Origin of the sequence: Tabrizicola sp. (assembly GCF_041913445.1) — a bacterium.
Taxonomy (GTDB): domain Bacteria; phylum Pseudomonadota; class Alphaproteobacteria; order Rhodobacterales; family Rhodobacteraceae; genus Tabrizicola.
Genome location: NZ_JAYSFG010000011.1, coordinates 1 through 50,971, shown reverse-complemented (window position 1 = coordinate 50,971; position 50,971 = coordinate 1). Strand labels below are relative to the sequence as shown.

General features: G+C 67.2%; 47 protein-coding genes and 1 pseudogene. 27 read left to right on the top strand and 21 right to left on the bottom strand.

Annotated elements, in window-relative coordinates; genetic code table 11:
- Positions 1-78 precede the first annotated feature (78 nt).
- From ACE3Q6_RS13545 to ACE3Q6_RS13530, 4 genes are all read left to right on the top strand, one after another.
- The gene (locus ACE3Q6_RS13545) at positions 79-2,064 is read left to right on the top strand and encodes an acetate--CoA ligase family protein (protein WP_374433212.1); all 1,986 of its coding nucleotides are present in this window, start codon (positions 79-81) and stop codon (positions 2,062-2,064) included.
- An 8-nt stretch (positions 2,065-2,072) separates the two neighbouring features.
- Positions 2,073-2,867: a carnitinyl-CoA dehydratase gene (locus tag ACE3Q6_RS13540; RefSeq protein WP_374433392.1), complete on the top strand. Its 795-nt coding sequence runs from the start codon at positions 2,073-2,075 to the stop codon at positions 2,865-2,867.
- A gap of 58 nt (positions 2,868-2,925) precedes the next feature.
- A complete protein-coding gene (locus tag ACE3Q6_RS13535) occupies positions 2,926-3,393 on the top strand; it encodes an OsmC family protein (RefSeq protein ID WP_374433208.1) in 468 nt (155 codons plus the stop codon).
- Positions 3,394-3,607: 214 nt separating this feature from the next.
- The gene (locus tag ACE3Q6_RS13530; protein WP_374433204.1) at positions 3,608-5,221 is read left to right on the top strand and encodes a GMC family oxidoreductase; all 1,614 of its coding nucleotides are present in this window, start codon (positions 3,608-3,610) and stop codon (positions 5,219-5,221) included.
- Between the two features lie 209 nt (positions 5,222-5,430).
- On the opposite strand, the gene betC is transcribed toward ACE3Q6_RS13530, so the two are convergent.
- Together betC and bhcR are read right to left on the bottom strand one after the other, a co-directional pair.
- Positions 5,431-6,933: a choline-sulfatase gene (gene betC, locus ACE3Q6_RS13525; protein ID WP_374433202.1), complete on the bottom strand. Its 1,503-nt coding sequence runs from the start codon at positions 6,931-6,933 to the stop codon at positions 5,431-5,433.
- Positions 6,934-7,020: 87 nt separating this feature from the next.
- A complete protein-coding gene (bhcR, locus tag ACE3Q6_RS13520; RefSeq protein WP_374433200.1) occupies positions 7,021-7,833 on the bottom strand; it encodes an HTH-type transcriptional regulator BhcR in 813 nt (270 codons plus the stop codon).
- Positions 7,834-7,981: 148 nt separating this feature from the next.
- On the opposite strand from bhcR, the gene bhcA reads away from it, so the two are divergent.
- From bhcA to ACE3Q6_RS13495, 5 genes are all read left to right on the top strand, one after another.
- Positions 7,982-9,172, top strand: coding sequence for an L-aspartate--glyoxylate aminotransferase BhcA (gene bhcA / locus ACE3Q6_RS13515; protein WP_374433197.1), 1,191 nt, complete (start codon positions 7,982-7,984; stop codon positions 9,170-9,172).
- A 72-nt stretch (positions 9,173-9,244) separates the two neighbouring features.
- Entirely contained in the window at positions 9,245-10,216 is a 972-nt protein-coding gene (gene bhcB, locus ACE3Q6_RS13510; protein ID WP_374433195.1) for a beta-hydroxyaspartate dehydratase BhcB, read from the top strand.
- Between the two features lie 5 nt (positions 10,217-10,221).
- Entirely contained in the window at positions 10,222-11,385 is a 1,164-nt protein-coding gene (bhcC, locus tag ACE3Q6_RS13505; protein ID WP_374433192.1) for a 3-hydroxy-D-aspartate aldolase BhcC, read from the top strand.
- A gap of 83 nt (positions 11,386-11,468) precedes the next feature.
- Complete coding sequence (bhcD, locus tag ACE3Q6_RS13500) at positions 11,469-12,428, top strand: iminosuccinate reductase BhcD (RefSeq protein ID WP_374433188.1); 960 nt, start codon at positions 11,469-11,471, stop codon at positions 12,426-12,428.
- A 141-nt stretch (positions 12,429-12,569) separates the two neighbouring features.
- Positions 12,570-13,544 carry a type I glyceraldehyde-3-phosphate dehydrogenase gene (locus ACE3Q6_RS13495; RefSeq protein WP_374433185.1) on the top strand — a complete coding sequence of 325 codons (975 nt, stop codon included), beginning with the start codon at positions 12,570-12,572 and terminating at the stop codon, positions 13,542-13,544.
- A gap of 167 nt (positions 13,545-13,711) precedes the next feature.
- Here ACE3Q6_RS13495 and ACE3Q6_RS13490 read toward each other — a convergent pair whose 3' ends face one another.
- A complete protein-coding gene (locus tag ACE3Q6_RS13490) occupies positions 13,712-14,284 on the bottom strand; it encodes an N-acetyltransferase family protein (RefSeq protein ID WP_374433183.1) in 573 nt (190 codons plus the stop codon).
- Positions 14,285-14,423: 139 nt separating this feature from the next.
- Here ACE3Q6_RS13490 and ACE3Q6_RS13485 point away from each other — a divergent pair, with 139 nt between their 5' ends.
- Positions 14,424-14,777, top strand: a complete 354-nt coding sequence (locus ACE3Q6_RS13485; protein WP_374433180.1) for a cupin domain-containing protein — start codon at positions 14,424-14,426, stop codon at positions 14,775-14,777.
- Here the strand turns inward: ACE3Q6_RS13485 and ACE3Q6_RS13480 are convergent.
- Entirely contained in the window at positions 14,770-15,978 is a 1,209-nt protein-coding gene (locus tag ACE3Q6_RS13480; protein WP_374433179.1) for a DUF2235 domain-containing protein, read from the bottom strand. The two genes, ACE3Q6_RS13485 and ACE3Q6_RS13480, sit on opposite strands and share 8 nt — an antisense overlap.
- Positions 15,979-16,251: 273 nt before the next feature.
- Between ACE3Q6_RS13480 and ACE3Q6_RS13475 the strand changes: the two genes are divergently transcribed.
- Positions 16,252-16,665, top strand: a complete 414-nt coding sequence (locus tag ACE3Q6_RS13475) for a TadE/TadG family type IV pilus assembly protein (RefSeq protein WP_374433178.1) — start codon at positions 16,252-16,254, stop codon at positions 16,663-16,665.
- 1 nt (position 16,666) lies between these two features.
- Positions 16,667-18,160: a pilus assembly protein TadG-related protein gene (locus ACE3Q6_RS13470; protein WP_374433176.1), complete on the top strand. Its 1,494-nt coding sequence runs from the start codon at positions 16,667-16,669 to the stop codon at positions 18,158-18,160.
- A 45-nt stretch (positions 18,161-18,205) separates the two neighbouring features.
- Here the strand turns inward: ACE3Q6_RS13470 and ACE3Q6_RS13465 are convergent, their stop codons facing one another.
- The 6 genes from ACE3Q6_RS13465 to puuE form a co-directional block, all read right to left on the bottom strand.
- Entirely contained in the window at positions 18,206-18,982 is a 777-nt protein-coding gene (locus ACE3Q6_RS13465) for a potassium channel family protein (protein WP_374433174.1), read from the bottom strand.
- 137 nt (positions 18,983-19,119) lie between these two features.
- A complete protein-coding gene (locus ACE3Q6_RS13460; RefSeq protein WP_374433172.1) occupies positions 19,120-19,989 on the bottom strand; it encodes an alpha/beta fold hydrolase in 870 nt (289 codons plus the stop codon).
- Positions 19,990-20,104: 115 nt separating this feature from the next.
- On the bottom strand, positions 20,105-21,592 hold the full coding sequence (locus ACE3Q6_RS13455) for a nucleobase:cation symporter-2 family protein (RefSeq protein ID WP_374433170.1): 1,488 nt from the start codon (positions 21,590-21,592) through the stop codon (positions 20,105-20,107).
- A gap of 84 nt (positions 21,593-21,676) precedes the next feature.
- Positions 21,677-22,150, bottom strand: a complete 474-nt coding sequence (locus tag ACE3Q6_RS13450) for an ureidoglycolate lyase (RefSeq protein ID WP_374433168.1) — start codon at positions 22,148-22,150, stop codon at positions 21,677-21,679.
- Positions 22,151-22,226: 76 nt separating this feature from the next.
- The gene (locus ACE3Q6_RS13445; protein ID WP_374433166.1) at positions 22,227-23,066 is read right to left on the bottom strand and encodes a bifunctional allantoicase/(S)-ureidoglycine aminohydrolase; all 840 of its coding nucleotides are present in this window, start codon (positions 23,064-23,066) and stop codon (positions 22,227-22,229) included.
- Positions 23,063-24,478, bottom strand: a complete 1,416-nt coding sequence (gene puuE / locus ACE3Q6_RS13440) for an allantoinase PuuE (protein ID WP_374433164.1) — start codon at positions 24,476-24,478, stop codon at positions 23,063-23,065. The genes ACE3Q6_RS13445 and puuE overlap by 4 nt, the downstream gene beginning before the upstream one ends.
- 147 nt (positions 24,479-24,625) lie before the next feature.
- On the opposite strand from puuE, the gene uraH reads away from it, so the two are divergent.
- Together uraH and ACE3Q6_RS13430 are read left to right on the top strand one after the other, a co-directional pair.
- The gene (gene uraH / locus ACE3Q6_RS13435) at positions 24,626-24,979 is read left to right on the top strand and encodes a hydroxyisourate hydrolase (protein ID WP_374433161.1); all 354 of its coding nucleotides are present in this window, start codon (positions 24,626-24,628) and stop codon (positions 24,977-24,979) included.
- A 106-nt stretch (positions 24,980-25,085) separates the two neighbouring features.
- Positions 25,086-26,582, top strand: coding sequence for a DUF2125 domain-containing protein (locus tag ACE3Q6_RS13430; RefSeq protein ID WP_374433158.1), 1,497 nt, complete (start codon positions 25,086-25,088; stop codon positions 26,580-26,582).
- A gap of 77 nt (positions 26,583-26,659) precedes the next feature.
- On the opposite strand, the gene ACE3Q6_RS13425 is transcribed toward ACE3Q6_RS13430, so the two are convergent.
- Positions 26,660-27,577, bottom strand: coding sequence for a LysR substrate-binding domain-containing protein (locus ACE3Q6_RS13425; protein ID WP_374433156.1), 918 nt, complete (start codon positions 27,575-27,577; stop codon positions 26,660-26,662).
- A gap of 118 nt (positions 27,578-27,695) precedes the next feature.
- On the opposite strand from ACE3Q6_RS13425, the gene ACE3Q6_RS13420 reads away from it, so the two are divergent.
- Positions 27,696-28,928: a urate hydroxylase PuuD gene (locus ACE3Q6_RS13420; protein WP_374433153.1), complete on the top strand. Its 1,233-nt coding sequence runs from the start codon at positions 27,696-27,698 to the stop codon at positions 28,926-28,928.
- 41 nt (positions 28,929-28,969) lie between these two features.
- On the opposite strand, the gene ACE3Q6_RS13415 is transcribed toward ACE3Q6_RS13420, so the two are convergent.
- Together ACE3Q6_RS13415 and ACE3Q6_RS13410 are read right to left on the bottom strand one after the other, a co-directional pair.
- Positions 28,970-29,374 (bottom strand): GFA family protein, encoded by a 405-nt coding sequence (locus ACE3Q6_RS13415; RefSeq protein ID WP_374433151.1) that lies wholly within the window; start codon positions 29,372-29,374, stop codon positions 28,970-28,972.
- A gap of 52 nt (positions 29,375-29,426) precedes the next feature.
- Positions 29,427-30,245, bottom strand: a complete 819-nt coding sequence (locus tag ACE3Q6_RS13410; protein WP_374433149.1) for a sulfotransferase family protein — start codon at positions 30,243-30,245, stop codon at positions 29,427-29,429.
- A gap of 146 nt (positions 30,246-30,391) precedes the next feature.
- Here ACE3Q6_RS13410 and ACE3Q6_RS13405 point away from each other — a divergent pair, with 146 nt between their 5' ends.
- The 3 genes from ACE3Q6_RS13405 to ACE3Q6_RS13395 all read left to right on the top strand — a co-directional run bounded on the left by ACE3Q6_RS13405 (position 30,392) and on the right by ACE3Q6_RS13395 (position 32,867).
- Positions 30,392-31,969: a DUF5928 domain-containing protein gene (locus tag ACE3Q6_RS13405; protein WP_374433146.1), complete on the top strand. Its 1,578-nt coding sequence runs from the start codon at positions 30,392-30,394 to the stop codon at positions 31,967-31,969.
- 5 nt (positions 31,970-31,974) lie between these two features.
- Entirely contained in the window at positions 31,975-32,346 is a 372-nt protein-coding gene (locus ACE3Q6_RS13400; RefSeq protein WP_374433144.1) for an HIT domain-containing protein, read from the top strand.
- A gap of 65 nt (positions 32,347-32,411) precedes the next feature.
- Complete coding sequence (locus tag ACE3Q6_RS13395) at positions 32,412-32,867, top strand: DUF1203 domain-containing protein (protein WP_374433142.1); 456 nt, start codon at positions 32,412-32,414, stop codon at positions 32,865-32,867.
- 216 nt (positions 32,868-33,083) lie between these two features.
- On the opposite strand, the pseudogene ACE3Q6_RS13390 reads toward ACE3Q6_RS13395, so the two are convergent.
- From ACE3Q6_RS13390 to ACE3Q6_RS13375, 4 genes and pseudogenes are all read right to left on the bottom strand, one after another.
- Positions 33,084-33,371, bottom strand: a pseudogene (locus ACE3Q6_RS13390) (MmcQ/YjbR family DNA-binding protein); the annotation flags it as partial.
- Entirely contained in the window at positions 33,368-33,928 is a 561-nt protein-coding gene (locus ACE3Q6_RS13385; protein WP_374433140.1) for a YdeI family protein, read from the bottom strand. The gene ACE3Q6_RS13385 and the pseudogene ACE3Q6_RS13390, both read right to left, overlap by 4 nt.
- Positions 33,925-36,762 carry a DNA polymerase I gene (gene polA, locus ACE3Q6_RS13380; protein ID WP_374433137.1) on the bottom strand — a complete coding sequence of 946 codons (2,838 nt, stop codon included), beginning with the start codon at positions 36,760-36,762 and terminating at the stop codon, positions 33,925-33,927. The genes ACE3Q6_RS13385 and polA overlap by 4 nt, the downstream gene beginning before the upstream one ends.
- 51 nt (positions 36,763-36,813) lie before the next feature.
- A complete protein-coding gene (locus ACE3Q6_RS13375; protein WP_374433135.1) occupies positions 36,814-37,479 on the bottom strand; it encodes a DUF2459 domain-containing protein in 666 nt (221 codons plus the stop codon).
- Between the two features lie 107 nt (positions 37,480-37,586).
- On the opposite strand from ACE3Q6_RS13375, the gene ACE3Q6_RS13370 reads away from it, so the two are divergent.
- Positions 37,587-37,754, top strand: coding sequence for a hypothetical protein (locus ACE3Q6_RS13370; protein ID WP_374433133.1), 168 nt, complete (start codon positions 37,587-37,589; stop codon positions 37,752-37,754).
- Between the two features lie 271 nt (positions 37,755-38,025).
- Entirely contained in the window at positions 38,026-38,484 is a 459-nt protein-coding gene (locus tag ACE3Q6_RS13365) for a GNAT family N-acetyltransferase (RefSeq protein ID WP_374433131.1), read from the top strand.
- 106 nt (positions 38,485-38,590) lie between these two features.
- On the opposite strand, the gene ACE3Q6_RS13360 is transcribed toward ACE3Q6_RS13365, so the two are convergent.
- The 3 genes from ACE3Q6_RS13360 to ACE3Q6_RS13350 all read right to left on the bottom strand — a co-directional run bounded on the left by ACE3Q6_RS13360 (position 38,591) and on the right by ACE3Q6_RS13350 (position 40,238).
- Positions 38,591-38,776 carry a zinc-finger domain-containing protein gene (locus tag ACE3Q6_RS13360; RefSeq protein ID WP_374433128.1) on the bottom strand — a complete coding sequence of 62 codons (186 nt, stop codon included), beginning with the start codon at positions 38,774-38,776 and terminating at the stop codon, positions 38,591-38,593.
- A gap of 92 nt (positions 38,777-38,868) precedes the next feature.
- Positions 38,869-39,651 carry a hydroxypyruvate isomerase family protein gene (locus ACE3Q6_RS13355; protein WP_374433127.1) on the bottom strand — a complete coding sequence of 261 codons (783 nt, stop codon included), beginning with the start codon at positions 39,649-39,651 and terminating at the stop codon, positions 38,869-38,871.
- A gap of 5 nt (positions 39,652-39,656) precedes the next feature.
- Complete coding sequence (locus tag ACE3Q6_RS13350; RefSeq protein ID WP_374433124.1) at positions 39,657-40,238, bottom strand: DUF1285 domain-containing protein; 582 nt, start codon at positions 40,236-40,238, stop codon at positions 39,657-39,659.
- 243 nt (positions 40,239-40,481) lie between these two features.
- On the opposite strand from ACE3Q6_RS13350, the gene ACE3Q6_RS13345 reads away from it, so the two are divergent.
- The 5 genes from ACE3Q6_RS13345 (at position 40,482) to ACE3Q6_RS13325 (ending at position 48,535) form a co-directional block, all read left to right on the top strand.
- Complete coding sequence (locus tag ACE3Q6_RS13345; protein WP_374433122.1) at positions 40,482-41,486, top strand: AAA family ATPase; 1,005 nt, start codon at positions 40,482-40,484, stop codon at positions 41,484-41,486.
- Positions 41,483-42,355 (top strand): DUF58 domain-containing protein, encoded by an 873-nt coding sequence (locus tag ACE3Q6_RS13340; protein WP_374433120.1) that lies wholly within the window; start codon positions 41,483-41,485, stop codon positions 42,353-42,355. The genes ACE3Q6_RS13345 and ACE3Q6_RS13340 overlap by 4 nt, the downstream gene beginning before the upstream one ends.
- On the top strand, positions 42,356-45,142 hold the full coding sequence (locus ACE3Q6_RS13335; protein WP_374433118.1) for a DUF4159 domain-containing protein: 2,787 nt from the start codon (positions 42,356-42,358) through the stop codon (positions 45,140-45,142).
- Positions 45,139-47,208 carry a hypothetical protein gene (locus ACE3Q6_RS13330; RefSeq protein WP_374433116.1) on the top strand — a complete coding sequence of 690 codons (2,070 nt, stop codon included), beginning with the start codon at positions 45,139-45,141 and terminating at the stop codon, positions 47,206-47,208. The genes ACE3Q6_RS13335 and ACE3Q6_RS13330 overlap by 4 nt, the downstream gene beginning before the upstream one ends.
- Before the next feature lie 76 nt (positions 47,209-47,284).
- The gene (locus ACE3Q6_RS13325; RefSeq protein WP_374433114.1) at positions 47,285-48,535 is read left to right on the top strand and encodes a flavin monoamine oxidase family protein; all 1,251 of its coding nucleotides are present in this window, start codon (positions 47,285-47,287) and stop codon (positions 48,533-48,535) included.
- Here ACE3Q6_RS13325 and ACE3Q6_RS13320 read toward each other — a convergent pair.
- A complete protein-coding gene (locus ACE3Q6_RS13320; RefSeq protein ID WP_374433112.1) occupies positions 48,503-49,189 on the bottom strand; it encodes a DUF599 domain-containing protein in 687 nt (228 codons plus the stop codon). The two genes, ACE3Q6_RS13325 and ACE3Q6_RS13320, sit on opposite strands and share 33 nt — an antisense overlap.
- A gap of 83 nt (positions 49,190-49,272) precedes the next feature.
- On the opposite strand from ACE3Q6_RS13320, the gene ACE3Q6_RS13315 reads away from it, so the two are divergent.
- A complete protein-coding gene (locus ACE3Q6_RS13315) occupies positions 49,273-50,706 on the top strand; it encodes an FAD-linked oxidase C-terminal domain-containing protein (RefSeq protein ID WP_374433109.1) in 1,434 nt (477 codons plus the stop codon).
- A gap of 59 nt (positions 50,707-50,765) precedes the next feature.
- Complete coding sequence (locus tag ACE3Q6_RS13310; RefSeq protein WP_374433107.1) at positions 50,766-50,966, top strand: hypothetical protein; 201 nt, start codon at positions 50,766-50,768, stop codon at positions 50,964-50,966.
- The last annotated feature ends 5 nt before the right edge of the window (positions 50,967-50,971 follow it).

Sequence of the window (50,971 nt, the reverse complement as noted above, 5' to 3'; positions counted from 1 at the left end):
CTTCAGACCCCCCCCCCCCCGCCGGGGGGGGGGGGGCCCCCCCCCCCCCCCGCTTGATGCAGCAGGGCGAGGCCGCGCATGAGCCGTCTCGACCGCCTGCTTCGCCCGCGCCACATTGCCGTCCTGGGCGCAGGCTGGGCGCTGAATGTCATCGAACAGTGCCGGAAGATGGGCTTCCAGGGGCCGGTCTGGCCGGTGCATCCGACCAAGGCAGAGATCGGGGGGCTCAAGGCCTATGCCTCGCTGGCCGACCTGCCCGAGGCGCCGGATGCCGTGTTCATCGGGGTGAACCGGTTTGCGACCATCGACGTGGTGGCCGAACTGGCCGCGATGGGGGCAGGCGGAGCGATCTGTTTTGCCTCCGGTTGGACCGAGGCTGGGGAGCCGGGGCTGCAGGACAAGCTTATCGCCGCCGCGGGCGACATGCCGATCCTGGGGCCTAACTGTTATGGGGTGATCAACTACCTGGACGGTGCCCTTTTGTGGCCGGACCAGCATGGGGGCGTCCCGGTGGATAAGGGCGTGGCGCTGGTCAGCCAGTCGTCGAACATCGTCATCAATCTGGGGATGCAGCAGCGGGGCTTGCCGGTGGCCTATGTCGCCTGCCTGGGCAATGCCGCCGTGGTGGGGCTGGCGGAGCTGACCGGGGCGCTGCTGGATGATCCCCGCGTGACGGCGGTGGGGCTTTACATCGAGGGGATCGACGATGCCCCGGCCTTCGCCGCGCTGGCCGAGAAGGCGCGGGCCTTGGGCAAGGGGGTGGTGGTGATCAAGTCGGGGAAGACCGAGCTGTCGCGGACGGCTGCGGCCTCGCATACGGCCTCCTTGGCCGGGGGAGGGGCGGCGTCCAGCGCCTTCCTGCGGCAGATCGGGGTGGCGGAGGTCAATACGCCGTCGGAACTGATCGAGACGCTGAAGATCTTCCACGTCCACGGGCCGCAGATCGGGACCAGGCTGTGTTCGCTGTCCTGTTCGGGCGGGGAGGCGGGGCTGGTGGCGGATCTGGCGGCGCCCTTCGGGATCGACTTCCCGGCGGTGCCGCAGGCCACGCACGATCGCCTGTTTGCCGTGCTGGGAGAGATCCCGACGATCTCCAACCCCTTGGATTACCATACCTTCATCTGGGGGGATGGGCCGAAGACCACGGAAGTCTTCAGCTCGATGCTCGACGCTTACGATGCCGGCATCTACATCATCGACGCGCCTCGGGCGGACCGGTGTGACCCTTCGGGCTATGATCCGGCCTTTGCCGCCATCGTCGCGGCGCAGAAGGCCACCGGGAAGATCGCCTTCCCTGTCGCCTCGATGGCCGAGAACTTCGGCGAGGGCCGGGTGCAGGCAATGATGGCGGACGGTGTCTGCGCGCTTCTGGGGCTGGAGACGGCGCTGGCCGCGATCAAGGCGGCGCAGACGCCTCCCGGCGTGGCGGGGTGGCGGCCGGTGGCGGCGCTGGCGCCACGCGAGACGGCGATGGTGACAGAGGCCGAGGGGAAGGCTCTGCTCGCCAGCGCGGGGGTGGCGGTGCCGAAGTCCACAAGCGCGACAAGCCTGTCGGCACTGGATTTGGCGGGGTTAACCCCGCCCTACGTGCTGAAGGGCCTTGGCTTTGCCCACAAGACCGAGGCGGGGGCGGTGCGGCTGGGGCTCGCTTCGCTGGAGGGGCAGGCAGAGATGCCGGGGGCCTCGGGCTATCTCGTCGAGGAGATGGTGACGGGGGCGGTGGCCGAGGTCCTGCTGGGCCTCCGGCGCGACCCGGTCTATGGGGTCACGCTGACCCTTGGCATGGGCGGGGTGACGGCCGAGGTGCTGGCCGATACGGTGACGCTGGTGCTGCCGGTGACGGAGGCCGAGGTGCTGGAGGCGGCACGGGACCTGCGGCTTTGGCCGCTTCTGGACGGCTATCGGGGGAGACCCAAGGCGGACATGGCGGCAGTGGCGGCGATGGCGGTGCGGTTGGGCGACCTGATGTTGGTCGACGAAAGCCTTGAGGAAATCGAGATCAATCCGGTCATGGTCCGCGAAGCGGGTGCCGTGGCGGTGGATGCGCTGGTCAGGAGGGTGTGATGCCAGAGATGCAGATGCGGACCGAGGGGCCGATCAAGACGCGGCGGGAAGGCGCCATCCTGGAGGTCACGCTGGACGTGCCCAAGGCCAATGCGATCAGTCTGGCGACGAGCCGGGTGATGGGGCTGGCCTTCCGGGACTTCCGGGATGATGACAGCCTGCGGGTCTGCATCCTGCGCGCGGCGGGGGAGAAGTTCTTTTGCCCGGGCTGGGACCTGAAGGCCGCCGCCGAGGGCGATGCTGTGGATGGCGATTATGGCGTGGGGGGCTTTGGCGGGCTGCAGGAGCTGCCAAACCTCAACAAGCCGGTGATCGCGGCGGTGCAGGGCATCTGCTGTGGGGGCGGGCTGGAGCTGGCCTTGTCGGCGGACCTGATCCTCTGTTCAACCAACGCCACCTTCGCCCTGCCGGAGATCCGGTCGGGCACCGTCGCCGATGCGGCCTCGATCAAGCTGCCGAAGCGCATTCCCTATCACGTGGCGATGGACCTTCTGCTGACGGGCCGCTGGTTCGACGCCGAGGAGGCCTTCCGCTGGGGGTTGATCAAGGAGGTCTGCGCTCCGGAGGAGCTGATGGCGAAGGCCTGGGACCTGGCGCGGTTGTTGGAGAGCGGGCCGCCGCTGGTCTATGCCGCGATCAAGGAAGTGGTGCGCGAGGCGGAGAACATGCGCTTCCAGGATGCGCTGAACCGGATCACCAAGCGGCAGATGCCGACGGTGGACCGGCTTTATTCCAGCGAGGATCAGCTGGAGGGCGCGCGCGCCTTTGCCGAAAAGCGCGACCCGGTGTGGAAAGGACGCTAGGGTAGGGTGGGCGGTACCGCCACCCTACGCAAGTGCATCCATCCTGCCGCAGGTTCCGATGGCCAACCACGACTACACGACCCGCATTCTCTGGACCGGCAATCGGGGCGAGGGCACGGCGCATTACAAGGCCTATGACCGGACCTGGGACATCGCGGTGCCGGGGAAGGCCGTGGTGCACTGTTCCAACGACCCGCTGCTGGGGGGAGATCCGGCGAAGATGAACCCCGAGGACCTCCTGCTCTCGGCGCTCTCGGCCTGTCATATGCTGTGGTATCTGCATTACGCGAGCGATGCGGGGATCGTGGTGACGTCCTATTCCGACGCGCCCCTGGGCGTGGGCGAGGTCGGTCGCGGCGGCGCGGGGCGGTTCGTCAAGGTGACGCTGCGGCCGCATGTGACGGTGGCGGCGGGGACGGACCTTGCGGCGGCCGAGGCGATCCACCACCGCATCCACGAGGTCTGCTTCATCGCCCGGTCGGTGAACTTTCCCGTGGACTACGCGCCGACTTTCGCCGTGGGTTGAAGCGCTTTTGAAAAGGAGCGCCTTTCGGCGCGAAGACTCCTTGTCTCGGCTTTGCGCGTGAAGGACGCGCAAAGCCTCGGTCGCGTGCCTCCGGCGGGGATATTTGCTGCCAGGTGAAAGGGGTGGGTCACGGCTGCGACATGGGATGTCGGAGAATGACCATTCCAAAGCGAGGTGCGCGCTTAGGTTGGCCGCCGAAGCCTTGGGGGCCGGGATGGACGAGACGGATTACATCATCGTGGGCGCGGGCTCGGCGGGCTGCGTGCTGGCCGAACGGCTGACCGCCTCGGGCAAGCACAAGGTGACCGTGCTGGAAGCGGGCGGGTCGGACCGGCGGTTCTTCGTGCAGCTGCCCCTGGGCTACGGGAAGCTCTTCTACGATCCGGCGGTGAACTGGCTTTACAAGACCGAGCCCGACCCGGGGCTGGCGGGCGCGCGGGACCACTGGCCGCGGGGCAAGGTGCTGGGCGGGTCGTCCAGCATCAACGCGATGGTCTGGATCCGGGGCCACCGGGCGGATTACGAGGATTGGGGGCGCGACAACCCCGGCTGGGGCTGGGAGGAGTGTCTGGCGGCCTATCGGGCCCTGGAGGACAACGAGGCGGGGGGCGATGCCTTCCGGGGGAAGGGCGGGCCGCTTTTCATCTCGGCCAACCGTTCGGGCCTGCATCCCTTGGTTCCGTCCTACATCGCGGCCTGTGGTGAGGCCGGGTTGGCGGAGAACCCGGATTTCAACGGCGCGGTGCAGGAAGGCGCGGGCGTCTACCAGATGACGATCAAGGGCGCGCGGAGGAACTCGGCCGCGCGGGCCTTCCTGCGGCCGGCGATGAAGCGGTCGAACCTGACTGTGGTCACGGGGGCGCTGGCGACGCGGGTGGTGATCGAAGGCGGCCGGGCCGTGGGGGTGGAGTATCGGCGGGGCGGCGAGACGCGGGTCTTGCGGGCACGGGCCGAGGTCATTCTGGCGGGGGGCGCGATCAACTCGCCGCAGTTGTTGCAGCTCAGTGGGATCGGGCCGGGGGCATTGTTGCAGTCGCTGGGGATCCCGGTGGTTCTGGACAATCCGAACGTCGGCGATCACCTCAGCGACCACCAGGGCATCAACTACACTTGGTCGATGAAGGTCCCGACCTACAATGACGAGCTTCGGCCCTGGTGGGGAAAGCTGCGCGCGGGTCTGCAGTATTTCATCGGCGGCGGCGGGCCGCTGGCGAAGTCGATCAACCACGGCGGCGGGTTCTTCCGCACGCGGGCGGACCTCGACCGGCCGAACATGCAGCTTTATTTCCAGGCCTTCTCGACCCTGATCCCGCGTGAGGGCGAGCGGCCGGTGCTGAACCCGGACCCCTGGTCGGGGATGTCGATCGGGCTTTCAAACTGCCGCCCGACCAGCCGGGGCCACATCCGCCTGCGGACCGCACGGGCCGAGGATCACCCGGTGATCACCGCCAACGCCTTTTCCACGAACAACGACGTCGAGGAAATGCTGGCCGCCGTGAAGTTTCTCCGCCACATCGCCGCGCAACCGGCGATGGCGCGGCTGATCAAGGAGGAGCTGCGGCCGGGGCCCGAGGTGGTGACGGACGACCAGCTCATCGCCGATTTCCGCGCGCGGTCGGGGACGGTCTACCACCCAAGCTGCACCTGCCGGATGGGGCGGGACTCGGCCGCCTCGGTCGTGGATGCGGGGCTGAGGGTGCATGGCATCGGCGGATTGCGGGTGATCGATGCCAGCGCCTTCCCGAACATCATCGCGGGGAACACCAATGCTCCGGCCATGCTGATGGGCTGGAAGGGCGCGGAGCGGGTGCTGGCCGACGCGCGGTGATGCCGGAAGCCCGGCTGGCGGCTTTGCGAGGCCTGACCGGTCTTTTCGGAACAATTGCCGGCTGATCGGGTTCAGAGCCTCGAACAGCGCGGCGTTTGTCAACCGGACGCGACGGCATGTGGAACATCAGCGGTTTTTCCGGTTTCCCCGATGGCCTTGGGATCGGCACCCGCCACTGTCCCGTCAACGTCCGCGCTGTTCGCCCTCCCTTATTCGCCCCTCGGAAAGCGCTTGCTCTCCTCCAGCACGTTCAGGTCCATGTGGTTGCGCATGTAGCGTTCCGACGCCGCGCGGAGCGGCTGGTGGTCCCAGGGGAAGTAGGCGCCGTTGCGTAGCGCCTCGTAGACCACCCAGCGGCGAGCCTGGCTTTCGCGGACCTGGGCGTCGTAGGCGGCGAGGTCCCAGCGTTTGTCGGCAAGTGTACGGAAGTGCTGCAGGACGGGCTCGGCGCGCGAGTCCTGGGCTAGGTTTTGCGTCTCGCCCGGGTCGTTCGCCACGTCGAACAGTTGCTCCGGGTCGGCGGGGCAGCGGATGTATTTCCAGGCTCCTTCGCGGAGGGCGACCATCGGGGTGATGGTGCCTTCGGCGGCGTATTCCATCGCCACCGGGGCGCGGGCCGCTCCGTTCGCCACGGGGATCAGGTTCACGCCCTCGGTCCAGGGGGCCACCTCCTCCATCGAGATGCCGGCCAGCGCGGCCAGGGTGGGGGCTAGGTCGATGGAGCTGACCGGGGTTTCCACCAGACCTGCGGGCATCTCGGGCGCGGCGATCATCAGGGGGACGCGGGCAGAGCCTTCGAAGAAGTTCATCTTGAACCACAGGCCCTTTTCCCCAAGCATCTCGCCATGGTCCGACAGGAAGACGACGTGGGCCTCCTGCCTTGTGGCTTCGAGGACAGCAAGAATCTCGCCGATCTTGTCGTCAATGTAGCTGATGTTGGCGAAATAGGCCCGCTTGGCGCGGCGGATGTGGTCGGGGGTGATCTCCATCCCGCGCCAGTCGCAGGCGTCCATCAGGCGTTTGGAATGGGGGTCCATATCCTCATAGGCCACCGGTTCCGGCGGTTCGCATTCCGGGGCGCCTTCGTAGAGGTCCCAGTATTTGCGGCGGGCGACGAAGGGGTCGTGCGGGTGGGTGAAGCTGACGGTCAGCGCCCAGGGACGGGGATCGGCCCCGCGCGACAGGTCGTAGATCTTCTGGATCGCCTGGAAGGCCACGTCGTCGTCGTATTCGTACTGGTTGGTGATCTCGGCCACGCCCGCCCCGGTGACGGAGCCGAGGTTGTGGTACCACCAGTCGATCCGCTCGCCCGGTTTGCGGTAGTCCGGGGTCCAGCCGAAATCGGCGGGGTAGATGTCGGTGGTGAGGCGCTGCTCGAAGCCGTGCAGCTGGTCGGGGCCGACGAAGTGCATCTTGCCGGAAAGCGCCGTCTGATAGCCCGCCCGGCGCAGGTGGTGGGCGTAGGTCGGGATGTCCGAGGCGAATTCTGCGGCGTTGTCGTAGACGCGGGTGCGGGAGGGGAGTTGGCCCGACATGAAGCTCGCCCGCGCCGGGGCGCAAAGGGGCGAGGCTGTGTAGCAGTTCCTGAAGCGGGCCGAGCGGGCGGCGAGGCGCTTCAGGTTCGGGGCGTGCAGGAACTCCGCGGGGCCGTCGGGGAAGAGCGTCCCGTTCAGCTGGTCGACCATCAGGATCAACAGGTTGGGCTTGGTCATCTTCCGGTCCTTCCGTGCTTTGACCGCCTGTCTAGCCGGTAGGGCGCGGGCGTCTGGCCCCCGACCGACCCGCCCCTGTCGAAAGCGTCACGCGGGCTGGGTGCCGCCCGTGGCTTCCGTCACCTGGTCCGCCGCCGCCCGGACCAGCGCACCGATCCGGGTGGCGTCCGACAGACCCATCCGGAAGGCGGGACCCGAGACGGAGAGCCCCGCCACCGGCTCGCCATGCGCGTTGAAGATCGGGGCGGCGACGCAGCGCATCCCCTCGGCGCGTTCCTGGTCGTCGATGGAGAAGCCCCGGTCGCGGGTGCGGTTCAGGTCGCGGAGGAGGGCCGAGTCGCTGGTGAGGGTCAGGGAGGTGAACTTCTCCAACCCCTTGCGGGCGAAGATGCCGCGGGCCTTCTCCTCTGGATACCAGGCGAGGAGCGCCTTGCCGATCCCGCTGGAGTGCATCGGCGCGCGGGTGCCGGGCGGGAAGAAGGCGCGGATCGCCTCGTAGGTTTCGACCTGGGCCACGAAGAAGACCTCGTCCTTGACCTCGATGCCAAGGTTCGCGGTCTCCCCGGTTTCGCGCATGAGCGCGTCCATCGGCTGGCGGGCGCGTTCGACGACCTTGGTGCGGCGCAGGAAGGCCGAGCCCACGCGGAAGGCGCCGGGGCCGATGTGCCAGAACTGGCCGGGTTCCTCGACCTCGACCATGCCGTGGCCCTGTAGGGTGACAAGCGCGCGGAAGACGGTGGCGATGGCCTCGCCGGTGTCTTCGGCGATTTCCGAGAGGGTCCGCCCGGGGTTCAGGGCGACGAAGGACAGGATGTCGAGGCCCCGGTCCAGCGCCTGCACGGTGTTCTGGTCGGTCTTGTCATTGAACGCCTTCGGGCGGCCGCGGGGTTTCTGGGCCATCGGGGCCTCCTGTTCGTGAAAAAGCACAAGTCATTGAGTGGACAAGGGAATAGCACGGGACTGTGACAGTGAAAAATCTTTTCGAAAAAATTGTGCGGATTGGCCGCAGGGCGTAGCTTTTCCGGGCGATCTTTCAGGGAGTTGCCCGATGTCCATGCAGAACCCGGTTTTCATCCCCGGCCCGACGAACATCCCCGACTCGGTGCGGAAGGCCTGCGACATGGGCACTTTGGACCACCGGAGCCCGGCCTTCGCGCGGCTGTTCAAGCCGGCGGTGGAAGGGGTGCGGCGGGTGTTGCGGATGGATCAGGGTGAGGTCATCGTGATCCCCTCTACCGGCACTGGCGGCTGGGAGGCGGCGGTGACGAACACCTTGTCCCCCGGCGACACGGTGCTGGCGGCGCGGTTCGGGATGTTCAGCCACCGCTGGATCGACCTCTGCCAGCGGCACGGGCTGGAGGTGCAGATCATCGAGACGCCTTGGGGCCAGGGTGCTCCCGTGGCGCAGATCGAGGCGGCGCTGCGGGCGGACCGGGCGGGCAGGATCAAGGCGGTGCTGGCGACCCACAACGAGACGGCGACCGGCGTGAAGTCCGACATCGCAGGCATCCGGGCGGCGATGGATGCGGCCGGGCATGGCGCGCTGCTGTTCGTGGACGGGGTGTCGTCCATCGCCTCGATGCCCTTCGACTTTGCGGGCTGGGGCGTGGATATCGCCGTGGCGGGAAGCCAGAAGGGCTTCATGCTGCCTGCGGGCCTGGCGATCCTGGGCGTCTCGCCCAAGGCCATCGCGGCGATGGAGACGGCGAAGCTGCTGCGGACCTTCTTTGATTTCAAGGACATGCTCGCGTCCTATGCCCGTGGCGGCTACCCCTATACGCCCGCCGTGGGGCTGATCGCGGGCCTTGCGCATTCCATCGACCTTCTGGAGATCGAGGGGCTGGAGAACGTCTATGCCCGCCACCACCGTCTTGCGGAAGGCGTCCGTCGGGCGGTGTTTGCCTGGGGGATGACGCCCTATGCGGCCTCGGCGGACCTGTATTCGGACACGGTGACGGCGGTGAAGGTGCCTGCCGGGTGCGATGGGACGGCCCTCGTGCAGTTGGCGGCCAGCAAGTACGGCATGGCTTTCGGCGTGGGTCTCGGTGAGGTCGCGGGCAAGGTGTTCCGGATCGGACATCTGGGGATGCTGACCGAGGCGATGGTGCTCTCGGGCCTGTGCGTCGCCGAGATGTGCATGGCGGATCTTGGCTGGAAGGTCGAACTTGGGTCAGGCGTGGCGGCGGCGCAGGAGTACTATCGCGGGACGGTTCCGGCCCTGGCGATGGCGGCGGAGTGAAGGGCAAATCTTTTCGAAAAGATTTGCAAAATCCTTCGAAGGATTTTGGCCCCCAGCGGAAAGGGCAGGAAAATGAAGGACATGAACGGATTGCAGATCCCCACCTACGATGACATGCTGGCCGCACACGACCGCATCCGCCCGCACATCCGCCAGACCCCGGTCCGCACCTCGGACTACCTGAACGAACTCAGCGGAGCCGAGCTCTTCTTCAAATGCGAGAATTTCCAGGAACCGGGCGCCTTCAAGGTGCGCGGTGCGGCCAACGCGGTCTTCGGACTGACCGATGACCAGGCCAAGCTGGGCGTCGCCACCCATTCCTCCGGCAACCACGCTTCTTGCCTCAGCTATGCCGCGATGCTGCGCCGCATCCCCTGCAACGTGGTCATGCCCCGCACCGCGCCGCAGGCGAAGAAGGACACCGTGCGCCGTTACGGGGGGGTGATCACCGAATGCGAACCCTCCACTTCCAGCCGCGAGGCGACCTTTGCCGAGGTCCAGGCCCGCACCGGCGGTGACTTCGTCCATCCCTACAACGACCCTCGCGTGATCGCCGGGCAGGGCACCTGCTCGCGTGAGTTCATGGAGCAGACCGGGGGCCTGGATATGGTCGTGGCCCCCATCGGCGGCGGCGGGATGATCTCGGGCACCTGCCTGACGCTCTCCACCCTCGCGCCCGAGACGAAAGTGATCGCCGCCGAGCCGGAACAGGCCGACGACGCCTATCGCAGCTTCAAGGCCGGGCATATCATCGCCGACGACGCGCCGAAGACCATCGCGGACGGCCTCCTGGTGCCGCTAAAGGACCTGACCTGGAACTTCGTGTCGACCCACGTCAGCGAGATCTACACGGCCTCGGAGCAGGAAATCGTCGACGCGATGAAGCTGACATGGAAGCACCTGCGAGTCGTCATGGAACCCTCCAGCGCGGTGCCGCTGGCCGTGGTCCTGAAGAACCGCGCGGCCTTCCGGGGCAAGCGGGTGGGCATCATCATCACCGGCGGCAACGTCGACCTGGACAAACTTCCCTGGATGAAAGGCTGAAGACCATGAACAAGCACACGGATTTTCAAGGGCTTGAGGTGGGCTACGACATCCCGGCTCTGCCGGGGATGGACGAGGCGGACATCCAGACCCCCTGCCTGATCCTCGACCTCGACGCGCTGGAGCGGAACATCGTCAAGATGGGCGGCTACGCGAAGGCGCACGGGATGCGGCACCGGGTGCATGGCAAGATGCACAAGTCGGTCGACGTGGCCAAGCTGCAAGAGCGGCTCGGTGGCGCGGTTGGCGTCTGCTGCCAGAAGGTCAGCGAGGCCGAGGTCTTTGCCCGCGGCGGGATCAAGGACGTGCTGGTGTCGAACCAGGTGCGCGACCTGGCGAAGATCGACCGTCTGGCGCGGCTGCCGAAGCTGGGCTCGCGGACCATTGTCTGCGTGGACGATGTGACGAACGTGGCGGACCTGTCGGAGGCGGCGGTTCGCCACGGCACGCAGTTGGAGGTCTTCGTCGAGATCGACTGCGGCGCGGGCCGTTGCGGGGTGAAGACGCCGGAGGAGGTGGTGGCCATCGCCAAGGCTGTGGCGGCGGCGCCGGGGCTGAAGTTCACCGGCATCCAGGCCTATCAGGGCGCGATGCAGCACATGGACAAGTATGAGGACCGGAAGGCCAAGCTCGACGCCGCCATCGCCCAGGTGAAGGCCTGCGTCGACGCGCTGGAGGCCGCGGGGCTGAAGCCGGAACTCGTGTCGGGCGGGGGCACGGGCTCCTACTATTTCGAAAGCAATTCCGGGGTCTACAACGAGCTTCAGTGCGGCTCCTACGCCTTCATGGATGCGGACTACGGCCGCATCCTCGACAAGGACGGCCGCCGGATCGACCGGGGCGAATGGGAGAATGCGCTGTTCATCCTGACCTCGGTCATGAGCCATGTGAAGGCCGACAAGGCCATCGTGGACGCGGGCCTCAAGGCGCAGTCGGTGGACTCGGGGCTTCCGGTGATCTTCGGGCGCGACGATGTGAAATACGTCAAGTGCAGCGACGAACATGGAGTCGTCGAGGACCCGCAGGGCGTGCTGAAGGTGAACGACAAGCTGCGGCTCGTCCCCGGCCACTGCGATCCGACCTGCAACGTGCATGACTGGTACGTTGGCGTCCGGAACGGCAAGGTCGAAAGCGTCTGGCCTGTCTCGGCCCGCGGCAAGGCCTATTAAGCCTTTCATCTTTGTCCAAGTATCCCACGGGGGTCCGGGGGTGTGAAACCCCCGGTCCAACGCCTGTCGCAAAGGACCGCCCCATGCTCATCGTCCCCGAGGCCCTGATCGCCTCGCTCGTCACCCCCGAAGACGCCTTCCGCGCGGTCGAGGCCTGCTTTGCCGCGATGGCGCGGGGCGAGGCCTACAACTTCCCCGTGGTGCGCGAGGCGCTGGGCGAGGGGCGGCAATATGGCTTCAAGTCCGGCCTCGACCGGGCAGGGGGGCAACTCGGCGTGAAGGCCGGGGGGTATTTCCCGGGGAACGCCGCGAAGGGGCTGATTAACCACCAGTCTTCGGTCTTCCTGTTCGATCCCGACACCGGGCGCCCCGTGGCGATGGTGGGGGGAAACCTTCTGACGGCCCTCAGGACGGCGGCGGCATCGGCCATCGCCATCGACCGGCTGGCCCGGCCGGAGGCGCATGTTCTGGGCATTGTCGGCGCGGGGCATCAGGCGGGGTTCCAGCTTCGCGCCGCCGCGCGGGTGCGGCGGTTCGAGCGGGTGATCGCCTGGAACCTGCACCCGGAGATGCTGCCGAAGCTCGGCGCGGTGGCTGCCGAACTGGGCCTGCCGTTCGAGGCGGTGGACCTGCCCCGGATGCGCGAGGCCGAGGTGATCGTGACCATCACCTCGTCCCCCGCTGCAAGTCTTCTGGCCGAGCACGTTTCACCCGGCACGCACCTGTCCTGCATGGGCACGGACACCAAGGGCAAGCAGGAGGTCGACCCGGCCCTGGTCGCCGGTGCGTCGGTCTTCACCGATGAGGTGGCGCAGTCGGTCACCATCGGCGAGGCGCAGCACTCGGTAGGGGCGGGGCTGATGGATGCCTCAGCCATCGTGCCGCTGGGGGATGTGTTGATCGGCAAGCACCCGGGGCGGCGGACAGGGGACGAGATCACGCTCTTCGACGGGACGGGCGTGGGTTTGCAGGACCTTGCCGTGGCGGCGGTCGCGGTCCAGCTCGCACGGGAGCGGGGCCTCGGGATCGAGGTCGGGGTCTGAGCGCCGATTTCTTCGAAGAAATCGGACCGGAGTTTTCGAAAACTCCGGGGCGCCCGGGCCGGATTGTGCGGGGAACAAGATGGCCGTTGAAGCCCTCACGCGGCCGTGGTGAGACTGCGCCGGACGGGGCGGGAGTGCGCGATGCGGGTCTTCATCAACGGGTTCGGGCGGATCGGGCGGTCGGTGCTTCGGGCCTTCCTGCTGGACCCCGGGAACTGGCGGGGCCTGGAGATCGTCGGGATCAACGAAATCGCGGCACCCGAGATGTGCGCCTATCTCTTCGAGTACGACAGTGTCTTCGGTCCCTGGCGTGGATCGGTCTCGCTGGAGGGCGGGGCGCTTGTCGTCGATGGGCGGCGGGTGCCGCTTCATCGGACGGCGGACCTCTCGACGCTGGATCTGGCTGGCGTCGACCTCGTAATGGAATGCACCGGCCGCGCCGAGGCGCGGGAGGTGGCGGAGCGGGGGCTGCGCGCGGGGGCGGGGCGGGTGCTGGTCTCGGGGCCGTCCGGGGCGGCGGATGTGACGGTCGTGCTCGGGGCCAACGAGGGGGTGCTGGGCGACCAGAGGGTCGTTTCGAACGCTTCCTGCACGACGAATGCGCTGGCTCCGCTGGCGAAGCTGATCCACCGGAACTGGGGGATCGTGACGGGGTCGATGACGACGGTCCACTGCTACACCGGCAGCCAGCCGACGGTGGATGCCCCGGCCGCCGACTATCCGAGAAGCCGGGCGGCGGCGCTGTCGATGGTGCCGACCACGACCTCGGCGGCGCGGCTTCTGGACGGGGTACTGCCCGAGATCGCAGGGCGGATCGTGGCGCAGGCGGTGCGGGTACCGGTGGCCTCGGTCTCTTGCGTCGACTTCCATCTGGTGACCGAGAGGCGGCCCGATGTGGAGGAGGTCAATGCGGTCTTCCGTGCGGCGGGGGGCGTGATCGGGGTGACGGACCGGCCCTTGGTCTCGACCGACCTGCGGGCGCGGGCGGAGTCGGTGGTGATGGCCTGCCCGGAGACCAAGGTCTCGGCCGGGGGGATGCTGCGGGTCTTCGGCTGGTACGACAACGAGTGGGGGTTTTCCAACCGGATGCTGGACATGGCGCTCCGGATGGCGTGACCTGTCCACGGTGGACAAACGCCGGGACGCCTTTGATTCCAAGGGCTTGGCCGCGGACGTTAGGGATTTGGAAACCTTGCATTTCCGCCCTGCCGGACCGCTTGTCGGGATCCTGTTCCTCCTCGCGCGACTTCCGACGGACAGGCGAAGGCGAACGAGGAGGTGGGTCAGAGCGCCTTGGTGAAGAGGATCCACTCGGAGGCGTCGACGTGCCAGTCCTCTTTCACAACGGGGCGGCGGGCCACTTCGGTGAAGCCTTTCGCACGATAGAGGCGCAGCGCATCCTGGTGGGTGTCCTCGGCGATCAGACTGATGGTGCTGCGACCCAAGGCGCGGGTCACCTCTTCGGCCTTGGCAAGCAGCGCCGAGCCAAGGCCCTTGCCGCGATGCTCGGGATAGGTGGCAAGCACGTTCAGATACCAGGACCCGGGGGCCATGTTCTCAAGCTCGATCAGCGGGACGAAAAGCGGCTGGGTGTCGGGCGCGATGGGTTCGGGTTCAAGCGCGGCGGGGTAGCCCAGCAGGCAGGCTGCGACCTGACCATCGACTTCGGCCAGCCAGGCGTTGCGGAAGGAGAAGTTGCCCGTTTCGCGGGCAGCGCGTTCGCGGCCAAGCGCGATCGGGTCCCCGTCCGGACCGACGGTCTTCTTCCAGAAATGCAGCGGGAGGTCGTCGGCAGCCATGTTGATGAAACGGACAAGGTGGTCGGCGTCGTCGGCACGTGCTTCGCGGATCAGCATGGGTCCCTCTCTTGGTTGCAGTGGATGAAGCAGAGCGCGTGCGGTCGTGCAAGGCGGAAACCGACGCGGAATGGCGCGTCCCGGCCTTGCGCGCTGCGGGGCACGGTCCTACCAAGGATCAACGACAGGGAGACCCGCCATGACCGACACCGTATTCCGCTTTCCCGCACCCGGACCCGAGCCGATGACGACCGACCTGGAAGGCTGGGTGAAGACCGAAGGGACACCGTCGATGAAAACCTGGGTCCAGCATACCAGCGCGGATGGCAGCGTCATCAGCGGCACCTGGGAGGCGACCCTGGGCAGCTGGCACGCGTCCTACAAATTCTACGAATTCGTCCACCTGATCGAGGGGCAGATCACCATCACCCCGGACGGCGGCCAGCCGGTGACGCTGCGCCCGGGCGATGCCTTCGTGGTGGAGCCGACCTTCAAGGGCACCTGGACCATCGAAAAGCCGGTCCGCAAGCACTTCTGCATCAAGCTCAAGTAGTCCAGAACTTCGTTCCGGGCCGGGGTTTGTCCGCGGCGTCGAAATGCGGGTGCAGGTTTTTCGGCGCGTATTTCGCCCGCCTGCGGGTCTTGACCCTGTCGTCGGGCGAGGTGAGGCCAAGCTTGCCGAAGCGTTCGGCCACGCTCCAGTGGATCATTTCGTTGATGGTCTTCAGGGGCTTGCCGCTTTTGTCGAGCGGTCGGTAAAGCCGTTCGAAGAACTCGACCGCCACGTCCTTTTCGCAGACGCTGCGGATCGTCGGCGTCAGGCGATCCTTGACCGACCAGCCTTCACGTGGGTCATGGGTCGGTCCGAGGACGTTGATCGCGGCGGGTTCGGGCAAGAGGCCCGGCGTCGCTTCGTCCACCTGAAGGCCGGCGGACTTGGCCCGGTCGATCATCCACAGAAGCGGGATGTCGGCCAGCTCGCGGTCGGAAAATCCGCCGCCCACGTCGGCATGGCTGCCCGCGAACCAGACCTGTTCGATGGTGGACCCCGGCGGTGCGGTCCCGGTCCAGAGGGTGGGCACGAATTCGTCGCGGTATTCGTCGATCGCCAGCGCCTGTGCACCGTGTTTGACGATCCGCGAGGGCGAGGTGTCGTGAAAGCCGTGGACGAGGCCCGAAAGCTCGCCCAGGAAGCCGACGGGGATGCCTAGCGCGCCGACCGTGTCCCAGACGCCCAGGAAATTTACCACGACGTCCTCGTGGGTCTCGATCTTGCGGCTGGCGTAGCGGCGGACGAAATCCTGCGGCGAGCGCTTGCGGAAGTCGCGGTAATAGGACCAGGCGGTGGAGAGGTGCTGGAGGCTTTGCCGCTTCAGAAGTCCGGCAGAGCTGAGAAGCCCGGTCAGAGACCGCGCGGCGAAGGCGCCACGGGAATAGCCAAAGAGGAAGATTTCGTCCGCCGGAACGTCGCGGCCGCGTTCGTCCTTGTGCGCGGGCACGTAGTTCTGCGCGAGGAAGAGATAGGCGGTGCGGATGATGTCCTCGGTCCCCGAGCCCGTCGCGCCGGCCACGAGCCGTTCAAGGCGCGATCCGCTGGTTCCCACGCCCCGCAGGTAGATGCAAAGCTGGGGGACCCCGTCATCGCCGGAATTGGCACGGACAGCGCGGGAGAGACGGACGACGTTCGTTTCGGCCCGTTCGCTGTCGGCCGCGTTCCAGGTGCCGTCGAAACACACGACAAGGCGCTTGTGCATGGCGGAAATCCCATTGTTGAAAAATCATCGTCAGTCGGCGGATCCAAATGCTGCCACCAGGCGGAATGCTGCCTGCGCCCACCTGGGCTGTCAACGATCTTCGAGGGGATTTGCCCCGAAGTGGGCCGCCAACCCATGGATAATATTAACTGAATATGAATGAGCGGTTATTCGCCGATTAAGCAAGCTTTGTGCACAGTCCTAATCCTACGGTTGTGTGCGATTCCCCAGTTCCGGCGTGTACACCGAAACCCCTCATACTCTGGTGATATCATGCTCGACCACGTTCATCGTCGTCCGAGAAACATTCGGTCGTTCCTGACCTCTACCGACGGGACGGCCACGATCGAATTCGTCATCCTCTTTCCGCTCTTCACCACGCTTCTTCTTCTAGTGGTCGATGCCAGCATGCTCTTCCTGCGGCACACCGCGCTGTTGAACGTCTCGCGCGACACGGCGCGGATCGTCTCGCGCCATGCGATGTCCGCGGCGGAGGCCAAGGCCTTTGCCGAAGCCTTTGCCAGCACGCCCAATTCCCCGGCCACCGCCGAGATCATCATCCAGAACGACCAGGTGATCGTCCGGGTAAGCACGGATTCGCGGGCGACCTCGCCCTTCGGGATCATCCCCATCGCGGTTGGCGACAAGCTGGTCGCGCGCGCCATCAGCAGCCTGGAGCCCGTCTGACATGTCCATTCAGCATCCAATCCGGACCTTCCTTGCCCGGGAAGAGGGCAGCATCTCGGCCTTCGCGCTGGCGGCGCTGGCCGTGTTCTGCATGTTCCTGGGGCTTGCCATCGACGTGACGAACGTCCACCGGCAGAAAGAGTTCATCACGGTCGCCGCCGATGCGGCCGCCCATGCCGGCGTCGTGGCGATGGCCGAGGAGAAGCTGCCCTCGGACATCCAGGCCGTGGCGCTTGCGACGGCCGAGACCAATGCTCCGACCACCCTGATCGGCAAGACGACCCTTGGGCCAAGCGATGTCGAGCTGGTCCGCTTCGATCCCAAGACCCGCACTCTGGTGGCGGGCGAGCCCAACGCGGTGAAGGTCACGCTGCACCGCGACAGTTCCGTGGGCAACCCGGTGACGACCTCTCTCCTGCGTTTCGCGGGCGTGAAGACCTTCGAGTTCACGGTCACCAGCGTCGCCTACTACGGCCCGCCGGGCAATTGCGTCTCCTCGGACGGGATCTACGCCAAGGGGCGGGTCACGCTGACCTCGGGCAACCGGATCGGCGGCAGCTACTGCGTGCACAGCCAGACCGACGTCTGGATGCCGCAGACCAACTACTTCGAGGAAGGGGCAGGTCTGTCGATGCCGGACCTGGCCGATTGCGGGACGAAGTGCTTCGATTCTGCCAATCCGGGGGTCGAGGATGCGAAGTTCGAGATGAACCTCGACCTGATGCCGGTGGCCGATCACATCGCGATGGTCTCGGCGGCGATGCTGGCGACGACCTCGGAACTGAAGTCCAACTTCTTTGCCGACAAGACGCTGGCTGCGAACCTGACGCCGCTGGTCGATGCGAAGATCATGAACCTCGCCGCCACCAAGAAGCTGGTGAAGGGGTCTGTCGTCACGCTGACTGCGGCTCAGTACAACGAGCTGATGTACCTGACCAAGGGCAACCTGCCGACCGGACTGGTCTACAACGTGGATTGCCGGGACAAGGGCAACGGGCCGGCGACCTGGATCTCGATCGGGGGCAGTGTCGACCGCAAGGACGCAACGCTTGCAACCAGTGCGACCGAGACGGTCCGCCAGGTGGCGCTGATCACCGATTGCGGCTTTGACGTCGGCAGCAACGCGCGGATCGACGCGACGCTGGCAATCAGCACGCGGGTGTCCACCTCTTCGGTGCTGAAAGCCTCGTCCGGGGCGATCGTGGGCGACCCGCAGCGCAACTGCGACATCTCGCGCAAGGTCTATGTCATGACCATGAGCGGCATCAGCGTCAGCGCGGACTTCACCGCCTCGAACGTGGCGCTGATCGTGAACGGTGACATCAACGTCGCCGCCAGCAGCTCGTCATCCACGGTCGAGCACAAGGGCACGAGCTTCCACGCCGAGGGCGAGGTGCAGATCCCGGCCAACCATAGCTTCAATGGCTGCCTCGAGGATTACAGCGGCCTGATCCCAAGCAGCCGGACGATCAAGTTCGTAATCCCGAAAGCGTGACGGAAGCGGGGCGGGGCCGGAAGGCCCCGCAGCCGCACCTAAAGGTCAGTCCAGCCCGTCGTCGGGGATGTTCAGCACGGTGCCGCAGGCCTTGCAGTGGACGGCGTCGTGATCGTGACGGCGAAGCCCGCAGGTCGGGCAGGGAAAATGCGCCTTGGGCGGGCGGAAGATCACCTGGATCAGCCGCAGGAACAGGCTGATCCCGCAGATCATGATGACGACCGACAGAAGCTTGCCGCTGTTGCCCACCAGGGTGATGTCTCCGAAGCCGGTCGTCGACAGGGTGGTCACGGTGAAATACAGCGCATCGACATAGTTGGTGATCTTGTCGTTCAGCCCGTATTGCGTCTGGTAGACCAGCGCCGTCATCGCGAAGATGAAGATCGCCAGGTTCAGCGCCGCCCGCAGGGCAAGTTCGTTGCGGCGGAAACCGGGCACGTCGTCGCGCAGCTGGTCCAGCGTCTGTGGCGAGTGGAAGACGCGGTAAAGCCTCAGGACTCGCAGGAAGGCAAGCCCCTCGCCCCAGATCGGGAAGAGGAGCGAGATGATGACCAGGACGTCCGCCACGCCCCAGAAGCTGAGAAGGTCCTTCACCGGCCGGCGCGAGATGAAGAGGCGGGCCATGAAATCGATCAGGAACACCACGCCGATGGCGACGTCGATCTGGATGTGGTGGGGGCCGCGCTGGAAGAAGGAAGACGTGATGAGCCAGGCGACGGTCAGCAGGTCGAAGGCAAGGAGCGCATAGCGGAAGCGGTCTCCGGTCTGGCCTTCGCCTTCGTAGAGCGTGCGGAGGCGGGAGCGGAGCGTTGCTTCGGTCATCGGGGTCCTGCTGCGGCCGGTCGGGGCAAGACTAGCCGGGCAGCGGCGGGCTGTCAGGGGGGAAAGCGGGCGCTCAGAACGCCAGGGCGACCTGACCAGCCGCCTTGGGGAAGATGGCTCTGCCCGGACCCGGGCCGTCAGGGGGCATCGAGGAAGGGCAGGATGCGGGCGGCTACCTGGTCGGGGATTTCCCAGAACATGTTGTGGCCGTAGCCCGGATAGGCCTGGTACTCGGCCTTGGGATAGGCGGCACGGACGGCCTCCTGGCTGGTTGCGTCGAAGAAGCCGTCCTGATCGCCCCAGAGGATCAGCACCGGCTGGTTGACCTTCGGCGCGACCTTGCCCAGGTCCATCGCGGTCAGGCCCTGCAGGACCCCCATCCAGGCGGCGCGTGGGGTGGCGGCACTTTCGGCCCTTTCGCGGTCGATGAACTCGGCGGGGACGGGGTTGGGGTTCCAGTACCAATCCAGCATGAACTGGCTTTGCGGGTCGATGGTGTCGGGCAGGCCGGGGACATTCGCCCAGAGCCAGTCGGTCGCGGCGGCCGGCATCTCGACCGCGGTGGAAATGAGGACCAACCGGCGGACCTTTTCGGGGTGCCATGCGGCAAGGGTGGCGGCGGTGACGGAGCCCATCGAATGGCCGATCACGTCGGCCTGGGGCAGTCCCAGCGCGTCCATCGCCTGCGCCACGTCATGCGCGAGGCTGTCCGGGCCGTAGCAGCAGGCGGGGGCCGCGGTGCCGCCGTGGCCGCGCAGGTCCAGCATGATGAGCCTGCGGTTGGACAGATGCGGCGCCAGGAGCGACCAGCTGCGCGAGTTGTCGGTGTAGCCGTGCAACAGAAGCGTCGGCGGACCGGCGGGATCGCCCGCCTCGACATAGGTCATCGCCAGGCCGTCCGCGGTGGTGAGCGTCTGCCGTGCCTCGGGCCAGGTTTCCTGGGTCGGAAGGTCGGCCAACGCGGCAAAGGGCAAAAGGCAAAGCGCAAGCGTGGCGAGGCGGATCATCGGCGGTTCCTTCCCTTGGAAGGCTTGACCCTAGCGGGCGGCGGGCCATGCGACAATGTGGAAAGACGTGAGCGGAAAGGCGGGGTCCAAATTGGCCCCGCCTTTCCCTGTGGCGTCAGTGCTCGGCCTTCGAGGCGGCGGCCTTGATCGCGTCGGTCTGGTCCTCGGTGCCGTTGAAGAAGGCGTTGAGGATCACGGCGGTGATCGAGGCGAGGAGGATGCCGGATTCGATCAGCGGGTGGATGTCGTGGGGCATCCACTGCTTGAAGTTCGGAGCCACGAGCGGGATCATCCCCATGCCCACCGAGACCGCGACGATGAAGAGGTTGTTTCGGTTCTTCGAGAAATCCACGCCCGCGAGGATGCGGATACCGGTGGCGGCGACCATGCCGAACATCACAAGGCCCGCGCCGCCGAGGACCATGGTGGGGACGGATTCCACGAGCGCGCCCATCTTGGGGACGAGGCCCAGGACGATCAGGATGATCCCGCCTGCGACGCAGACGAAGCGGCTCCTCACGCCCGTGACGCCGACAAGGCCCACGTTCTGGCTGAACGAGGTGTAGGGGAAGGTGTTGAAGATCCCGCCGATCAGCGTGCCAAGGCCGTCGGTGCGCAGGCCGGAGGAGAGCATCGGTTGCGTCACGGGCTTGCCGGTCATGTCGCCCAAAGCCAGGAACATGCCGGTGGATTCGATCATCACGACGATCATCACCAGCGTCATGGTGACGATCATCACCAGGTCGAAGGTCGGCATCCCGAAGTGGAAGGGCGTGATCAGGCCGAACCAGGCCGCATCGCCGACCTTGTCGAAGCTCATCTTGCCAAGCGCCACGGCGATCACCGCCCCGATGATGATGCCGAGAAGGACCGAGATGTTGGCGACAAACCCCTTCGCAAAGCGCGCGATGAGAAGGATCGAGATCAGCACGATGGCCGAAATGCCGATGTTGCCCAGGGGGGCATAGGCCTCGTTCATCATGGTGGGGGCCGGGGCGAATTTCGGCGGCAGCTCGGGGACGCCGGTGACGGTGCCGGCGGCCGCGCCCTCGGTCACGGCTTTCAGCCAGTCGGCATGGGCCGGATCGACGATCATCGGCGCGGTGGGGCCGACGGGGTTGCCGAAGATCCAGTTGATGCCGATCCGCATGAGGGAGACGCCGATCACCAGGATGATCGTGCCGGTCACCACGGGCGGGAAGAAGCGCAGCATCCGGGAAACGAGCGGCGCGATGATGATCGAGATCACGCCGGCGGCGATGATCGCGCCGAAGATCGCGCGCGCCCCGTCAGGCCCCGGGGTGGCGTTGGCCATGGCGACCATCGGGCCCACGGCGGCGAAGGTCACGCCCATCATCACGGGCAGCTTGATGCCGAACCACTGGGTTGCGCCCATGGACTGGATCAGGGTGACCAGGCCGCAGACGAAGAGGTCGGCCGAGATCAGGAAGGCGACATCCGCCGGTTCCAGCTTCAGCGCGCGGCCGACGATGAGGGGGACGGCGACAGCGCCGGCATACATGACGAGAACGTGCTGGAGGCCGAGGGTGAAGAGTTTCGGCGGGGCCAGCACCTCGTCCACGGGGTGGACTTGGGTGGTCATTGTGAGAGGTTCCTTTTCCCTTGGGGCCTGTTGGTATTCGCGCCGTCTGCGCATCGCCCCGTGATGCGCTCCGGTTAGGGGCCCTTACGGGGCCAGGACCGTCCACGGTTCGGTGAAACGGTGTTCTTCCAGGTTCGGGGTCGTCCCGATGCGGTCCACGACGGCGAAGAGGCCGGGGGCGGAGAGGGGGGTGAGGACGCCGTGCCAGGTGCCGCGGTGGAGGTTGATGCCCTGCGCGCCGTTGGTCAGGAAGGCTTGCGGCGGGGCGTCGGGTGAAGCGGCGACGATGACGAGGAAGGGGTCGGCGGTCATCGGGATGAAGGCTTGGCTGCCCTCGGGATGGCGTTCGATCAGGTCGAAGCTGTAGGGGAACGACCGCGGTTCGGCCTGGAAGATCGAGATGCCGGCGCGGGCATCGCCGAAGTCCAGCCTGGCGCGGTCGTGGTGTCGCTTGCAGAGGCCGGCGTTAATCAAGCGGTGGTCGCCGGTCGCGTCGAGGACATCGCCGAACGGGGCGAAGGCCTTTGCGGTGAGGGAAAGGGGGCGCAGGGTTCTCACGCCTGGTGCCCCCGCGTCGCGACAGAGCGGGGGCCAGCCCCCGCACCCCCGGGATATTTGTGCAAAGATGAAAGGCTCATCGGGGCGGACCGAAGGCGCCGGGGCCGCGCAGCTTGGCGTGGCGGTTGACGTCCTTGTAGAGGAGGTAGCGGAAGCGGCCGGGGCCGGCGGCGTAGCAGGCCTGCGGGCAGTAGGCGCGGAGCCACATGAAGTCTCCCGCCTCGACCTCGACCCAGTCCTGGTTCAGCTTGTAGACGGCTTTCCCTTCAAGGACATAGAGGCCGTGTTCCATCACGTGGGTTTCCTCGAACGGGATCACGCCGCCGGGCTGGAGAGTGACGATGTTCACATGCGCGTCGTGGCGGAGGTCATCGGGTTCCACGAAGCGCGTGGTGCCCCAGCGGTTCTCGGTGTCCGGCATCCAGCGCACCGGAACGTCGCGTTCGTTGATGACGAAGGCTTCCGGGGCGGGCACGCCGGGGGCCGGTTCATAGATCTTGCGAAGCCAGTGGAAGCGGGCGGGTTGGCTGCCTTCGGCGAGCAGCGTCCAGCGCGCGCCGGCGGGGATATAGGCGTAGGAGCCCTCCTCCATCTCGTAACCGGTGCCGTCGATCGTCACCGTGGCAAGACCGCCGGTGAAGAACAGCCAGTGTTCGGCCCCGGTTTCGGCGTCCGGCGCGTCGGAGCCGCCGCCGGGGGCGACTTCCATGACGTATTGGCTGAAGGTCTCGGCAAAGCCCGACATGGGGCGGGCGATCATCCAGAGCTTGGTCTTCGTCCAGCCCGGCAGGAAGCTCGTCACGATGTCCGAGAAGCAGCCCTTCGGGATCACGCAGTAGCTGCCGGTGAAGACCGCACGCTGGGTCATGAGGGCGGTTTGTGGGGGAAGCCCGCCGGGCGGGGTGTAGTAGCTCATGGCAATTGGTCCTTGAGGCGCAGTTCGGCAATGCGTTCCACCTGACGGCAGGCGGTGGCGAATTCCGTGGCGGTGTCATTGTTTATGCGGGTCTGGAAGGCGTCGAGGATGGAGGCCTTCGTGTTGTCGCGGACGGCGATGATGAAGGGGAAGCCGTGCTTTGCGACATACTCTTCGTTCAGCCGCTGGAATTGGCTTCGCTCTTCGTCAGTCAGGGCGTCGAGGGCGGCGGAGGCCTGTTCGGCGGTGCTTTCCGGCGTCAGGCGTTTCGCGGCGGCGAGTTTCCCGGCGAGGTCGGGGTGGGCCTTGAGGACCTTGAGCCGTTCCTCGGGGGAGGCCGACCGGAAAATGCGGGTCAGGGCGTTGTGAAGGCCCGTTGCGCTGTCATGCGCGGGGCCGAGTTCCAGGTCGAAGGCCCGGTCGGCGACCCAGGGGGAGTGTTCGAAAATGGAACCGAATTTCTGGACGAAGCGTTCGCGCGTCATCTGCGACGGGCGCTCGAAGCGTTTGTGCGGATGGGTGTTTTTCCAGTGCTCGGCGATGTCGATCCGGCGCGGGAACCAGACACCAGTATGGGATCTTGCATAATCAAGGAAGCGCTTCAGGCCCGCGATCTTGCCGGGGCGGCCGATCAAGCGGCAATGGAGGCCGATCGAGTACATCTTGGCCTGGCCCGCCTCGCCTTCGGCATAGAGCGTGTCGAAGCTGTCCTTCAGGTATTGGTAGAACTGTTCCCCGGTGATGTAGCCCGGCGCGGTGGCGAAGCGCATGTCGTTGGCTTCAAGCGTGTAGGGGATCACCAGCTGGTCATGGTCGCCATATTCGCGCCAGTAGGGCAGGTCGTCGTCGTAAGTGTCTGAAATCCAGGCGAGTTTCCGGGTCTCGGCGGTCAGGCGCACGGTGTTCATGCTGCAGCGGCCGGTGTACCAGCCCTGCGGCGGCTCGCCCACGACTTCCTCGTGCAGGCGGAAGCTTTCAGCGATCTGGCGGGCTTCCTCTTCCGGCGGCATGTCGCGGTGGTCGACCCATTTGAGGCCGTGGGACGCGATCTCCCAGCCCGCAGCCTTCATCGCGGCGACCTGTTCGGGGTTCCTCGCGAGCGCCGAGGTGACGCCGTAGATCGTGACGGGGATGTCCATCCCGGTGAACAGGCGGTGCAGCCGCCAGAACCCCGCGCGCGCGCCGTAGTCGTAGATCGATTCCATGTTCCAGTGGCGCTGGCCGGGCCAGGGGGCGGCCCCGGCGATGTCGGACAGAAACGCCTCGGACTGCGCGTCGCCGTGCAGGATGTTGTTCTCGCCGCCCTCTTCGTAGTTCAGCACGATGGACACGGCGATCTTCGCCCCGCCCGGCCAGCGGGCGTCGGGAGGGTTCTGGCCGTAGCCGCGGAAATCTCGGGGGTAACGGGTCACTGGAAAGGTCTCCTTTGGCGCGAGACTAGGGGAGTTTGGTGGAAGATATTTTCAGGATTTCACGAAAGGTCATATGCGATGAAGGCCGGGTCGCCTGACGGCGGGTTTCGTGGTCAGATAAGTGGCAGACGAATGGAGGGATGACGAATGGGACGGCTGTCGACGCATGTGCTGGACACCGCGAAGGGCAAGCCCGCGGCGGGGGTCAGGATCCTGCTGTACCGCATCTCCGGGCAGAGTCACCGCAAGGTGAAGGAAGTTGTCACCAATGCCGACGGACGGACCGATGGGCCGCTTCTGGAAGGCGATGCGCTGGAAGCGGGGAGCTACGAGTTGGTCTTTCAGGCAGGCGACTATCTGCGCGCCAGCGGTCAGGCGGGCGAAGGCGTTCTTTTCCTTGACGAAATTCCCATCCGATTCGGGGTTCCGGACGCCAGCCAGCACTACCATGTGCCGCTTCTGATCTCGCCCTTCGGCTATTCGACCTATCGGGGGTCCTGAGCAAGATCGTTTCCTGCCCCGAAAAGGTCGTGAAAGCGTCACTTGCGGTTCCCGCGCGACAGGTCTTATGTGTCCGGGAAATTTTTTCGGATGTAGGGAGAACCGCATGTTTCGGATGAAGAGCTATTTGGCCGCTCCGGCCATTGCCATTTTGCTGTCGGGCACCGCCCATGCCGCGCTGACCGCGGATCAGGTGTGGCAGTCGTGGAAGGACGCAGGTGCCAAGGTCGGCCTGACCATTTCGGCCGCGACCGAGAACAATGCCGGCGGCGTGCTGACCCTGAACGGGGTGTCGATCGGTGCCGAAGGCGCCCCGGCGCTGACGATTTCGGACATGACCATGACCGAGCAGTCGGATGGTTCGGTCGCCATCGCGCCCGGCGCGGACATTGGCGTGACGATGACCGGGGACACCGAGGGTTCGGTCAAGGTCACCCATGACGGCCTGACCATCACCGCGCGCGAGGCCGAGGGCGGCATGGCCTATGACTATGCGGCGGCGAAGCTGGACGTCGACTACAGCACGACCTATGCGGGCGTCTCCTTCGACGGCTCGGAAGCGCCGGACGTGACCTCGTCGGGCGACGTGAGCCTGGCCAACGTCTCGGGCACCTATTCCGACACCCCCGGCACCAACCGCACCTTCGGCTGGACGCTGAAGGCCGACACGCTGGCCTATGGCACCAGCGCCGATGATCCGGGGATGGAGATGAAGACCTCCTCGACCAGCGAGACCCAGGGCATCGACATGGCCCTGACCTTCGCGCTGCCCTCGACCATCGCGCTGACCGCGCTGGAGACGCCCGCCGATTTCGCCACGGCGCTGAACGAGGGGCTGGCCTTCAACCTGACCACCAAACAGGGTGCGTCCGCGGGCACGATGAAGCAGGAAAGCGCCTTCATGCCGATGGACCTGACGATCAACGCCGGCGGCGGCGAGGGGTCGGTGGTGTTCAACAAGGACACCTTCTCGGCCAAGTCGACGGGCTCGAGCCTGGAGATCGCATCGGCGCCCGGCATGATGCCGGTGCCGCTGCAGGTGACCTCGGGGCCGATGCAGTTCGACTTCACCGTGCCGGTGATCGCGGCGACGGCGGCGGACTATGCGCTGGTGCTGAAGCTGGCCGATTTCAGCCTGAACGAGGAAGCCTGGGCGATGTTCGACCCGAATGCGGCGCTGCCGCGCGATGCGGCGCAGATCGCCATCGACATCTCGGGCAAGACCACGATGGACCTGCCTGCGCTGATCGCGGCCGAGGAGACGGGCGTGCCCTACACGCCGGCTCCGGAAAGCCTGAACATCACCGAGCTGGGCCTGCAGGTCGCGGGCGCGTCGCTGGCGGCGACCGGGGCCTTCACCTTCGACAACTCGATGGGCATCCCGATGCCGCTGGGCGAGGCGAACGTCACCGTGACCGGGGCCAATGCGCTGATCGACGGGCTGATCGCCACCGGCCTGATCAGCGAGGATGACGCGATGGGTGCCCGGATGATGATGGGCATGTTCATGGTGCCCGGTGCGAATCCCGATGAGCTGACCTCGAAGATCGAGGCCAAGGAAGGGATGCAGATCCTGGTGAACGGGCAGCCCCTGCCGATGTGATCCGGCATCCGGGTATGGAATGGGGCGGGGCTTCGGTCCCGCCCTTTTTCGTTCGGGCGGTGGGCGGATTGCCCACCCTACGATTGCGTGGCACGTCGAAGGTCGTCGCGGATCTGCGCGGCCATGTAGTCGGTGAAGAGCTGGACCTTGGGATCCTTGAGCCTGCGGTGCTGGCTGAGAGCGGAAAGCTGGATCGGCAAGGGCGGCGTGGCGGTGGCCACGGGAACCAGCGCGCCCGAGCGCAGGTGCTCGGCCACTTCGAACACCGGCTTCAGCACGATCCCGCGTCCGTCAAGTGCCCAACCAGTCAGCACATCGCCGTCGTCGCTTTCGAACGGCCCGGTGATCTCGAACCGGCGGGGGCCGTCGGGGGTCTGGAGCGTCCATTGGAATTCCTTCGCGCCGGGGAAGCGGAGGTTCAGGCAGTCGTGGCGGTCGCGGACCAGGGCCTCTCCGTCCGCGGGCATTCCGCGTCGGGCGATGTAGGCGGGCGCGGCGCACAGGATGCGGGGGCAGTCGGAGATGGTGCGGACCTTGAGGGTCGAGTCCTCCAGAAGCCCAAGGTGGAAAGCCACGTCGATGCCTTCGGCGACCACGTCGATCCCGCGGTCACTGAGGCGCAGGCGGACATCGATCTGGGGGTAGAGGTCCTTGAAAGCCGGGACCCTTGGCGCGATGAGGCGGCGGCCGATGCCCAGGGGGGCCGCGACGAAGATCGTCCCGCGCGGGTTTTGCGTGACGTCCATGACGGCGGCTTCGGCCTCGTCGATCGCCTCCAGCACGCGGCGCGCGCCGTCATAGAAGATCCGGCCGTTTTCGGTGGGCTGGAGCGAGCGCGTGGTCCGGGAAAAGAGCCGGACGCCGAGATGCTTCTCCAGCTCGGAGATCCGGGCCGAGGCGACGGCGGGCGAGGTGCGCTGGTCGCGGGCGGCCGCCGACATGCTGCCCAATTCATAGACGCGGACAAACATGCGGATGTTGTTCACGTAGGACATTCTTCGTCGGTGCTTGAAAGTGATGCGGGCTTTCGATGGATTAACAGAAAGGTGCCGCGCAGGATAGCGTTTCCACAAACAGGGCGGGCGCAGATGCCCGAGCGGAGGCGAGACACGAATGTATGACTGGGTCGTCTTGTGGGAATGGGTCGAGATCGCGGCGCGCTGGCTGCATGTGATCACCGCCATCGCCTGGATCGGGTCGAGCTTCTACTTCATCGCGCTGGACCTTGGCCTGCACCGGGACCGGAACCTTGCCAGCGGAGCCGATGGCGAGGAATGGCAGGTCCACGGCGGCGGGTTCTATCACATCCAGAAGTACCTGGTGGCCCCCGCGGCGATGCCGGACCACCTGGTGTGGTTCAAGTGGGAAAGCTATGCGACCTGGCTTTCGGGCTTCGCCATGCTGGTGCTGGTCTACTACCTCGGCGCCGAGATGTTCCTGATCGACCCCACGGTGATGGAGCTTGAGGTCTGGCAGGCCGTGGCGATCTCGCTGGCTTCGCTGGCCTTCGGCTGGGTGGCGTACAACACGCTCTGCAAGGTCTTCGTGAACGCGAACCAGACCGTGCTGATGGTGGCGCTCTTCGTGGTGCTCGTGGGGATGGCCTGGTTCTACACGCAGGTCTTCAGCGGCCGGGCGGCGATGCTGCATCTGGGGGCGTTCACGGCCAGCATCATGTCGGGGAACGTGTTCTTCGTGATCATGCCGAACCAGCGCGTGGTGGTGGCGGACCTGAAAGCGGGCCGGAAGCCCGACCCGAAATACGGCAAGATCGCCAAGCAGCGGTCGACCCACAACAACTACCTCACGCTTCCCGTCGTCTTCCTGATGCTGTCGAACCACTACCCGCTGGTCTTCGCGACCGAGTGGAACTGGGTCATCGCGAGCCTCGTCTTCCTGATGGGCGTGACGATCCGCCACTGGTTCAACACCAAGCACGCCCGGAAGGGGAACCCGCACTGGACCTGGTTCGTGACGGTTCTTCTGTTCCTGGCCATCGCCTGGCTGTCGACCGCGCCGATGCGCAGCGTGGACGGCGAGGCGAAGCTGCAGGGCGCTGCGCTGGTCTATGCCTCGGCCGAGGGGTTCGAGGACGTGGTCGGCATCGTGCAGGGTCGGTGCAGCATGTGCCATGCGGCCGAGCCGGGGTGGGAGGGCCTCTACTGGCCGCCGAAGGGCGTCGTGCTGGAGACGCCCGCGCAGATCGCACATGAGGCGCGGCGGATCTACCTGCAGGCCGGCGTGAGCCATGCGATGCCGCCGGGGAACCTGAGCTACATGGAGCCGGAGGAGCGGGCCGCGATCGTGGACTGGTTCCGCAAAGCGGGGACGCAGGACCCGGTGTAAGGGCCAAATTTCTTAAGTAAGAAATTTGTCAAAATCCTTGCTTAAGGATTTTGGTACCCCTCGGATCGGCCACTCTCCAGCCGGTCCTGGTCGTAGTGCCGCATCCCCTCGAACTCGGGCAGCCAGCTTTCGCGACGGATCACCCAAAGCTCGTAGGTCGGGCGGAACTGGTCGGGGGCGTCGAGTGCGCCGAGGTTGACCTCGACCTCGTCGCCTGACCGGCCAAAGACGGAGGAGCCGCATTTCGGGCAGAAATAGCGGCCCTCGTAGACACTGGTCTCGCCCTCGATGGCGACGGCGGTGTCGTGGAAGATCGCCGAGGCATGGAACAGCGCGCCGTGATGCTTGCGACAGTCAAGGCAGTGGCAGATGCCGACACGGAACGGCTGTCCCATCGCGGTGATGCGGACCGCGCCGCACAGGCAACCACCGGTGACGTGCTCCATAAACCGCCCCCTTGTCTGCTGCGACGTAGAGTGGGCGGACCGCCCGCCCTCCCTAATCGCCCAGCTTGGCGTGAACCTCGTCGAGGTCAACCGGACCCTTGGGCATCTTGTTCCCGGGGTTGTCGAAATCGTAGCGGAAGAGCTGGAAGTCGCGCTTGTAGATTTCCCACATGAGGTGCATCGACAGGTCGTCGAAATAGGCCTCGACCGGGTGGGCGCGTTTCGGTCCGTGGCCTTCGCTTTCGTTGAAGCGGGGGATCGCAGCCAGGTCGATGGGATGCGGCGTCTGGATGTTGTCCAGCACCACCTGCATGCCCGGATTGAAGTCCTCGGTGAAGAAGATGTGGTTGTAGCGTCCGCCGTTGACGATGAAGGTCGAGACATGCCCCGCCATTGCCGACCAGTGGATGTCGGGTTCCATCGGTTTCTTCCAGCGGATCGTGTCGCGGGCGAACAGGAGGAAGCGGCGGAAGCTGGCGATCTGGTCGAACTCCTGCTTGCCATCGTCGCCGCCGACTTCGATCCCGTATTTCTGGATCAGAAGCGGCACCAGGTTGCCGCGGTAGCGCCGGCCATTGCGCTGGATGCCGCAGATCTTGTCGAAGAACGAGGACAGGATGCGGGTGTAGGGGTTGCGGACACAGGTGAAGGCATAGACCTGGTGGCCGCGGACCGCGCGTTCAATGCTGGGCTGGCTGTGCTCTTGCGCCCACTTGTGCAGGCCGGTGGTGGAATCGTGGATGTCCCCGTCGAAGAACCGGCCGTGGTCGGAGTAGTACATGATCTGCCCGATGGTCGAGCAGGCGCATTTGGGCACCACCCGGTAGACGACGCTTTCGCTTTCGGTCATCCAGGTTCCGGGAAACCCCATTTGCGAAATGTCCTCCTGCAGCGCACTGCCATTAACGCGGATCAAACCAGTATCAGGGCAATCAAGCAGACATATTCGGGCTTTTCAAGGAACGATGGCCCGGTTTAGGGAATGGCTGTGCCAAGGGAACGCGTGACCGATCCGAAATGACGCAGATCGCCTTCATCCTGCTGTGTCACAAGGATCCCGAAGGGGTGATCGCGCAGACCCTGCGCCTGACGGCGGCGGGCGATTGCGTGGCGATCCATTTCGATGCGCGCTCGAAACCGGCGGACTTTTCCCGGATCCAGGCTGCGCTGGCGGGCAACCCGCAAGTGACCTTCGCCCGCCGCCGGGTGAAATGCGGCTGGGGCGAGTGGAGCCTGGTCGCCGCCACGCTGGAGGCGCTCCGCGCGGCGGTCGTGGCCTTTCCCGGGGCCACGCATTTCTACATGCTGTCGGGCGACTGCATGCCGATCAAGACGGCCGAATATGTCCATGCCGCGCTGGAGCGCGAGGAGATGGACCATATCGAAAGCTTCGACTTCTACGGCTCGGGCTGGATCAAGACCGGCATTCAGGAAGAACGGCTGACCTACCGGCACTTCTTCAACGAACGGCAGCGGAAGTGGCTGTTCTACAAGTCGCTGGAGTTGCAGAAGAAGCTGGGGCTGTCCCGCAAGGTGCCCGAGGATCTGAAGATCCGCATCGGCAGCCAGTGGTGGTGCCTGCGGCGCCGCACGGTCGAGGCGGTGCTGGAGTTCGTCGACCGCCGCCCCGACGTGCGCCGGTTCTTCTCGACCACCTGGATCCCGGACGAGACCTTCTTCCAGACACTGGTGGCCCATCTGGTCCCCGAGCGCGAAATCCGGACGCGGCCGCTGACCTTCCTGATGTTCACCGACTACGGGATGCCGGTGACCTTCTACGAAGACCATTTCGACATGCTGCTGGCGCAGGACTTCCTCTTTGCCCGCAAGATCAGCCCTGATGCCAGGCAGTTGAAGGACCGGCTGGGCGCGCTTTATGCCGAGACGGGGCGCTCTTTCGCCATCGCGGACGACGGGAGGCGGCAGTTCGCCTACCTGACGGGCCGCGGGCGCGAGGGGCGACGTTTCGCGCAGCGGTTCTGGGAGGCCGAGGGCAGTCTGGGCCGCAGCCGGACGCTGCTGCTGGTCGCCTGCAAGAAGTGGCATGTGGCCAAGCGGCTGGTGGAGCGTGTGCGGGGCGTCGCGGGCCTGACCGCGGTCGACTACCTCTTCAACGAGGAAGCCACGCCCCTGCCGGACCTTGGCGGCATCCAGAGCTCGATCGAAAAGCGGATGCGGCACCGCAGGGCGCTGGTGCGGATGCTGTTCGAGCATTGGAAGACGGACCGGCTGATCCTCTGCCTTGACCCCGGCAGCGTCGAGCTGATCCAGGATTTCAGCCATGATCGGTCACACCTGCGGCTTCTGGAGATCGAGTGCGACTTCTCGGACGACTACCTGCTCGGCCACGCGCGCCGGGTGGGTCTGGCCGGGCCGAACACGCCCGGGACGGCCATGGACCTCTTGCTGCCGACGATCCGCCATGATGTGAAGTTCGAAAGCGACCGGTTGCGTGACCTTGACCTTTCGGGCCATTACCGGATGCGGCAGGGCGCAAGCCTGGAGGAGAACACGCAGGCCCTTGCCGCTTTCCTGGACGTCCCGGCCGACATGGCGCGGGATATTGCTGCAACTGCCCATCTATTCGTGGATTGATTGACATGAGCTGGAGCTACGACCCCACCAACATCTTCGCCCGCATCCTGCGTGGCGAGATCCCGAACAAGACGGTGATGGAGACGCCGCACACGCTGGTGTTCCACGACATCCACCCGCAGGCGCCGGTCCATGTGCTGGCGATCCCGAAGGGGGCTTATGTCAGCCTGGACCATTTCGCGGCCGAGGCCTCGGCGGATGAGCTGGTGGATTTTCACCGGACCGTGGCCAAGGTCTGCGCGATCCTGGGTCTGACCGGGGCGGACGGGTTCCGCGCGATCACCAATGCGGGCGCGCACGGGATGCAGGAGGTGCCGCATTACCATCTGCATATCCTGGGCGGTCGGGTCCTGGGCCGGATGGTCGAGCGCGGCTGATCCCGCAAGGATCGGGTCGCCTGGCGCTGCGCGGCGCGTCATCTTCCGGGAAAACGGAGGATGACATGCGATTTGTGGCAATCCCGACTGACGCGGTGCGGGCTTATCAGGCTGGCGGTCCGGATGCGAACGGGCAGGTGCCCGAACGGAAGGTCTCGGACGGGGGCGGAAACCCGTGCCGGCATTGCCTGAAGCTGATCCCGGAGGGGGCGGGGATGCTGGTCCTGGCGCACCGCCCATTCCCGGCCCCGCAGCCCTATGCCGAGGTGGGGCCTATCTTCCTCTGCGCGGACGCCTGCGAGGCGGGGGGCGGGGAGGCGGTGCCGGAGATGCTGGCCTCCTCGGACTACATCGTCCGAGGCTATGGCGCGGATGACCGGATCGTCTATGGCACCGGCGGGGTGGTGGCGACCGGGGCGATCCCGGCGCGGGCGGGGGAGCTTCTTTCCGATCCGCGGGTGGCCTACGTCCATGTCCGCTCGGCGCGGAACAACTGCTACCAGGTCCGGATCGAGCGCTAGGGACGGGCGGCAGTCAAAAGGAGCGGCTGGTCGCCGCAAGCCTTTTCTCTCGTGTTTGCGCGTGAAGGACGCGCAGACACGAGGCTGATGGGGGCGCTGCCCCCAAACCCCCGGGATATTTGGAGCCCGGGGTAAGGCCCGGGGGCCGGAGGGGGGGTTGGCGGCGTCCCAGGCCTTGAGCCAGCGCTTCGGGGCGGCGTCGCGCCATTGCTGGAGGAGGCGGGCCTTCGCCCAGCCTTCGTCGATGCGCCCGGCGCGGACGAGGATGAGGCCGTGCGGGGTATAGTGCGGGTGGAGGAAGAAGGTGTCCGGGTCGGCTTCGAGAAGCATCTCGCGTTCCTCGGCGCTGGCCTTGAAGGGCGCGCCGTCGGCAAGGGCGGCCCAGTAGCACCACATCTTGCCATGGGCCTTCAGCACCTCGTGCCCCCAGGGGTGGGCGGTGGTGACCGCTGGCAAGTCCAGCGACAGGGCGAGGGCTTTCAGCTCAGGCCAGTCGTTGATCACGGGTAGAACCTTTCCCCGCGCTCCAGCATGGCGATGAAATCGGCCATCCGCTTGGCGCGGGTTTCCGGGCGCTTTGCGGTGGTCAGGCGGTAGTAGAGCGCGAAGCGGTTCTGGGCGTTGAGCGTGGCGTAGGTGGCCGCGGCGGCGGGGGTGAGGGCGTCGAGGAAATCCTGCGGGACCTGGGCGTCCTTGCCGCCCGCGTAAGCCGCGTCCCAGCGGCCGTCGGCCTGGGCGGCCTCGACCTGTTTCAGGCCCGCGTGGGTCATCCGGCCCTCGGCGATCAAGCGTTCGGCGTGGGCGCGGTTCTTCTGGCTCCAGGCCGAGCGGGGCTTGCGCGGGGTGAAGCGTTGCAGCCAGTGCTGGTCGTCTCCGGGGCGCTTCACGCCATCGATCCAGCCGAAGGCGAGGGCTTCGATCACCGCTTCCTCCCAGGTGATCGAGGGGATGCCGCTCGCCTTCTTGTAAAGCTTCAGCACCGCTTCCGGGGCCGTCGCATGGTTCGCCTCCAGCCAGGCGCGCCAGGCGTCGGGCGTGGCAAAGGGGAGGGGCCCCGTCAATGCGCCTCGGCCCAGTTGCGGCCTTTCCCGGCTTCCACGGCGAGGTGGACGTTGAGGCTGACGGCGGGGTGGGAGGAGCCTTCCATCACCTCCTTGGCGATGGGGATCAGGCGGTCGGCGTCGGCCTCGGACACTTCGAACAGCAGTTCGTCGTGGACCTGGAGGAGCATCTTCGCGTCCAGCCCCGCGATGGCGGCGGGCATCCGGATCATCGCGCGGCGGATCACGTCGGCGGCGGTGCCCTGGATCGGCGCGTTGATCGCCGCGCGCTTGGCGAAGCCCGCGCCGGGGCCCTTGGCGTTGATCTCGGGGGTGTTGATCTTGCGGCCGAAGAGCGTCTGCACGTAGCCGTTCGTCTGCGCGAACTTCACCGTGTCGTTCATGTAGCCGCGGATGCCGGGGAAGCGTTCGAAGTAGCGGTCGATGAAGCCCTGCGCCTCGGCCCGCGGGATGCGCAGGTTGCGGGCGAGGCCGAAGCCCGAGATGCCGTAGATGACGCCGAAGTTGATCGCCTTGGCCTTGCGGCGGATGTCGCTGGTCATCTGGTCCAGCGGCACGTTGAACATCTCGGACGCGGTGAGGGCGTGGATGTCGATCCCCTCCTCGAAGGCGCGGCGCAGTTCCGGGATGTCGGCGATGTGGGCCAGGATGCGGAGTTCGATCTGGGAGTAGTCGAGCGAGACGAGGATGCGGCCTTCCGGGGCCACGAAGGCCTCGCGGATGCGGCGGCCTTCCTCGGTGCGGACGGGGATGTTCTGGAGGTTGGGGTCGGTCGAGGCCAGCCGCCCGGTATTGGCCCCGGCGATGGAGTAGCTCGTGTGGACGCGGCCCGTGTCGGGGTTGATCGCCAGTTGCAGGGCGTCGGTGTAGGTGGACTTCAGCTTGGAAATCTGCCGCCAGTCGAGGATGCGGGCGGCCAGCTGCGCGCCTTGCGGGTGGCTGTCCTCCAGCGTGGTGATGTCCTCCAGGATGTCGGCCCCGGTCGCATAGGCATCGGTCTTGCCCTTGGTCCCGCCGGGGATCTGGAGCCGCTCGAAGAGGATCTCGCCCAGCTGCTTGGGTGAACCGACGTTGAACTTCTCGCCCGCAATGCCGTGGATTTCCTCCTCCAGCTGCACCATCTTCTGCGCAAAGGCGTTGGACATCAGCCGCAGCGTGTCGCGGTCGACCTGGATGCCGGCCATCTCCATGTCGGCCAGCACGGGGACGAGGGGGCGTTCCAGCGTCTCGTAGACCGTCGTGACCTTCGCCCGGTGCAGCTGCGGCTTGAACTTGCGCCAGAGGCGGAGGGTGACGTCGGCGTCCTCAGCTGCGTAGCAGGTGGCATCGGGGATGGCGACCTTGTCGAAGGTGACTTGCGCCTTGCCCGAGCCCAGAAGCGACTTGATCGGGATCGGGGTGTGGCCGAGGTGGCGGTCGGACAGCTCGTCCATCCCGTGGTTATGCAGGCCCGCGTGCATCGCGTAGGACATGAGCATCGTGTCGTCGATGGGTGCGATGCGGATGCCCAGACGGGCGAAGATCTTCCAGTCGTATTTCATGTTCTGGCCGATCTTCAGGATCGAAGGGTCGGTCAGGACGGGACGCAGCGCGTCAAGGGTTTCGGTCAGGCTCAGCTGGTCGGGGGCCAGAGCCGTGGCCCCGAAAAGGTCGCCACCGCCGGTGGTGTGGGAGAGCGGGATGTAGGCGGCCTTGCCGGGATCGACGGCGAGCGAGATGCCGACAAGCTCGGCGCGCATCTCATCGAGGCTGGTGGTCTCGGTGTCGATGGCGACGTGGCCCACTTCGCGGATTCGGTCCAGCCAGCGGGTGAGGGTCGGCATGTCGCGGATGCATTCGTAGGCGCTGGTGTCGAAGGGCGGCTGCTCCTCCTCGACCGGGGCGGTGTCGGCCTGACGCGGGATGATGGTCAGCTGCGAGGTCTCGGGCATGGCCGGGGTGGCGATGCCAAGCTTTTCGGCCACGCGCTTCGTCAACGTCCGGAATTCCATCTTCGTGAGGAAATCCATGATCTTGTCCGCCTCGGGCAGGCGGATTTCCAGCTCGTCCAGCGTGGTGTCCAGCGGCATTTCGCAGGTCAAGGTCACCAGTTGGCGCGAGATGCGGATCTTCTCGGCATTCTCGATCAGCGCCTCGCGGCGCTTGGGCTGCTTGATCTCATGCGCGCGGGCCAGAAGCGTGTCGAGGTCGCCGTATTCGTTGATCAGAAGCGCGGCGGTCTTGAGGCCGATCCCTGGTGCGCCGGGGACGTTGTCGACGCTGTCTCCCGCAAGGGATTGCACGTCGATCACCCGCTCGGGCGGGACGCCGAACTTCTCCATCACCTCGTCCGGCCCGATGGCGCGGGATTTCATCGGGTCGAACATGTCGACGCCCGGCCGGATCAGCTGCATCAGGTCCTTGTCCGAGGAAATGATGGTGCAGGTCCCCCCGGCATCCACCGCGCGGCAGGCGAGGGTGGCGATGATGTCGTCGGCCTCATAGCCCTCGGTTTCCAGACAGGCGACGTTGAAGGCGCGGGTGGCCTCGCGGGTGAGAGGGAACTGCGGGCGCAGGTCCTCGGGCGGCTCGGGGCGGTTGGCCTTGTAATCGGCGTAAAGCGCGTTGCGGAAGGTCGTCGAGGAATGGTCGAAGACGACGGCCAGGTGCGTCGCGGCCTTGCCGTTCGAGGCCGAGCGCGAAAGCTCGTTCCACAGGATGTTGCAGAAGCCCGCAACGGCGCCGACGGGCAGGCCATCGGACTTGCGGGTCAGGGGCGGCAGCGCGTGGTAGGCGCGGAAGATGTAGGCCGAGCCGTCGATGAGGTGGAGGTGGTGGCCTTTGCCGAAGGTCATGCGTCGTCTCCCGAGTCGAGGGGGGAGATTGGCAGAAGGCGGCGGGAAGGGCTACCCGGTTTGGCGGTGCAGGCGGTTGAGCGACAGGGTCACGGACCAGTTGGCGGGGGTCCAGAGACCGAAGGGAATGCCTGAGGCGCGCAGGGTTTCGCCCAGCCAGACGTTGCAGGTGCGGAAGAGGTGAAAGCGGCCGCGCGCGGGGAAGAAGGCGTCACTGCCGGTGAGCCCGGGGTGGTCGAGCTTGGTCTGGCTGGACAGCGCTGCAGTGGTCTGGGTGAGAAGCGCCTGGAACTGCGCGTCCGAGATGTCGAGGAAGCGCAGGTTGTCCATCTCGGGCAGGGGGCCAAGCGCGTCAAGCCGGATCACGGCGTCGTCGCCGGTCGCGGCGGTCAGGACGGCGCTGGCGGTGATGTCGGCGTAGGTCCCGGCGGTGGTGTAGAACGCGGCGGAGCCCCAGCCGAAGACCAGCCACTGCGCGTCGGGGTGGTTCAGGGGAACGCCGGCGGCTTCGGCGAAGGCAAAGCGGGCGCGGGTCTCGGGCGTGAGGGGGAAGAGGATGTCGGTATGGATCGGGCCTTGCAAAAGGCCGATCTGGCGGGTCACGGGCCCGGAAAAGTCGGGGCCGGGACCGGGGAAGAGCGGCAGGATGACCGAGGCCAGAGCGTAGAGGACAGGCAGGGCCAGCGTCAGGGCAGACAGGCGAAGGGCGCGGCGCATCGGGAACCTGCGGGTTGCGGTGGCAGAACCTTGCATGGGATGAAGGCTTGGGAAAGGTCGGGGAGACCGGATGCGAAAGCTTGGGTTTGCGGTGCTGGGGATGGTCCTTGGGGCGGGGATCGCGGGGGGCGCTGTCCTGGGCGCAGTCGCCGGGCGCGCAGGCGGTGGACCCGCAGGGCATGCATCTGATCGGGGTGATCTTCGTGGCGCTGCCGCTGGGGGCGGTGGCGGGGTTGGTCCTGGGCCTGATCGCCGAGCGCTTGCTGCGGCGTTAGTCGGCCCGGTTGCGCCTGGCTTGGGACATCCCCCGGCCTTCTGCCCGGTGCAGGACATGCGGGTAGGGGCTTGACGGAACGTCCTGCCCGGCGCATCGTCCCGCCCATGCTGACCCTGACGCCCTACCAGTCGTTTTATTGGACCGACGCCACATAGGCGGCCGGGCAGCGTTTCACCACCGAAGCAACCCCTGATAGCCGCCCCGCGAGGGTCAGGCCGAAGGTCACACAGGTTCCCCCTCGCCGGGCCCCCCAGCGAAGGATACCGAAGATGCCCACCCCCACTGTCACCGTCCGTCTCGCCCAGGCGGAAGACCTGCCGGAAACCCACCGGATGCTGATCGCGCTTGCTGCGCAGACCGGCCAGCCCGCGACGATCACGCCGCGCATCCTGGCGCGGATCGCGCTGGAAGGCCCCGCCGCGCGGCTTCTGGTGGCGCACCGGACGGACAGCCCGCAGCGCCACCCGGTGGGCTTCGCGCTGATGCTGGTGGGGCGCAACATGGTTGCGGGGACGGACTGGGGGGTCGTCGAGCAGCTTTACGTCCAGGAGCCAGACCGCAAGCGCGGCATCGGGCGCGCGCTTCTGGTTGCGGCGCGGGACCTTGCGGAAAGGGCGGGCTGTGCGGGGGTCACGGTCAGCTCGCGCCCCGAGACCTACGGACCTGCCCTCTCATGGCGGGCGCTGGGGATGGACCTGTCCGAAGAGCCGCGCTTTGCCGCAGAATGACGAAAGAGTCGGCAGCCAAGGGAAGCCGGTCGGGTCCGTTCACCCCGGCGGCCTTTGCCGGGTTGTCGTCACGGCCCGGGATGCAGGTCGCCCGGCCGTCCCTTGTCTAGTGGTCGTCGTGGGCGTGGTCGCGGTCGATGACGTAGCGCTTGTCGCAGTAGCCGCATTCGACCCAGCCGATGTCCTGCGGGATCGTCAGCCAGACGCGGGGGTGCCCCAGCGCGCCCTCGCCACCGTCGCAGGCCACTTTCCAGGTGGTGACGGTCTGGGTCTCGGGGGCTTCGGTGGCCATGTCCTGCGGTCCTCGTGTTGCTGAAGCGCCTTTTAGCGGGCGAGGGGGCTGGGGCACAAGAGGGTGGGTAGGGTGGGCGATATCGCCGTTGCTTACGCCTGACCGCCGATCAGTGCACCCCGGGACTTCAGCGCGGTCAGCCAGCCAAGGCCCTGCGCGGTGCCCTTGGCCGGGCGGTACTCGCCGGAAACCCAGACCTGCGGTCCGCCGCTGTCGATGGCATCGCAGAGGTCGGGCAATGAAAAGCCGCCGCCGCCCGGTTCGTTCCGGGCGGGGAAGCCCGCGATCTGGACGTGGTTGATCCGGGCGCGGTGGCTTTGCCAGACCAGGGCCGCATCGCCATGCAGGCGCGCGGCGTGCCAGAGGTCGAACTGGATCCCGATCCGCGGGTTGGCGATGTCGTCGAGGATCCGCGCGGCATCGTCGTAGTCGTTCAGGAAATAGCCCGGCATGTCGTCGGGGTTCAACGGCTCGACGCAAAGCGTCAGGTCCGGCGCCTCGGCCAGGGCCCAGGTCAGGTTCTCGACATAGCATTGTTCGGCCTGCGGACCCTTGGCGACCCCGGCCATCACATGGACGCGGTCGGCCTTCAGCCGGGTCGCATAATCGGCCGCGCGCAGGAAGCTGTCGCGGAAACGCAGCTCCATCCCCGGGACGGCGGCAAAGCCCCGGTCCCCGCTCGCCCAGTCGCCGGGGGGCGTGTTGATCAACGCAAGTGGCAACCCGTTCAGCGCACGTTCCCAGTCGGCCATCGGCTGGTCGTAGGGGAAGAGCACCTCGACCCCGTCGAAGCCGCAGCGCGCCGCCCAGTCGGGGCGGTCGAGGGTCGGGACTTCGGTGAAGAGGAAAGTCAGGTTCGCAGCGAAGCGGGGCATGTTGTTCAGGGCAATTCCGCCGAAGGGATGACCGGGAAAAACTGCCCCGAGGACCAGATTCCGAACCACTTATGCCCGTCGTGCACCTCATGGCAACCCAGTTCGATCAGCCGGTAGAAGGATTTCCGGTCGATCAGCGCCCAGAGATTGCTGCGGACAAGGATGTAGGGCGACGGTTCACCCGTCGCGCCATCCCGCTCGACGCGCAGGGGATGGTCGGGGCCAAGCACCGCAATGTCCTCGGTTTTGGTCGTGAAGGTCAGCACCTGGTCGCGGCCTTCGCCCGCCGCCTCGAAGTCGGTCGCAAGAAGCGGCGCGTCGTCGACGGTGATCCCGACCTTCTCGGCTGGGGTCACCAGGAAATAGGCGTCGCCTTCCCGCTTCAGGATCGAGGAGAAGAGCTTGACCAGCGGTGCCCGGCCGATCGGCGTGCCGAGGTAGAACCAGGTTCCGTCCCGGGCGATGCGCATGTCGATGTCGCCGCAGAAGGGCGGGTTCCACAGATGGACGGGGGGCGGCCCCTTGGCTCCGGCAGCCTTGGCGGCGGCGGCTAGCGTGTCGGCATCGGGTTTCGGCGGGGTCTGCATGGGCGCGCACCATAGCGGGGACGGTTCATTCTGCAACGGGGTCGGGGGTGGGGAGTTCCGGCCGCGGCATGAGGCCAAATTTCTTAAGCAAGAAATTTGTCAAAATCCTTGCTTAAGGATTTTGGGGCGCCGGGTCATGGCGCCTCTCTCACGATCATTTGTGTCAAGTTGCCTTTTGCCATTTGTGCCCGCCGGGATACTTCGCTTTACTGGCGGGGATGGACCCTGAAGGGAGCTGAAGGCATGGCCGACACCAAGGCGCTGGTCGCGGAAATCGAGGCGCTGGGCGCCACCCTGGGGCAGGCGAAGGCCTCGATCAACCGGCGCTTCATCGGGCAGGAGAGGGTGGTGGACCTTGTCCTCGCCTCGATGCTTTGCGGCGGGCACGCCCTTCTGGTGGGCCTTCCGGGCCTGGGAAAGACGCGGCTTGTGGACACGCTGGGCACGGTGATGGGCCTCAAGGCCAACCGCATCCAGTTCACCCCGGACCTGATGCCCGCCGATATCCTGGGGTCCGAAGTGCTGGACACCGCGGCTGACGGCACCCGCGCCTTCCGCTTCGTCGAGGGGCCGATCTTCTGTTCGCTCCTGATGGCGGACGAGATCAACCGCGCCTCACCGCGGACCCAGTCGGCGCTTCTGCAGGCGATGCAGGAGAAGGTCGTGACCATCGGCGGCCAGCACCGGGCGCTGGGCAAGCCCTTCCACGTCCTTGCGACGCAGAACCCGATCGAGCAGGAGGGCACCTATCCCCTGCCCGAGGCGCAGCTTGACCGTTTCCTGGTGCAGGTGGACGTCGAATATCCGACGCGTCAGACCGAACGCGACATCCTGATCGCGACCACCGGCGCGGAGGAGGCCGAGGCGCACCAGGTCTTCACCGCCGAAGAGCTGATCAAGGCGCAGGGCGTGATCCGCCGGATGCCGGTGGGTGACCAGGTGGTCGAGGCGATCCTGGACCTCGTCCGCGCCTGCCGCCCGGGCGAACCGGAAGGGCGCGAGCTGGCCGACTCGCTCAGCTGGGGCCCCGGTCCCCGCGCGGCGCAGGCGCTGATGCTGACGGTCCGCGCGCGGGCGCTCTTGGACGGGCGGCTCGCGCCGTCGATTGCCGATGTGGCGGACCTCGCGCAGGCGGTGCTGGTCCACCGGATGGCGCTGTCCTTCGCGGCCCGTGCGCGGGGCGAGACGCTGGCGGGCATCATCTCGCGCGTCACCAACCGCGTCTTGCGGCTTGAGGCGGCGGCGTGAACGTAACTCCCGACCTGCGGTCCCGCGCGGAAGCGCTGGGGCAGACCCTGCCGCCCCTGCTGGCCGAGGCCGAGATGCTGGCCTCGACCGTGATGATGGGCGAACACGGGCGGCGCAGGGCGGGGTTGGGCGATGAATTCTGGCAGTACCGGCCGGCCCACCAGGGCGATTCGGCGCGGATGATCGACTGGCGGCGGTCCGCCCGGTCGGACGCGCATTTCGTGCGGGAACGGGAATGGCAGGCGGCACAGTCGGTGACGATCTGGGTCGATCCGTCGAAGTCGATGAGCTTCACCGGCGACAAGTCCCGTGCGCCCAAGGCCGACCGCGCGAAACTTCTGGGCCTCGCGCTCGCGGTCCTGCTTCTGCGCGGTGGCGAGCGGGTCGGTCTGGCGGGGCTCGCCTCGCCGCGCGCTGGACGGGCGCAGCTTCTGCGCCTTGCGGCGCGGCTGTCGGGCGATGAGCCGGGCGAGGACTACGGTGCGCCCGAGACGGAGGGGATGGTCAGCCACGGTCGCGGTGTGTTCCTGTCGGACTTCCTGGGCGATCTGTCGGGGATCGAGTCGGGTCTGGCCCGCGCTGCCGACCGCGGGGTTAAGGGCGTCCTGATCCAGGTGCTCGACCCGGCCGAGGAGGAGTTTCCCTTCGACGGCCGCACGATCTTTGAATCGATGGGCGGCACCATGCGGCACGAGACCCAGCAGGCCGGAGAGCTGCGTGCCCGCTACCTGGCGCGGCTGGCGGAACGGAAGGACCGGCTGGCGCAGCTGGCCCGCGCCGTGGGCTGGCATTTCACCACGCACCACACCGGGTCGCCGGCGCAATCGGCGCTTCTCTGGGCCTATCTTGCGCTGCAGGGGGGGCGGTAGATGTTCACGCTCGGCCCCATCGGTTTCGCGGCCCCCTGGCTTCTGGTCGCGCTCATCGCGCTGCCGATCCTGTGGCTTCTCCTCCGGGCCGTGCCGCCTGCGCCGATCCGGCGGCGGTTTCCGGGCGTCGCGCTCCTGCTGGGGCTGAAGGACGAGGAAGCCGAGACCGACAAGACGCCCTGGTGGCTTCTGCTCCTTCGGACGCTGGCCATCGCGGCGGTCATCATCGGCTTTGCCGGCCCGGTCCTGAACCCCGACGACCGCGCGCCGGGGACGGGGCCGATGCTGGTCGTCGTCGATGGCGGCTGGGCCGACGCCCGCGACTGGCCGCAGCGGCAGGAGAAGGTCGAGGCGCTGGTCGAGGAAGCCGGAGTCCAGGGCCGCCCGGTGGCGGTGATCCGGCTGACCGACGCCCCGGGGGTGGTGGAGTTCCAGACCTCGGAAGCCTGGGCCGGCCGGGCCGCGGGCCTGCAGCCGCAAGCCTGGGCACCGGGGCGCTTTGCCGATTGGGCCGATGCGCTGCCCGAGGGCGAGTTCGAGACGACCTGGCTCTCGGACGGCCTTGCGCATGAGGGGCGGGACGCGCTTCTCACGGCGCTTCAGTCGCGCGGCGACGTGAGGGTGATCGAGAATACGCGGGCCGTCTATGGCCTGCACCCGGCGAAGTTCGAGGACGGCCAGGTCGTCGTCTCGGCCAGCCGGATGCCAGCTGCGGAAGCGGGGTCGGTCGAGGTGGTGGCGCAGGGGCCCGATCCCTCGGGCATCGAGCGTGACCTGGGCCGGGCGACGCTTGCCTTCGAGGCCGGCGCAGCTACGGCCGAGGCGGCGATGGACCTGCCGCCGGAACTGCGCAACCGGATCACCCGCTTCGTGCTGGAAGGCAGTCGCACGGCAGGGGCGGTCAGCCTGGCTGACGACAGCCTCAAGCGCCGCAAGATCGCGCTGATCCAAAGCGGGGCGGACGAAGAAACGCTCCAGCTTCTGTCGCCCTTGCATTACCTGCGGCAGGCCCTGGCACCCACGGCGGACATCATCGAGGGCAACCTCAGGGACACGCTTCTGGCCAACCCCGACGTGGTGGTCCTGGCCGACGTGGCCGAGATCGCGGGGCCTGACCGCGACGCCGTGCTGGAATGGGTGCAGAACGGCGGGCTGCTCCTGCGCTTCGCCGGCCCCGTGCTGGCCGCGAGCGACGTGAGCCGCATCGACGAAGACCCGCTTCTGCCCGTGCGCCTGCGCGAAGGCGGCCGCACCGTCGGGGGCGCAATGAGCTGGGGCGAGCCGAAGTCGCTCGCCCCCTTCCCGGAAGGCTCGCCCTTCTTTGGCCTGACCGCGCCGTCGGACGTGGTCGTGCGCGAACAGGTGCTGGCCCAGCCCGACCCCGACCTGACCGAGCGCACCATCGCCGCGCTGGACGACGGCACGCCGCTCATGACCCGCAAGGTGATCGGCGGCGGGCAGGTCGTGCTGGTCCACGTGACCGCGAACGCGGAATGGTCCTCGCTGCCGCTGTCGGGCCTTTTCGTGCAGATGCTGGAGCGGCTGGCGGTCTCCACCAAACCCGCGACGCCCGAGGCCGCGGACCTGTCCGGCCAGACCTGGGTGCCCGAGGTGGTGCTGGACGCCTATGGCTCGACCACCGACGCGGGCGAGTTGCCGGGAGTGGACGGCGAAGCTCTGGCCGAAGCAATCGCACAAGGCCCGTCGGAAGTGTTCCAGCCCGGGCTCTACGCCGGCGCCGACCGCCGCGTCGCGCTGAACGTCATCGGGGCGGAGACCACGCTGGAGCCGGCGGTCTGGCCCTCGGGCGTCCCGGTGGACCGGCTGGAGGCGCGGGCGGTGCAGGCGCTGAAGGGCGATTTCCTGACCTTCGCCGCCGTGCTGCTGCTTCTGGACGTGCTGGCGGCGCTCTGGCTTGCCGGACGCCTGCGCGGCCTCCCGCGGGGGTCGGCGGCCGTGCTGGCGCTGGTGCTGATCGCCGCCACCCCGCGCGCGGCCGAGGCGCAGGACGCGCCCCAGCCGAACGACGATTTCGCGGTGCAGGCGACCTCGTCGGTCGTGCTCGCCTATGTGCTGACCGGCGATCCGCAGGTCGATGAGTTGTCGCGGCAGGGCCTTCTCGGCCTGTCCGACAAGCTGTGGCAGCGCACCTCGATCGAGCCGATGATGCCGATGGGCGTCGACATCGAGAAGGACGAGCTGGCCTTCTTCCCCTTCCTCTACTGGCCCGTGGTGGCCGGCGCGGCCGAGCCGTCGGACGCGGCCTATGCCAAGCTGAACCAGTACCTGCGGACCGGCGGCATGATCCTGTTCGACACCCGCGATGCCGACCTCTCGGGCTTCGGCGGCGGCACCACGCCCGAGGGGCAGGCCCTGCAGGTCATCGCCTCGGGCCTCGACATCCCGCCGCTGGAGCCGATCCCGCTCGACCACGTGCTGACCCGCACCTTCTACCTCCTGCAGGACTTCCCCGGCCGCCACCAGGGCGGGCAGCTTTGGGTCGAGGCCGCGCCGAATGCCGAGGCCGAGGCCGCCGAGGGGATGCCCTTCCGCAACCTCAACGACGGTGTGACCCCGGTGGTGATCGGCGGGGCAGACTGGGCCAGCGCCTGGGCCACCGATGACATGGGCGTGCCGCTGGTCCCCATCGGACGCGGCTTTGCCGGCGAACAGCAGCGCGAGATCGCCTACCGTTTCGGCATCAACCTGATCATGCATGTGCTGACCGGCAACTACAAATCCGACCAGGTCCATGTCCCCGCGCTTCTAGAAAGGCTGGGCCAATGACCGCCTCTGTCGTCTTCGCTCCGCTGGTTTCGATCTGGCTGGTCTATGCGCTGGCCGCCGCTGCCGTCCTTCTGGTCGGCCTCGCGCTCTGGCGCGGCCTCTCCGGCTGGTGGATCCGCGCGCTGGCCCTGGGCGCGCTGGTGCTGGCACTCGCCAATCCCGCCCTGCAGGAGGAAGAACGCCAGAACCTGTCCGACATCGTGATCCTCGTCGTCGACGAAAGCGCAAGCCAGGGCCTGGGCGACCGCCGGGCGCAGACCGAGGCCGCCATCAGCGCGGTCCAGGCCGAGATCGCGCAGATGCCCAACACCGAGCTGCGCATCCACCGCGTCGGCGACGGGGACGAGGATGCCGGGACGCTCGCGCTGACCGCGCTGTCCGAGGCATTGGCCGAGGAACCGCGCGCGCGGGTGGCGGGCGCGATCCTTGTCACCGACGGCCGAGTCCACGACCTGGGCGTCGTCCCGAACCTGCCTGCGCCCTTGCAGGTGCTCCTGACCGGAGAGGAGGCCGACTGGGACCGCCGCATCGTCGTGAAGAACGCCCCCGCCTTCGCCATCATCGGCGAGGAGTTCAAGTTGGGCCTGCGGGTCGAGGATGTGGGCGCCCCTCCTGCGCTGGGGGCGGAGGTCGAGCTGACCATCTCGATCGACACCGAGGAACCCGTGACCTACCTCGTGCCCTTGAACGAAGACCTCGAGCTGCCCGTCACCCTGCCGCATGGCGGGGCCAACGTGCTGCAGTTCAGCGTCGAACCCGTCGCGGGCGAGATCACCGACCGCAACAACGCCTCGGCCGTGCAGATCAACGGCGTCCGCGACCGGCTGCGGGTGCTTCTGATCAGCGGCGAGCCCCATGTCGGCGAACGGGTCTGGCGGAACCTGTTGAAATCCGATGCGGCCGTTGACCTTGTCCACTTCACCATCCTGCGGCCCCCGGAAAAGCAGGACGGCGTGCCGGTCGACGAGCTGTCCCTCATCGCCTTCCCGACGCGCGAGCTCTTCGTCGAGAAGATCGAGGAATTCGACCTGATCATCTTCGACCGCTACCGGATGCGGGGCATCCTGCCGATGTCCTACATCGAGAACATCGTGCAATATGTCCGCAACGGCGGCACCGTCCTTGTCGCCGCGGGGCCGGAGTTCGGCGCCGTGGACAGCCTCTACCGCTCGCCGCTTGCGGAAATCCTGCCCGTGGCGCCCACCGCCCAGGTCATCGAGGAAGGCTACCGTCCGGCGCTGACCGACCTTGGCCGCCGCCACCCGGTGACCGAGGGGCTCGAGGCCGAGGCGCCCGAGGGGGGCTGGGGCCGCTGGTTCCGGCTGATCGAGGTGGAACAGGTGGCGGGCCAGGTGCTGATGTCAGGGCCGCGCGACCTGCCGCTCCTGGTCCTGAACCGCGTCGACCTTGGCCGCGTCGCGGTCCTTGCCTCCGACCACGCCTGGCTCTGGGGCCGGGGCTTCGAGGGTGGCGGGCCGCAGCTGGAACTTCTCCGCCGTCTTGCCCACTGGATGCTGAAAGAGCCGGAGCTCGAAGAGGAAACCCTGACCGCAGAGGTCGAGGGCGAGGTCCTGACCATCATCCGCCGGACGCTGGCCGAGGAGGAGCCCGGCCCGGTGACCATCACCGCCCCCGACGGGACGGTGACGGAAGTGCCGATGCCGCTGGTCACTCCCGGCAGGTTCGAGGCCGTCTGGCAGGCGCCGATGCTGGGCCTTTACCGGCTGGAGCAGGGCGACCTGACCCGGGTGATCGCCGTGGGCCCGGCCCAGCCGCGCGAGTTCGTCGAGACCATCGCCTCGGGCGCCGACCTGGCACCCCTGGCCGAGGCGACGCGGGGCGGGGTCACCCGGCTGGAACCCGGAAACCCGGACATCCGCGCCGTGGCCGAGGGCCGCGTCGCGGTCGGCCGCGGCTGGATCGGCATCACCCCGCGCGAGGCCTACCTGACCACCGAGGTCAATGTGGTGCCCTTCCTGCCGGCCTGGGCCTGGCTCCTCATCGCCGCGGGGCTGGCCGTGGTCGCCTGGCTGGTCGAGGGGCGCAAAGGCGCGAAGGCGGCCTGACAGCCCCGCAGCGCTGGCGCTTGGCACGACTCGCTCTGCCTGCAATCCTGCCCGCAGTTCAGCGGAGGATTGCCGGATGACGGAGGTCGACGTGGTGATCGTGGGCGCGGGCTGTGCCGGTCTGGCGGCGGCAAAGCGGCTGCAGGCGGCGGGGCTGAGCTTCCACGTGGTCGAAGCGATGGACCGGATCGGCGGGCGGGCCCTGACCACGACGACCGACTTCGGCATCCCCTTCGACATCGGCTGCGCCTGGCTGCACGCCGCCGACCGCAACCCCTTCTTCCCCGAAGCCGTGGCGGCCGGCTGGACGCTCCAGCACCACGACATGGGCCTTGACCACCTCTGGTTCGGCCGCCGCAAGGCCAGCGAGGCCGAGATGGAACGCGAGAAGCGCGCCGAAGCGGAGCTTCACGCCTGCATCGAACGGCACAAGGGCTCCAGCGACCGGCTCTCCACCCTGGTCGAGGCCTGCCACGGACTGCGCGTCTCGGCGACCTTCGCGGGGCCGATGGACTTCGGCGCCGATGATGACGAGATCAGCGTCACCGACTACCGCGCCGCCGCCGACCTGGATCCGAACTACTTCACGCGCGAGGGCTACGGCGCCCTGATCCACCGCTGGGGCGCCGATGTGCCGGTGACCCTTGGCACCCCCGTCCGCCGCATCCGCTGGGACGGGCCGGGGGTCCAGGTCGAAACCGACCGGGGCACGATCGGGGCACAGGCGGCGATCGTGACCGTCTCGACCGGCGTTCTCGCCTTCGAGGACATCGCCTTCACCCCCGACCTGCCCCTGGGCCACCAGGAGGCGATCTTCGACTTGCCGATGGGGTTGCTCACCAAGGTGCCGGTGAAGATCGAAGGCACCCGCCTTGGCCTTTCACCCTTCGACGACCTCCTCATCGAACGCCACGCCCGCCACGACCTCTACTTCCTCGCCTTCCCCTTCGACACCGACCTCATGGTTGGCTTCGTCGGCGGCGACTTCGCCTGGGAGATGGAGGCCGCGGGCCGCGCGGCGGCGGTGGATTTCGTAACCGACCGGCTGGTGGACATCTTCGGCTCCGACGTGCGCCGCGCCGTCACCCACGGCACCATGACCAATTGGTCCGCCGAACGCCATGTGAGGGGCGGCTACGCCGCCGCCCGGCCCGGCAAGGCGCATGCGCGCGAGGTGCTGAAGGACCCGGTCGGCGACCGCATCTGGTTCGCGGGCGAGGCCCTGGCCGGGGGCCTGAAGCAGACCGCCGCCGGGGCGCGGCTCTCGGGCGAGGCGGTGGCGGGGCAGGTGGCCCTAAGGCTCGCGCGCGAGTATGACCCGGCGTGAGTGGCTTGCGAACTCGCGCCGCAGAAGGACCCCGGTGGCCAGCACCGTTCCCGCAAGCAGCCCCCAGGGGCCGAGGAGCCATCCCAGCGCGGCCAGCGCGAAATAGATCGACCTGAGGCCTCGGTTGAAGCTTTTCGCGGCGGTGATGTTGATCTCGGCCGCCTGGCCCGCGCGGTGGAAGGCGATGGGGTCGGCGGGGTCATTCGGAACGGCCGCCATCAGGATCGAGCAATAGCCGAACAGCCGGTGCGCCCAGACGAACTTCAGCAGCGAATTGGCCAGGAAGGCGATCACCGGCAACATCTTCAGGGCCACATCCGGCCCGGCACCGATGGGAAGCTCATCGGCCAGCCGCTGCACCGCCGCCGCATTGCCGATCACCGCTACGCCCCCACCAATGGCGATCATGCAGGCGCTTGCGAAGAAGGCCGTGCCCTGCCGCAGGCTGTCGATCAGCGTGGCGTCGAAAATCCTCGGCTGCCGCGTGACAAAGGTCCGCATCCAGTCGCGCCGGTAGTCCTCCATCAGCCAGGAGACGGAAGGCCGCGACTTCGGTGGCTGCTCGCTGACCCAGCCCGAGGCCACCCAGGCCAGCACCAGAAGACCCAGCATCGCTAGGTCCAGGGTGGGCACCGAGGCGAAGTTCATCATCATGGCCCGACAGTAGGGGCCCGGTTTTGCCTTGTCAGCGGGGTAAATTGGTTATATTTCTTTACCAGTCAGCGGAAGGATCGCCCATGGACATGCCAGCGCCAAACGCAGGGGTGATCGCCCGGAAGTCCCGGATCGTGACCCGGCTTCGCGCCGTCCTGCCCGCCGACGGGGTGATCGACGCGCCCGAGGAGCTTCGCGCCTACGAATGCGATGCGCTGACCGCCTACCGCTGCCCACCCCTCGCCGCCGTCCTGCCGCGGACGACCGAGGAGGTCTCGGCCGTGCTGAGGGTCTGCTGGGAAGAGGGCGTCCCCGTGGTTCCGCGCGGGTCGGGGACCAGCCTTGCGGGCGGGGCAATGCCCACGGCGGACAGCGTGATCCTGGGCGTCGCACGAATGAACGCCGTCCTCGAGACGGACTACGAGAACCGCTTCATCCGGGTTCAGGCGGGCCGCACGAACCTGAGCGTCAGTGGTGCGGTGGAGGCCGAGGGGTTCTTCTACGCCCCCGACCCCTCCAGCCAGTTGGCCTGCGCCATCGCGGGCAACATCGCGATGAACTCGGGCGGGGCGCATTGCCTGAAATATGGGGTCACGACGAACAACCTTCTGGGCGTCAAGCTGGTGCAGATGGACGGGACCGTCGTCACCCTCGGCGGCCCGTGGGGAGAGCCTGCGGGCCTCGACCTTCTCGGCGTCGTCTGCGGGTCGGAGGGGCAGCTTGGCGTCGTGACCGAAGCCTGGCTCCGCATCCTGCCCAAACCCGAAGGCGCGCGGCCGGTGCTCGTGGGCTTCAACTCGAACGAAGTCGCGGGCGCCTGCGTCAGCGACATCATCAAGGCCGGTATCCTCCCCGTCGCCATCGAATTCATGGACCGCCCCTGCATCCGCGCCACCGAGGCCTTCGCCAAGGCCGGCTACCCGGACTGCGAGGCGCTGCTGATCATCGAAGTGGAAGGGTCCGAGGCCGAGATCGCCGAGCAGCTTGGCCGGATCAAGCAGATCGCGCTCGCCCACGACCCCGTGGAGTTCCGCGAGGCGGCGGACGAGGACCAGGCCAAACGCATCTGGCTGGGCCGTAAGTCGGCCTTCGGCGCGATGGGGCAGATCAACGACTACATGTGCCTGGACGGGACGATCCCGGTGTCCAGCCTGCCGCATGTCCTGAAACGCATCGGCGAGATGAGCCGGGAGTTCGGCCTCGACGTCGGCAACGTCTTCCACGCGGGCGACGGCAACATGCACCCCTTGATCCTGTTCAACGCGAACAAACCGGGCGACCTGGAACGCTGCGAGGCCTTCGGGGCCGAGATCCTGAAGCTTTGCGTCGAAGTGGGCGGGTGTCTCACCGGCGAACACGGCGTGGGGATCGAGAAGCGCGACCTGATGGCGGTGCAGTTCTCGGCCACCGACATGGAGGCGCAGATGCGGGTGAAGGATGTGTTTGACCCGAAGTGGCTTCTGAACCCGGCGAAGGTGTTTCCCCTGGGCGTCAGTGCCGACCGCCGCGCGGGTTGAACCCCCGGGGCGCTGCCCCGGACCCCGGGGATATTTGTGCAAAGATGAAAGGCGGGTCGATGCGGCCTTCGAGCGAAGCGGAACTGGCGGAAGCCGTGGCGGGGGCCTCGGGTCCCTTGCTGGTGCGGGGTGGGGGCACGCGGACGCTGGGCCATGCGGTGGGCGAGGTGCTGGAGACCGGGGGCGTTGAGCTGGTCCAGCGTGAGGTGCAAGGAGCGCGTCCCCTGCTCATCAGCGCAGGGACGACGGGCGCGGAGTAGGAGCG

Excerpts from the sequence above, each read along its gene's own strand:
- ACE3Q6_RS13545 (WP_374433212.1), top strand. The coding sequence starts at position 79 with ATGAGCCGTCTCGACCGCCTGCTTCGCCCGCGCCACATTGCCGTCCTG.
- ACE3Q6_RS13540 (WP_374433392.1), top strand. The coding sequence starts at position 2,073 with ATGCAGATGCGGACCGAGGGGCCGATCAAGACGCGGCGGGAAGGCGCC.
- ACE3Q6_RS13535 (WP_374433208.1), top strand. The coding sequence starts at position 2,926 with ATGGCCAACCACGACTACACGACCCGCATTCTCTGGACCGGCAATCGG.
- ACE3Q6_RS13530 (WP_374433204.1), top strand. The coding sequence starts at position 3,608 with ATGGACGAGACGGATTACATCATCGTGGGCGCGGGCTCGGCGGGCTGC.
- betC (WP_374433202.1), bottom strand. The coding sequence starts at position 6,933 with ATGACCAAGCCCAACCTGTTGATCCTGATGGTCGACCAGCTGAACGGG.
- bhcR (WP_374433200.1), bottom strand. The coding sequence starts at position 7,833 with ATGGCCCAGAAACCCCGCGGCCGCCCGAAGGCGTTCAATGACAAGACC.
- bhcA (WP_374433197.1), top strand. The coding sequence starts at position 7,982 with ATGTCCATGCAGAACCCGGTTTTCATCCCCGGCCCGACGAACATCCCC.
- bhcB (WP_374433195.1), top strand. The coding sequence starts at position 9,245 with ATGAAGGACATGAACGGATTGCAGATCCCCACCTACGATGACATGCTG.
- bhcC (WP_374433192.1), top strand. The coding sequence starts at position 10,222 with ATGAACAAGCACACGGATTTTCAAGGGCTTGAGGTGGGCTACGACATC.
- bhcD (WP_374433188.1), top strand. The coding sequence starts at position 11,469 with ATGCTCATCGTCCCCGAGGCCCTGATCGCCTCGCTCGTCACCCCCGAA.
- ACE3Q6_RS13495 (WP_374433185.1), top strand. The coding sequence starts at position 12,570 with ATGCGGGTCTTCATCAACGGGTTCGGGCGGATCGGGCGGTCGGTGCTT.
- ACE3Q6_RS13490 (WP_374433183.1), bottom strand. The coding sequence starts at position 14,284 with ATGCTGATCCGCGAAGCACGTGCCGACGACGCCGACCACCTTGTCCGT.
- ACE3Q6_RS13485 (WP_374433180.1), top strand. The coding sequence starts at position 14,424 with ATGACCGACACCGTATTCCGCTTTCCCGCACCCGGACCCGAGCCGATG.
- ACE3Q6_RS13480 (WP_374433179.1), bottom strand. The coding sequence starts at position 15,978 with ATGCACAAGCGCCTTGTCGTGTGTTTCGACGGCACCTGGAACGCGGCC.
- ACE3Q6_RS13475 (WP_374433178.1), top strand. The coding sequence starts at position 16,252 with ATGCTCGACCACGTTCATCGTCGTCCGAGAAACATTCGGTCGTTCCTG.
- ACE3Q6_RS13470 (WP_374433176.1), top strand. The coding sequence starts at position 16,667 with ATGTCCATTCAGCATCCAATCCGGACCTTCCTTGCCCGGGAAGAGGGC.
- ACE3Q6_RS13465 (WP_374433174.1), bottom strand. The coding sequence starts at position 18,982 with ATGACCGAAGCAACGCTCCGCTCCCGCCTCCGCACGCTCTACGAAGGC.
- ACE3Q6_RS13460 (WP_374433172.1), bottom strand. The coding sequence starts at position 19,989 with ATGATCCGCCTCGCCACGCTTGCGCTTTGCCTTTTGCCCTTTGCCGCG.
- ACE3Q6_RS13455 (WP_374433170.1), bottom strand. The coding sequence starts at position 21,592 with ATGACCACCCAAGTCCACCCCGTGGACGAGGTGCTGGCCCCGCCGAAA.
- ACE3Q6_RS13445 (WP_374433166.1), bottom strand. The coding sequence starts at position 23,066 with ATGAGCTACTACACCCCGCCCGGCGGGCTTCCCCCACAAACCGCCCTC.
- uraH (WP_374433161.1), top strand. The coding sequence starts at position 24,626 with ATGGGACGGCTGTCGACGCATGTGCTGGACACCGCGAAGGGCAAGCCC.
- ACE3Q6_RS13430 (WP_374433158.1), top strand. The coding sequence starts at position 25,086 with ATGTTTCGGATGAAGAGCTATTTGGCCGCTCCGGCCATTGCCATTTTG.
- ACE3Q6_RS13425 (WP_374433156.1), bottom strand. The coding sequence starts at position 27,577 with ATGTCCTACGTGAACAACATCCGCATGTTTGTCCGCGTCTATGAATTG.
- ACE3Q6_RS13420 (WP_374433153.1), top strand. The coding sequence starts at position 27,696 with ATGTATGACTGGGTCGTCTTGTGGGAATGGGTCGAGATCGCGGCGCGC.
- ACE3Q6_RS13415 (WP_374433151.1), bottom strand. The coding sequence starts at position 29,374 with ATGGAGCACGTCACCGGTGGTTGCCTGTGCGGCGCGGTCCGCATCACC.
- ACE3Q6_RS13410 (WP_374433149.1), bottom strand. The coding sequence starts at position 30,245 with ATGGGGTTTCCCGGAACCTGGATGACCGAAAGCGAAAGCGTCGTCTAC.
- ACE3Q6_RS13405 (WP_374433146.1), top strand. The coding sequence starts at position 30,392 with ATGACGCAGATCGCCTTCATCCTGCTGTGTCACAAGGATCCCGAAGGG.
- ACE3Q6_RS13400 (WP_374433144.1), top strand. The coding sequence starts at position 31,975 with ATGAGCTGGAGCTACGACCCCACCAACATCTTCGCCCGCATCCTGCGT.
- ACE3Q6_RS13395 (WP_374433142.1), top strand. The coding sequence starts at position 32,412 with ATGCGATTTGTGGCAATCCCGACTGACGCGGTGCGGGCTTATCAGGCT.
- polA (WP_374433137.1), bottom strand. The coding sequence starts at position 36,762 with ATGACCTTCGGCAAAGGCCACCACCTCCACCTCATCGACGGCTCGGCC.
- ACE3Q6_RS13375 (WP_374433135.1), bottom strand. The coding sequence starts at position 37,479 with ATGCGCCGCGCCCTTCGCCTGTCTGCCCTGACGCTGGCCCTGCCTGTC.
- ACE3Q6_RS13365 (WP_374433131.1), top strand. The coding sequence starts at position 38,026 with ATGCCCACCCCCACTGTCACCGTCCGTCTCGCCCAGGCGGAAGACCTG.
- ACE3Q6_RS13360 (WP_374433128.1), bottom strand. The coding sequence starts at position 38,776 with ATGGCCACCGAAGCCCCCGAGACCCAGACCGTCACCACCTGGAAAGTG.
- ACE3Q6_RS13355 (WP_374433127.1), bottom strand. The coding sequence starts at position 39,651 with ATGCCCCGCTTCGCTGCGAACCTGACTTTCCTCTTCACCGAAGTCCCG.
- ACE3Q6_RS13350 (WP_374433124.1), bottom strand. The coding sequence starts at position 40,238 with ATGCAGACCCCGCCGAAACCCGATGCCGACACGCTAGCCGCCGCCGCC.
- ACE3Q6_RS13345 (WP_374433122.1), top strand. The coding sequence starts at position 40,482 with ATGGCCGACACCAAGGCGCTGGTCGCGGAAATCGAGGCGCTGGGCGCC.
- ACE3Q6_RS13335 (WP_374433118.1), top strand. The coding sequence starts at position 42,356 with ATGTTCACGCTCGGCCCCATCGGTTTCGCGGCCCCCTGGCTTCTGGTC.
- ACE3Q6_RS13330 (WP_374433116.1), top strand. The coding sequence starts at position 45,139 with ATGACCGCCTCTGTCGTCTTCGCTCCGCTGGTTTCGATCTGGCTGGTC.
- ACE3Q6_RS13325 (WP_374433114.1), top strand. The coding sequence starts at position 47,285 with ATGACGGAGGTCGACGTGGTGATCGTGGGCGCGGGCTGTGCCGGTCTG.
- ACE3Q6_RS13320 (WP_374433112.1), bottom strand. The coding sequence starts at position 49,189 with ATGATGATGAACTTCGCCTCGGTGCCCACCCTGGACCTAGCGATGCTG.
- ACE3Q6_RS13315 (WP_374433109.1), top strand. The coding sequence starts at position 49,273 with ATGGACATGCCAGCGCCAAACGCAGGGGTGATCGCCCGGAAGTCCCGG.
- ACE3Q6_RS13310 (WP_374433107.1), top strand. The coding sequence starts at position 50,766 with ATGCGGCCTTCGAGCGAAGCGGAACTGGCGGAAGCCGTGGCGGGGGCC.